This is a genomic window from Acidovorax sp. 62 (assembly GCF_002754495.1).
Classification (GTDB): Bacteria; Pseudomonadota; Gammaproteobacteria; order Burkholderiales; family Burkholderiaceae_C; genus Acidovorax.
The window spans coordinates 849,169-904,234 of the sequence record NZ_PEFJ01000001.1; the positions used below are offsets into that span (position 1 = coordinate 849,169).

Annotated in this window: 53 protein-coding genes (2 of these 53 running past the window's edge); 17 read left to right on the top strand and 36 right to left on the bottom strand. The window is 64.9% G+C overall.

Features of this window, described 5'->3' with window-relative positions:
* Positions 1-1,327, top strand: the 3' portion of a protein-coding gene (locus CLU86_RS03845; RefSeq protein WP_099740692.1) for a bifunctional diguanylate cyclase/phosphodiesterase. It extends 1,208 nt beyond the left edge of the window; 1,327 of the gene's 2,535 nt are visible here — the last part of the coding sequence; its start codon lies beyond the left edge, outside the window; it ends in the stop codon at positions 1,325-1,327.
* Between the two features lie 63 nt (positions 1,328-1,390).
* Positions 1,391-2,626 carry an FAD-dependent monooxygenase gene (locus CLU86_RS03850; RefSeq protein WP_099740693.1) on the top strand — a complete coding sequence of 412 codons (1,236 nt, stop codon included), beginning with the start codon at positions 1,391-1,393 and terminating at the stop codon, positions 2,624-2,626.
* A 76-nt stretch (positions 2,627-2,702) separates the two neighbouring features.
* Here the strand turns inward: CLU86_RS03850 and CLU86_RS03855 are convergent, their stop codons facing one another.
* Positions 2,703-3,962, bottom strand: coding sequence for an MFS transporter (locus CLU86_RS03855; RefSeq protein WP_099740694.1), 1,260 nt, complete (start codon positions 3,960-3,962; stop codon positions 2,703-2,705).
* 356 nt (positions 3,963-4,318) lie between these two features.
* On the opposite strand from CLU86_RS03855, the gene CLU86_RS03860 reads away from it, so the two are divergent.
* Complete coding sequence (locus tag CLU86_RS03860; protein ID WP_099740695.1) at positions 4,319-5,338, top strand: hypothetical protein; 1,020 nt, start codon at positions 4,319-4,321, stop codon at positions 5,336-5,338.
* A 193-nt stretch (positions 5,339-5,531) separates the two neighbouring features.
* Here the strand turns inward: CLU86_RS03860 and kynA are convergent, their stop codons facing one another.
* The 11 genes from kynA to CLU86_RS03915 form a co-directional block, all read right to left on the bottom strand.
* Complete coding sequence (gene kynA / locus CLU86_RS03865) at positions 5,532-6,419, bottom strand: tryptophan 2,3-dioxygenase (RefSeq protein ID WP_099740696.1); 888 nt, start codon at positions 6,417-6,419, stop codon at positions 5,532-5,534.
* 26 nt (positions 6,420-6,445) lie between these two features.
* Entirely contained in the window at positions 6,446-7,756 is a 1,311-nt protein-coding gene (kynU, locus tag CLU86_RS03870; RefSeq protein WP_099740697.1) for a kynureninase, read from the bottom strand.
* A 175-nt stretch (positions 7,757-7,931) separates the two neighbouring features.
* Positions 7,932-8,570: an arylformamidase gene (gene kynB / locus CLU86_RS03875; RefSeq protein WP_099740698.1), complete on the bottom strand. Its 639-nt coding sequence runs from the start codon at positions 8,568-8,570 to the stop codon at positions 7,932-7,934.
* 140 nt (positions 8,571-8,710) lie between these two features.
* Positions 8,711-10,132, bottom strand: coding sequence for an ATP-binding protein (locus tag CLU86_RS03880; protein WP_099740699.1), 1,422 nt, complete (start codon positions 10,130-10,132; stop codon positions 8,711-8,713).
* Positions 10,101-10,787, bottom strand: a complete 687-nt coding sequence (locus CLU86_RS03885; protein ID WP_099740700.1) for a response regulator transcription factor — start codon at positions 10,785-10,787, stop codon at positions 10,101-10,103. Before CLU86_RS03885 ends, CLU86_RS03880 begins: the two co-directional genes overlap by 32 nt.
* Positions 10,765-11,319 carry a hypothetical protein gene (locus CLU86_RS03890; RefSeq protein ID WP_099740701.1) on the bottom strand — a complete coding sequence of 185 codons (555 nt, stop codon included), beginning with the start codon at positions 11,317-11,319 and terminating at the stop codon, positions 10,765-10,767. Before CLU86_RS03890 ends, CLU86_RS03885 begins: the two co-directional genes overlap by 23 nt.
* Before the next feature lies 1 nt (position 11,320).
* Complete coding sequence (locus CLU86_RS03895; protein WP_158236302.1) at positions 11,321-12,151, bottom strand: MipA/OmpV family protein; 831 nt, start codon at positions 12,149-12,151, stop codon at positions 11,321-11,323.
* 138 nt (positions 12,152-12,289) lie between these two features.
* Positions 12,290-12,748 (bottom strand): chromate resistance protein ChrB domain-containing protein, encoded by a 459-nt coding sequence (locus CLU86_RS03900; protein WP_099740703.1) that lies wholly within the window; start codon positions 12,746-12,748, stop codon positions 12,290-12,292.
* On the bottom strand, positions 12,745-13,665 hold the full coding sequence (locus CLU86_RS03905) for a Fe-Mn family superoxide dismutase (RefSeq protein ID WP_099740704.1): 921 nt from the start codon (positions 13,663-13,665) through the stop codon (positions 12,745-12,747). Before CLU86_RS03905 ends, CLU86_RS03900 begins: the two co-directional genes overlap by 4 nt.
* Positions 13,666-13,688: 23 nt before the next feature.
* Entirely contained in the window at positions 13,689-14,891 is a 1,203-nt protein-coding gene (locus CLU86_RS03910; RefSeq protein WP_099743257.1) for a chromate transporter, read from the bottom strand.
* Positions 14,892-14,915: 24 nt separating this feature from the next.
* Positions 14,916-15,878 (bottom strand): chromate resistance protein ChrB domain-containing protein, encoded by a 963-nt coding sequence (locus tag CLU86_RS03915; protein WP_099740705.1) that lies wholly within the window; start codon positions 15,876-15,878, stop codon positions 14,916-14,918.
* Between the two features lie 173 nt (positions 15,879-16,051).
* On the opposite strand from CLU86_RS03915, the gene CLU86_RS03920 reads away from it, so the two are divergent.
* Genes CLU86_RS03920 through CLU86_RS03930 form a run of 3 tightly spaced genes read left to right on the top strand, consistent with a single transcriptional unit; the run spans position 16,052 to position 18,557 of the window.
* Positions 16,052-16,390, top strand: a complete 339-nt coding sequence (locus CLU86_RS03920) for a FeoA family protein (RefSeq protein ID WP_099740706.1) — start codon at positions 16,052-16,054, stop codon at positions 16,388-16,390.
* Positions 16,387-18,324 (top strand): ferrous iron transporter B, encoded by a 1,938-nt coding sequence (locus CLU86_RS03925; protein ID WP_369803804.1) that lies wholly within the window; start codon positions 16,387-16,389, stop codon positions 18,322-18,324. The genes CLU86_RS03920 and CLU86_RS03925 overlap by 4 nt, the downstream gene beginning before the upstream one ends.
* Entirely contained in the window at positions 18,324-18,557 is a 234-nt protein-coding gene (locus CLU86_RS03930; RefSeq protein ID WP_099740707.1) for a hypothetical protein, read from the top strand. Before CLU86_RS03925 ends, CLU86_RS03930 begins: the two co-directional genes overlap by 1 nt.
* Positions 18,558-18,653: 96 nt before the next feature.
* Here the strand turns inward: CLU86_RS03930 and CLU86_RS03935 are convergent, their stop codons facing one another.
* From CLU86_RS03935 to CLU86_RS03945, 3 genes are read right to left on the bottom strand one after another with little or no spacing between them, the layout of a single operon-like run.
* Positions 18,654-19,331, bottom strand: coding sequence for a hypothetical protein (locus CLU86_RS03935; protein WP_099740708.1), 678 nt, complete (start codon positions 19,329-19,331; stop codon positions 18,654-18,656).
* Between the two features lie 12 nt (positions 19,332-19,343).
* Complete coding sequence (argF, locus tag CLU86_RS03940) at positions 19,344-20,264, bottom strand: ornithine carbamoyltransferase (protein WP_099740709.1); 921 nt, start codon at positions 20,262-20,264, stop codon at positions 19,344-19,346.
* 38 nt (positions 20,265-20,302) lie between these two features.
* A complete protein-coding gene (locus tag CLU86_RS03945) occupies positions 20,303-21,499 on the bottom strand; it encodes an aspartate aminotransferase family protein (RefSeq protein ID WP_099740710.1) in 1,197 nt (398 codons plus the stop codon).
* 261 nt (positions 21,500-21,760) lie between these two features.
* Between CLU86_RS03945 and CLU86_RS03950 the strand changes: the two genes are divergently transcribed.
* On the top strand, positions 21,761-22,084 hold the full coding sequence (locus CLU86_RS03950) for a DUF3579 domain-containing protein (RefSeq protein WP_099654944.1): 324 nt from the start codon (positions 21,761-21,763) through the stop codon (positions 22,082-22,084).
* Between the two features lie 269 nt (positions 22,085-22,353).
* Here the strand turns inward: CLU86_RS03950 and rpsT are convergent, their stop codons facing one another.
* A complete protein-coding gene (gene rpsT / locus CLU86_RS03955; RefSeq protein WP_044398144.1) occupies positions 22,354-22,653 on the bottom strand; it encodes a 30S ribosomal protein S20 in 300 nt (99 codons plus the stop codon).
* A gap of 246 nt (positions 22,654-22,899) precedes the next feature.
* Between rpsT and murJ the strand changes: the two genes are divergently transcribed.
* Positions 22,900-24,465 carry a murein biosynthesis integral membrane protein MurJ gene (gene murJ / locus CLU86_RS03960; protein WP_099654945.1) on the top strand — a complete coding sequence of 522 codons (1,566 nt, stop codon included), beginning with the start codon at positions 22,900-22,902 and terminating at the stop codon, positions 24,463-24,465.
* Between the two features lie 111 nt (positions 24,466-24,576).
* Entirely contained in the window at positions 24,577-25,428 is an 852-nt protein-coding gene (locus tag CLU86_RS03965) for a SirB1 family protein (protein WP_099654946.1), read from the top strand.
* A 37-nt stretch (positions 25,429-25,465) separates the two neighbouring features.
* Here the strand turns inward: CLU86_RS03965 and CLU86_RS03970 are convergent, their stop codons facing one another.
* Together CLU86_RS03970 and CLU86_RS03975 are read right to left on the bottom strand one after the other, a co-directional pair.
* The gene (locus CLU86_RS03970; protein ID WP_099740711.1) at positions 25,466-26,338 is read right to left on the bottom strand and encodes a plasmid replication/partition related protein; all 873 of its coding nucleotides are present in this window, start codon (positions 26,336-26,338) and stop codon (positions 25,466-25,468) included.
* A gap of 78 nt (positions 26,339-26,416) precedes the next feature.
* Positions 26,417-27,496, bottom strand: a complete 1,080-nt coding sequence (locus tag CLU86_RS03975) for a transporter (protein ID WP_233194775.1) — start codon at positions 27,494-27,496, stop codon at positions 26,417-26,419.
* Positions 27,497-27,653: 157 nt separating this feature from the next.
* Here CLU86_RS03975 and ppk2 point away from each other — a divergent pair, with 157 nt between their 5' ends.
* A complete protein-coding gene (ppk2, locus tag CLU86_RS03980; protein ID WP_099743260.1) occupies positions 27,654-28,568 on the top strand; it encodes a polyphosphate kinase 2 in 915 nt (304 codons plus the stop codon).
* A 135-nt stretch (positions 28,569-28,703) separates the two neighbouring features.
* On the opposite strand, the gene CLU86_RS03985 is transcribed toward ppk2, so the two are convergent.
* From CLU86_RS03985 to CLU86_RS03995, 3 genes are read right to left on the bottom strand one after another with little or no spacing between them, the layout of a single operon-like run.
* Positions 28,704-29,699, bottom strand: a complete 996-nt coding sequence (locus tag CLU86_RS03985) for a GlxA family transcriptional regulator (RefSeq protein WP_099740712.1) — start codon at positions 29,697-29,699, stop codon at positions 28,704-28,706.
* A gap of 58 nt (positions 29,700-29,757) precedes the next feature.
* Positions 29,758-30,369: a DJ-1/PfpI family protein gene (locus tag CLU86_RS03990; RefSeq protein WP_099740713.1), complete on the bottom strand. Its 612-nt coding sequence runs from the start codon at positions 30,367-30,369 to the stop codon at positions 29,758-29,760.
* The gene (locus CLU86_RS03995; protein WP_099740714.1) at positions 30,366-30,950 is read right to left on the bottom strand and encodes a cysteine hydrolase family protein; all 585 of its coding nucleotides are present in this window, start codon (positions 30,948-30,950) and stop codon (positions 30,366-30,368) included. The genes CLU86_RS03990 and CLU86_RS03995 overlap by 4 nt, the downstream gene beginning before the upstream one ends.
* A 283-nt stretch (positions 30,951-31,233) precedes the next feature.
* Here CLU86_RS03995 and CLU86_RS04000 point away from each other — a divergent pair, with 283 nt between their 5' ends.
* Positions 31,234-32,334, top strand: coding sequence for a PHB depolymerase family esterase (locus tag CLU86_RS04000; protein WP_099740715.1), 1,101 nt, complete (start codon positions 31,234-31,236; stop codon positions 32,332-32,334).
* A 94-nt stretch (positions 32,335-32,428) separates the two neighbouring features.
* Here CLU86_RS04000 and CLU86_RS04005 read toward each other — a convergent pair whose 3' ends face one another.
* Together CLU86_RS04005 and purM are read right to left on the bottom strand one after the other, a co-directional pair.
* A complete protein-coding gene (locus CLU86_RS04005; protein ID WP_099654951.1) occupies positions 32,429-33,547 on the bottom strand; it encodes an AI-2E family transporter in 1,119 nt (372 codons plus the stop codon).
* 14 nt (positions 33,548-33,561) lie between these two features.
* Entirely contained in the window at positions 33,562-34,614 is a 1,053-nt protein-coding gene (gene purM / locus CLU86_RS04010; protein ID WP_099654952.1) for a phosphoribosylformylglycinamidine cyclo-ligase, read from the bottom strand.
* Between the two features lie 184 nt (positions 34,615-34,798).
* On the opposite strand from purM, the gene hda reads away from it, so the two are divergent.
* The 4 genes from hda (at position 34,799) to folK (ending at position 38,496) form a co-directional block, all read left to right on the top strand.
* On the top strand, positions 34,799-35,497 hold the full coding sequence (gene hda, locus CLU86_RS04015; protein WP_099740716.1) for a DnaA regulatory inactivator Hda: 699 nt from the start codon (positions 34,799-34,801) through the stop codon (positions 35,495-35,497).
* Between the two features lie 147 nt (positions 35,498-35,644).
* A complete protein-coding gene (locus CLU86_RS04020) occupies positions 35,645-36,367 on the top strand; it encodes an HAD family hydrolase (protein WP_369803805.1) in 723 nt (240 codons plus the stop codon).
* A gap of 42 nt (positions 36,368-36,409) precedes the next feature.
* Positions 36,410-37,993 carry a polynucleotide adenylyltransferase PcnB gene (gene pcnB, locus CLU86_RS04025; protein ID WP_099740718.1) on the top strand — a complete coding sequence of 528 codons (1,584 nt, stop codon included), beginning with the start codon at positions 36,410-36,412 and terminating at the stop codon, positions 37,991-37,993.
* Positions 37,990-38,496, top strand: a complete 507-nt coding sequence (gene folK / locus CLU86_RS04030; protein ID WP_099740719.1) for a 2-amino-4-hydroxy-6-hydroxymethyldihydropteridine diphosphokinase — start codon at positions 37,990-37,992, stop codon at positions 38,494-38,496. Before pcnB ends, folK begins: the two co-directional genes overlap by 4 nt.
* 42 nt (positions 38,497-38,538) lie before the next feature.
* Here the strand turns inward: folK and CLU86_RS04035 are convergent, their stop codons facing one another.
* Complete coding sequence (locus tag CLU86_RS04035; protein ID WP_099740720.1) at positions 38,539-39,516, bottom strand: tripartite tricarboxylate transporter substrate binding protein; 978 nt, start codon at positions 39,514-39,516, stop codon at positions 38,539-38,541.
* 107 nt (positions 39,517-39,623) lie between these two features.
* Positions 39,624-40,694, bottom strand: a complete 1,071-nt coding sequence (locus CLU86_RS04040) for a CDP-6-deoxy-delta-3,4-glucoseen reductase (RefSeq protein ID WP_099740721.1) — start codon at positions 40,692-40,694, stop codon at positions 39,624-39,626.
* Positions 40,695-40,892: 198 nt separating this feature from the next.
* Here CLU86_RS04040 and CLU86_RS04045 point away from each other — a divergent pair, with 198 nt between their 5' ends.
* Entirely contained in the window at positions 40,893-41,855 is a 963-nt protein-coding gene (locus CLU86_RS04045; protein ID WP_099740722.1) for an SDR family oxidoreductase, read from the top strand.
* 36 nt (positions 41,856-41,891) lie between these two features.
* Here CLU86_RS04045 and CLU86_RS04050 read toward each other — a convergent pair whose 3' ends face one another.
* From CLU86_RS04050 to CLU86_RS04100, 11 genes are all read right to left on the bottom strand, one after another.
* Positions 41,892-42,617: a DUF4124 domain-containing protein gene (locus tag CLU86_RS04050; protein ID WP_099740723.1), complete on the bottom strand. Its 726-nt coding sequence runs from the start codon at positions 42,615-42,617 to the stop codon at positions 41,892-41,894.
* A gap of 36 nt (positions 42,618-42,653) precedes the next feature.
* Entirely contained in the window at positions 42,654-43,175 is a 522-nt protein-coding gene (locus CLU86_RS22535; protein WP_143225919.1) for a hypothetical protein, read from the bottom strand.
* Between the two features lie 448 nt (positions 43,176-43,623).
* A complete protein-coding gene (locus tag CLU86_RS04060) occupies positions 43,624-44,583 on the bottom strand; it encodes a chemotaxis protein (protein WP_099654962.1) in 960 nt (319 codons plus the stop codon).
* 315 nt (positions 44,584-44,898) lie between these two features.
* Positions 44,899-45,762, bottom strand: coding sequence for a fumarylacetoacetate hydrolase family protein (locus CLU86_RS04065; protein WP_099740725.1), 864 nt, complete (start codon positions 45,760-45,762; stop codon positions 44,899-44,901).
* A gap of 29 nt (positions 45,763-45,791) precedes the next feature.
* Entirely contained in the window at positions 45,792-46,550 is a 759-nt protein-coding gene (locus CLU86_RS04070; protein WP_099740726.1) for an SDR family oxidoreductase, read from the bottom strand.
* 29 nt (positions 46,551-46,579) lie between these two features.
* Positions 46,580-48,004, bottom strand: a complete 1,425-nt coding sequence (locus tag CLU86_RS04075) for an FAD-binding oxidoreductase (protein ID WP_099740727.1) — start codon at positions 48,002-48,004, stop codon at positions 46,580-46,582.
* Between the two features lie 57 nt (positions 48,005-48,061).
* On the bottom strand, positions 48,062-49,342 hold the full coding sequence (locus tag CLU86_RS04080) for a TRAP transporter large permease subunit (RefSeq protein WP_099654966.1): 1,281 nt from the start codon (positions 49,340-49,342) through the stop codon (positions 48,062-48,064).
* A 20-nt stretch (positions 49,343-49,362) separates the two neighbouring features.
* Complete coding sequence (locus tag CLU86_RS04085) at positions 49,363-49,923, bottom strand: TRAP transporter small permease (RefSeq protein WP_099740728.1); 561 nt, start codon at positions 49,921-49,923, stop codon at positions 49,363-49,365.
* A gap of 60 nt (positions 49,924-49,983) precedes the next feature.
* Complete coding sequence (locus CLU86_RS04090) at positions 49,984-51,231, bottom strand: fumarylacetoacetate hydrolase family protein (RefSeq protein WP_158236303.1); 1,248 nt, start codon at positions 51,229-51,231, stop codon at positions 49,984-49,986.
* Positions 51,232-51,311: 80 nt separating this feature from the next.
* Positions 51,312-53,093 carry an IlvD/Edd family dehydratase gene (locus CLU86_RS04095; protein ID WP_099740729.1) on the bottom strand — a complete coding sequence of 594 codons (1,782 nt, stop codon included), beginning with the start codon at positions 53,091-53,093 and terminating at the stop codon, positions 51,312-51,314.
* 110 nt (positions 53,094-53,203) lie between these two features.
* The gene (locus CLU86_RS04100; RefSeq protein ID WP_099740730.1) at positions 53,204-54,226 is read right to left on the bottom strand and encodes a TRAP transporter substrate-binding protein; all 1,023 of its coding nucleotides are present in this window, start codon (positions 54,224-54,226) and stop codon (positions 53,204-53,206) included.
* 152 nt (positions 54,227-54,378) lie between these two features.
* Between CLU86_RS04100 and CLU86_RS04105 the strand changes: the two genes are divergently transcribed.
* On the top strand, positions 54,379-55,066 hold the 5' portion of the coding sequence (locus CLU86_RS04105) for a LysR family transcriptional regulator (protein ID WP_099654970.1). It continues 281 nt past the right edge of the window; the window shows 688 of its 969 coding nt (coding positions 1-688); the start codon lies at positions 54,379-54,381; its stop codon lies off the right edge, out of view.

The following is a 55,066-nucleotide window of genomic DNA, read 5'->3' on the forward strand; positions in this document are numbered from 1 at the left end:
GCGCCTGGCGTTTTACGACGCCCTGACCGGCCTGCCCAACCGCAGGCTGCTGGTAGACCGGATGCAGCGTGCGCTCAAGACCGTGGCGCGGCGGCCTGTGCACGGCGCCTTGCTGTTCATTGACTTGGACAACTTCAAGGACCTGAACGACACCCAGGGCCATGACCAGGGCGACGAGCTGCTGGTGCAGGTGGCGCAGCGCCTGCAAGGCTGCGTGCGCGCCACCGACACCGTGGCGCGTTTTGGGGGCGACGAGTTTGTGGTGCTGGTGGAAGATTTGAGCACGGAGGCCGCTCAGGCCAGTGCCGAAGCGGCCTTGGTGGCCAGCTACATCATCACCACGCTGGGCAAGCCCTACTCCATGGGGCCTTTGGGCGACACAAGCTACCACAGCACGCCCAGCATTGGCATTGCGCTGTTTGGCCCGCACCAGCCCTGCTCGGTGGACGAGTTGCTCAAACATGCCGACCTGGCCATGTACCAGGCCAAGGCCGCTGGCCGCAACACCCAGCGTTTTTTCGACCCCGAGATGCAGGCCGCCGCCCGCGCCCGCTCAGCGCTGGAGGCCGATCTGCGCCGGGGCCTGCAGCAGCAGGAGATGCGGCTGTACTTTCAGCCGGTGGTGGACTGCAGCGGCCAACTGCAGGGGGCCGAGGCCCTGGTGCGCTGGTACCACCCACAGCGCGGTGTGGTGGCCCCGGCCGAGTTCATCGGCATGGCAGAGCAGACCGGGCTGATCCTGCCGCTGGGCCAGTGGGTGCTGGAGGCGGCCTGCCAGCAACTGGTGGCCTGGTCGCGCACACGGCTCACGCGGGCGCTGTTCCTGTCGGTCAACGTGAGCGTGCGGCAGTTTCGGCAGGCCGATTTTGTGGAGCAACTGCTGCAGGTGCTGCAGCAGACCGGCGCGAACCCCGAGCGCTTGAAGCTGGAGCTGACCGAGAGCCTGCTGCTGGCCGATGTGGAGGACGTGATCGCCCGCATGCAGCAGCTGCGCGAGCGGGGCGTGGGCTTCTCGCTAGACGACTTTGGCACGGGCTACTCGTCGCTGAGCTACCTCAAGCGCCTGCCGCTGGACCAGCTCAAGATCGACCAGGGCTTTGTGCGCGACGTGCTCACCGACCCCAACGACGCGGCCATCGTGCGCACGATCTTGGCGCTGGCCAACAGCCTGGATTTGGGCGTGGTGGCCGAAGGGGTGGAGACGCAGGGCCAGCTTGAATTCCTCAAACAGCACGGCTGCCCGGCGTTTCAAGGCTATCTGTTTGGCCGCCCCATGCCTGTGGCGGTGTTGGAGGCCGCGCTCGTGCCCGCGGGCGTCGAAGCGTAAAACTTGATCTGGGGCAGGGCTTCCGTAGGCCCCAGGCACCCCCGCAGGCCCGACAATGCGCGGATGAAAAAGCAGGTATTGATTGCCGGAGGCGGCATTGGCGGCATGGCTGCGGCGCTGGCCGCGTCGCGCGCAGGGTGGGACGTGCGCATGTACGAGCGCGTGGCGGCGTTCTCAGAGGTGGGCGCAGGCGTGCAACTGGGGCCCAACGTGGTGCGCTGCCTGCAGGCCTGGGGCCTGCAAAAGGCCTTGCAGCAAGTCGCGGCCTTCCCCGACAAACTGCAGGTGCGCAGCGCCCTCAGCGGGCAAGAGCTGGGCACGCTGGCGCTGGGCCGCACGGCGGTGCAGCGCTACGGAGCAGCCTACGCCACCATCCACCGCGCCGACCTGCATGCCCTGCTGCACGAGGGCGTGCAGCGCTACACCGATGCGCAACTGCACCAGGGCCTGGCCATCGAATCCTTTGTGGACGCCAGCACCACCGCCCAAAGCGTGCCAGGGGCCGAGACCGTGGTGACGGTGCGCACCAGCCAGGGCAAAGAGATCGAGGGTGACGCCCTCATTGGCGCCGACGGCCTGTGGAGCCGCACCCGCACCCAGCTGCTGGGCTACCAAAGCCCCCGGGTGACGGGGCACCTGGCCTACCGCGCCCTGGTGCCGCAAAGCGCGCTGCCACCCTCGTTGCGCACGCGCCAGGTCACCGCCTGGCTGGGCCCGCGCCTGCACATGGTGCAGTACCCCGTGCGCCGGGGCGAGCTGCAAAACCTGGTGGTCATCGTGCAAGGCCCCGCACCCGCCAACCTGGAAACCTGGGACCACGACGCCAACGCCCGCGACCTGGAAGATGCCCTGCACGGCACCAGCACCGCACTGCAGCACGCCGTGCACAGCGTAGAGGCCGCAGGCAGCGGCTGGCGCCTGTGGCCCCTGTGCGACCGGCCCCCTGTGCGCAACCCCGACGAGATGGCCCAGGGCCTGGTGGCACTGCTGGGCGACGCCGCCCACCCCATGCGCCCCTACTTGGCGCAGGGTGCAGGCATGGCGATTGAAGACGCCGCCCAGCTCGAGAGCGCCTTGTCCATGCACGACCTGGACGTGCCGCTGCGCCTGCGCCGCTACGCCGTCAACCGCTGGCAGCGCAACGCACGGGTGCAAGCCCGCTCCACGCGCAACGGGCGCATCTTTCACGCCACCGGCCTGGTGCGCTGGGGGCGCGACTGGTCGCTCAAACTGCTGGGCGAACGGGTGCTGGATGTGCCCTGGCTGTACCGGGGCGATGTGGGTGATGCCAGTCGTTGACAGCTTTTTGCTATTAAATATGTAGCTTCTAGCGCTTAATCAATAAGCGCTAGAGCCTATTTTTGAATGAATTTTTTCAAGCTCCGGGCGGGCGAGGCAACCCGCGAAAAGCCGCCGCCCCCACGGCCAGCATGCCCGCAATGGTGAACATCACCACCCCATAGGGGTCGGCCCCCTGGGCTTTGGCGGCCGAGGCGGCTGCGCCTGTGGCCCACTGCATCAGTGCCACCCCAAAAAATAACGCCATGGTGAAGACCGACATGGCGCGCCCTGTCATGGCCGCCGGGTAGGCCGACCGCACATCGGCGTACTGCAGCACCATGTAGCCCGACAGCAGCCCCACCGCAATCGGCCCGGCCACATCCAGCCACGCCAGCGGCCACCCGCCCATGGCGGCAAACAGCGCGGCCATCAGCACGGTGTAGCCCGTCAGCCAGCGCCTGCGGGCGCCGGGGCCCGGGTCCAGCCGACCAAAAAAGGCCGGGCTGAACAGCGACACCAACGACATCACCGTGGCCACATGGCCGCTGGCCACCAGGCTGAAGCCGTGCCGCTCGATCAGCAACGGCCCCAGCCACAGCCCGCGCAGCGACAGCATGGCCGCATAGGTCATCAGCGCCAGCAGCAAAATGCCCGCCGTGTGCGGCAGCAGAAAGAGTGCGCCAAAGCCGCGCACCGCCTGCAGCACCGATTCGCGCGGCAAGCTGTGTTGCGCCTGCGTTGCGGGCTCGCGCACCTTCCAGTAAATCAACCCCCAGGCCAGTGCCGCCAGCGCGGCAAGCACCCCAAACCCCATGCGCCAAGACGATTGCTGCACCAGCCACGCCAACGGTGTGCCGGTGAACAGCATGCCCAGCCCGCCCACCCCCATGGCCACGCCAGATACGGCTGCAAACTGCGACGGTGCAAAGTAGCGGGCGATGAACACCGTGCACACCAAAAACGCGGGTGCGCAGCCCACCCCGATCAACACCTGCCCCAGCAGCACCGCCCCATAGCTGGGGGCCAGTGCCGACAGCGCCGCGCCCGCAATCGCCAGCGGAAACGCCACCAGCAGCGTGCGCCGCACGCCGTACAGGTCAATGCCAATGCCCATGAAAAGCTGCATGGCCCCAAACGCAAAGGCAAACGCGCCGGCAAACACGCCCAGGGCCTGGGCCGACAGCGCAAACTCGGCCTGCAAGCCCGTGGCCATGATGGCGGTGATGGTGCGAAACGCCTGGCTCAGCGCAAAACCGCTCACCAGTGCCAGCAACATGGCCCAGGCCTGCCGGGGCTGCAGCGCCAAAGGACGGGTGAAGGGCGGCGCGCTGGGTGGGTTGGGTGGAGTAGCCATGGCAACAAGCGTAACGCTTGGTGTGGCCGGCACCTGTCTCTCGGGTGCCGCCGCGATGGCTTTGAACAGGTTCTTAGCGCCAGCGGGCCAGGCGTGCGGCAACCGCCCGCAGCCTTGCATCGCCCACTCTGCGCCTATTTGCGGTCCTTGGGGGCGCCACCCACGCCGCGCTGCGTGCACCAAAAAGCGTTGGAGCGGCATTTTTCCGCACCGATAATCGCCCCCGGGTTTGCGCGGTCAACGGGCAGCCCCGGCGCCCGTTAGAGGGAGGCGCCCTGGAGCTGTTTGCTTTGGCTCCCCATCCTCACAAAATCAATATCGCTGCCGCGATGATTCCAACACCTCAGGAGGTTTTCATGTTGCTTCGCAACCCCTTGTACGGCTTTTGGGCCGCTTTATTGTTGTTCTTTGGGTTGCTGGCCCCAGCGGCTGCCCAGCGCGGGGGCGACAGTGGCGCCTATCAGGTGCTGAGTGCCCGCTACGGCACGGCCGAGCGCAACGTGGACGTGACCGAGCGGCTGCGGCAACTGGCTGGGATGGACCAGCCCATTCGCGTCCACAACGACACGTTTGGTACCGACCCTGACCGGGGCCGCGTCAAGGTGCTGCGCATTTACGCCCGTGGCCCCAACGGCGCCACCCGCACCTTTGAATACCGCGAAGACAGCATTGTGGACGGCACCCAGTTCACGGGCTGGACGGGCGGCAACTGGGGCCAGGGCGGGCACAACGGCGGCTGGCATGGCAACCAGGGTGGTGGCCAGGGCAACGATGGCCGCGATGACGGCGAGTTCCGCATCCTGCAGGCTCTGTATGGCACCTCGGAGCACCACGTGGACGTGACCCGCCGCCTGCGCGACCTGGCACGCGACGACCGCGCCATTGCGCTGACCAACGACACCTTTGGCGTAGACCCCCACCGGGGCCGCAGCAAGACCCTGCGCATTTATGTGCGCACCCGTGGTGGCCAAGAGCGCATGTTCGAATACCCCGAAGGCAGCACCATCGATGGCGCCCGCTTCACGGGCTGGGGCGGTGGCAACTGGGGCAATGAAGGCTGGAACGGCGGCTGGCAGGGCGGTGGCAACCAGGGCGGATACCAAGGTGGCAACCAAGGCGGATATGGCAACAACCAGCCGCGCAACCAACTGGTCATCCTCAATGCCGTGTATGGCGCTGGCGGCCAGATGGTGAACCTGACCGAGCGCCTGCGCTCCATGGCCCAGGGCGACCGCCTGAGCACCCGTGTCGGCAACGAACTGGCGGGCTATGACCCGGCCCCCAATGTGCCCAAGGTGCTGTGGGTGACCTACACCATGGGCGGCCGCGAGCAGCGCGTGAGCGTGCGCGAGGGCGAGTACCTGAGCCTGCCCTGACAGGCCCGCCCCTGCGGGAGGGTATGACCGCAGGGGCATTGCGATGCTATGAAAAAAAGAGCTGCCAGCGCTTGATTTACAAGCGCTGGCAGCTCTTTTGGCTTGAAACGGTATCTGTCTCGGATGGCTCTCACTCCCTCTGCCCTTGCGGGAGAGGGCTGGGGAGAGAGAGCAAATCCTGAGGGTCTGCTGCCTACAGGTTGGTGCGCAGGTGCCAGATCTCAGGGAACAGCACCACGTCCAGCATCTTGCGCAGGTAGCTCACCCCGCCCGTGCCGCCGGTGCCGCGCTTGAAGCCGATCACCCGCTCCACCGTCGTCACATGGCGAAAGCGCCACAGGCGAAAGGCATCTTCCAGATCGGTCAGTTCCTCGCCCAACTGGTACAGGTCCCAGTGCTGCTCGGGGTTGCGGTACACGGTCAGCCAGGCTTGCTCCACCGCATCGCTTTCGGCGTAGGGCTGTGTCCAGTCGCGTTCGGTGTGGCTGGTGGGCACGGCAATGCCACGCCGCGCCATCAACCGCAGGGCCTCGTCGTACAGCGAGGGCGCTTCGTAGGCGGCCTGCACCTGGGCCAGAAGGTCAGCGCGGTGCTCGTGGGGCTTGAGCATGGCGCGGTTCTTGTTGCCCATCGAAAATTCAATGCTGCGGTACTGGTAGCTCTGGAATCCGCTGGACTGGCCCAGGTACGGGCGCATGGCGCTGTACTCGGGCGGCGTCATCGTGGCCAGCACGTCCCACGCGTGCACCAGCTGCTCCATGATTTTGCTCACACGCGCCAGCATCTTGAAGGCGGGCGGCAGCTCGTCGCGGGCAATGTGGCCGATGGCCGCACGCAGCTCGTGCAGCATGAGCTTCATCCACAGCTCGCTGGTCTGGTGCTGCACGATGAACAGCATCTCGTCGTGCGCGGGCGACAGCGGCTTTTGCGCGGTGAGGATCGCGTCCAGCTGCAGGTAGTCGCCATAGCTCATGCTTTGGCTGAAGTCGAGCTGGGCGCGCTCTTCGTGCACGATGGATTCGGGCAGGGCAGCGCTCGGTGCTTCGCTGGCGGGTGCAGGGGTTTGAGAGAAAGGGCACATGGTGTGGTCTCCTGGTTCGCGCTGGCTCAGGTCACCGCGTGGGTCTGGTTGAACTCGGGCTTTTGCCACTCGCCGCTTTCCAGCGTCAGGCGCAGGTGCTCCACCGCGTTCCATACGTCTTCAAAGCCGATGTACAGCGGCGTCAAACCAAAGCGCAGGATGTCTTTGTGCGGGCCTTTACCGCCGTCGCCTTTGCGGAAGTCGCCAATCACGCCACGCGCAATCAGCGCCTGCACGATGGCGTAGGCACCGCTGCCCTGGCCGTTCACGCCTGCGCCTTCGTCACGCGTCAGGCACACCTGCGAGCCGCGCTGGGCATGTTCGCGTGGGGTGGCCAAGCCCAGGCCGTGGCCTGCACAGCGCTCTTCCACCAACTGGATGAACAAATCGGTGAGCGCCAGCGACTTGGTGCGCAGCGCGGCCATGCCGCCCAGGCTTTGCGCAGCGGTGAACACATCCAGCCCGCACTGTAGGGCCGACAGGCTGATCATGGGCTGCGTGCCGCACAGGTAGCGGGTGATGCCGGGGGCGGGCTGGTAGTCGGGCGTGAACTGGAAGGGCGATGCATGGCCCCACCAGCCCGACAAGGGTTGCCAGAACCGGTTGGCATGGCGCGGGTGCACCCACACAAAGGCGGGCGCGCCAGGGCCACCGTTCAAATATTTGTAGCCACAGCCAATCGAAAAATCAGCGCCCGCACCGTTCAAGTCCACCGGCACGGCGCCCGCGCTGTGCGCCAGATCCCACACGCACAAGATGCCCTGGGCGTGCGCGGCGGCAGTGATGGCGGCCATGTTGTGCATGGCGCCGGTGCGGTAGTTCACGTGCGTCAGCATCAGCACGGCCACGTCGGCGGTGAGCGAGGCGGTAATCTCTTCAGGCTCCACCAGCACCAGCTCCAGCCCGCGCTCCTTGCACAGGCCTTCGGCAATGTAGAGGTCGGTGGGGAAGTTGCTGCGCTCGCTCACGATGCGCTTGCGCGCAGGGCTGTCTTCGCGGGCAATGTTCAGCGCTGCGCTCAGCACCTTGAACAGGTTGATCGAGGTGCTGTCGGTGCACACCACTTCATCCTGGCCTGCGCCAATCAGCGGGGCCAGTTGGTTGCCCAGGCGCTGGGGCAGGTCAAACCAGCTGGCGGTGTTCCAGGATTTGATCAGGTCGGTGCCCCATTCGCGCTGCACCACATCGGCAATGCGGGCGGGCGCGGCCTTGGGCAGCACGCCCAGCGAATTGCCGTCCAGGTAGATCACGCCCGGGGGCAGGGCAAAGTGGTCGCGCAAAGAGCGCAGGGGGTCTTGGGCGTCGCGGGTGCGGCAGTCTTGCAGGGTGAGGGTCATGGTCTTTAACTCGGGTTTTGCTTCTTTTTCGATAGCTGCTTGCGCTTGATTGATGAGCGCTAGAGGCCAAAATCGTTTGAAATCTCTATAGGGTGAAAGGCGATGCCTTCCCATACAGCGCGTGGCCTAGGCCAGGGGGCGTCCCCTGGAGGGATGACGCGACGCGGCAGGGGGGTCATGGCAATGACCGAAGCACAGCCCGCACGGGCGAGGCATCGGCGGTGGTCAGCTTCAATGGCAGGGCAATCAGCTCGTAGTCACCCTCGGGCACGTCGTCCAGCACCAGGTTCTCCAGCACGCGCAGGCCGCGTCGGCGGATGACCTGGTGGCTGTCGAGCGTCTTGCTGTCGGCGGTGTCGATGCTGGCGGTGTCGATGCCCACCAACTGCACACCCAGGTCGGCCAGCCGCTCGATGGTGGCGGGCGCATAGGCGGTTAGCTGGCCGTCCCACTGCGCAGGGGCTTGGGCGTAGGTGCGCACCAGCACGCGGGCGGGCAGCGTGGGGAGGGCAGGGTTGATGGCGTGGGCAATGTGCTGCCACTCAATCAGCGGACCGCAACCCATGGCATGGATCACACGGCACGGGCCCAGAAACGCATCCAGCGCCACGGCCCCGATGCTGGCGCCGCCTTCGTCGTAGTGCAGCGGCGCATCGGCATGCGCGCCCACATGGGGCGACAGTGTGATGGCGCTGACATTGACCGGGCAGCCCGGGCCCATGGTGGCGCACCACTGCTGGCTGTAAGGCGTATCGCCCGGAAACACCGGGCTGCCTGTGTGAACGGGGGGGGAAATGTCCCAAAGCTTTTGCATGGGACGTGACGGTAATGGCCTGGATTTTTTGTGGTGTCGGTTATTTCCAACAACCCCTGATTTTTGGCGCAGGGATTGCCCGTCTCGGTTGACCGGGGGCGGTGGGCGTGGTTACCCATGGCCCTGCTGCACGAGGCAAATCAAGCTTCGTTGCGGATTTCCTGGGGCGGGTCACTGGGCTGGAATTGAACGTGCACCTCCAGGCCCGGCTGGGAGGGGCGCGCCATGATCTGCCACTGGTGGGCACGGGCTATTTCCTGGCAGATGGACAGGCCCAGGCCCGCGCCTTCGTCGCGCCGCGTGGGGCCACGCCAAAAGCGCTCAAACAGTTTGCCCAAGTCTGCGGGGGCCACCCCTGGGCCTTGGTCTGTGACGCGAAAGCCCGCCGGGTCCGCCAGTACCGTGACGGTGCCCCCCGGTGGGCTGTGCTGGATGGCGTTTTCGAGCAGGTTCTTGAGCAAGGTGAACAGTGCTCCGCGGTCTGCCTGCCAGCACAGTGGGGCTTGGTGCCCTTGCGTGCCGGTGTTCGCGCTGTGGGTGATGTGCACCCCACTGCGTTCGGCAACGCGGGCCATGTAGTCGCAGACCTCGGCGAGGGCGGCTTGGGCTGACACCTCTTCCATGCGGTAGTTGCGGGGCTCACTGGCCTCGGCCAGCAGCAGCAGTTGCTGCACCTGGCGGGCCATCCGGTCCACGTCCTGAAGCAAGAAGGGGTTGCGCTGGGTGGGGGGCACCATTTCGATTTGCGCGCGGATGAGGGCCAGTGGGGTCTTCAGTTCATGGGCCGCATTGGCCAGGAATTCCTGCTGCGTGCGAAAGCCCGCTTGCAATCGGTCCAGTGCGCGGTTGAAGGCTTCGACCAGTGGTGTCAACTCGTCAGGCAGGTCGCGTGCTTGCAGGCGTGCGTCGAGTGTTTGAGGGGAGATGTTCTGGGCTTCGATGGACGCAGCGCGCAGCGGGTGCAGCATGCGTTGCAGCGTCAGGTGCGTGGCGATCAGAAAGACCGCCAGGAAGGTCAGGCAGGTGGCCAGAATGCCCTGCTGCAATGCCGGGGTGCCAAACGAGTGGCGCATTTTGAGAACCAATCGGTCGCTGGCGGCAAACTGGACATACCAGGTGGCGCCGCGATGTTCGATGGGTGTGGTGGCCGCATGCATTGGCACGCCCTCCCGCTGCAACTCAAACCGTTTGAGCTGCGGGTCAAACGCAGTGCCTGCCGGTGCCAGGGCCGTGGCTTCTTCGCCGGTGGGCGAGAAGACCACCTGGCCATCGGCGGTGGTGATGCGAACGAACACATCCTCTTTGAAGCTGGTGAATAGCCACTTGTCGATTTTTTCCTCATCGAACCCCATGGGCGTGCCGTCGGCGGCAAACTGAGTCCGTTTGGCCAGGCCTTGTGCAAAGTGCTCCGCGCCATATTGCAGCATGTAGCGGTTAAAGGGCTCTGCCAGGAAAAAGACCATCAACCCGACCAGCAGGGCGCTGGTCAGCATGCCAATGCTGTAGACCGCCAGCAGGCGGGTGCGCAGGCTACGAGGCCACTGAAGCTTCACGCAGGGCATAGCCTTGGGTGCGGAGGTTGACGATCTGCATGCACGAGCCCGCTGTGGCCAGTTTGCGGCGCAGCCTGTGCAGCGCCACGTCCAGCGCGTTGGGCGTGACGGCCTCTGTCAGGCCCCAAGCTGCTGTCTCCAGAGTGGACCGTTTGACGGTTTGCCCCGCTTTGCGGGCCAGGCACAGCATGATTTGCAGCTCGGTGGCGGGCAGAGGCACGGCGGTGCCTGCGCAAACCATGTGGCCGTGTTCTGGGCTGATCTGGACATCACCGTGGGCAGGCGCAAACTCTTGCACCTGGGCTGGGCGCCGCAGCAGTGCACGCACCCGGGCCACCAGCTCTTCCATTGGAAAGGGCTTGGTGAGGTAGTCGTCTGCGCCCGAGTCCAGGCCTTCGATGCGGTCATGCAGCGCATCGCGGGCTGTCAGCATCAAACAGGGCGTGGGGCGACCGGCCGCGCGCAGGCGCTTGACCAGGTGCAGGCCATCGCCGTCTGGCAAGCCTCTGTCGATGACCACCACGCCGTAGGTAATGTCTCGCAAAGCCAGCCAGGCTGGCTCCATGGCATGAAATACGTCGGTTTCAATGCCCGCATTGCCCAAGGCTTGGCGTACCAAATCGGCCAGCCTGCTGTGGTCTTCAATGAGTGCAATGCGGTTCATGGGGCCAATGTGCAAGCGTGTGCTGGGGACGCTCGGTCAGCGCCAGCAGGTGGTCTTTCATCTGGGCAATGCGTTGGGGGTTGGCGTGGCGCTGCAGGGCCTGCTGCATCCACAGGGTTTGTGCCGCCGCTCTGCAATGGAGCGAAAGCAGCGCATCGCAAGCATCATAGGCGCAGGCCTCGCCGATGAAATCGGCCCAGATGGCCTGGTAGCGCCCATGTGCCATCAATGCTGCGGCCGTAAGCTGCCCCCTCGGTCGGTGCAGTGCTTTGTCGCAAAGGCAGCGCAGGTAGGCCCTCAGGTGCCGAGCGGCGCCCGGTGGCTCGGTGTCCAGCGCCACCACCATGGCTTGGCGAAAGGCCAGCACGGTGCGCTCGAAGAGCGCGTCCAGCCGCGCACGGTGATGGGCCTGGGGGCTGTGCAGCCGCCTTGCTATGCCCGGATGGCTTTGCAGGGCATGCGCATGCACCCTTTGGAGAGCCTGGGGCGCGGGCGCTTCCAGCGTGCACACAAACGGGCCCAGGTGCCGCATCTCAGAAACGGTACAGGTAGCCGATGGTGGCCCGCGACAGGCTTGATCGGCCCACGATGGGACTGCGTTTGATTTCGTCAGGCAACTGGGTGCTGCTGATGTCCAGGAAGATGGTTTGCTTGGGCTGGATAGGGTAGTCCAGCCGCAAACCCAGTTCCAGCGCCGTGGCGGCCTTGCCGGTGTATTGGGGGCGGTTGGGCTGGGCTTCGCTCGCCTTCACGCCAAAGTAGTAGTCCACGTATTTTTTGTCGAGCCACTGGGCTTGCACCCGTGGGGTGATGCCCAGTGGGCCAACGCTGAAGCGCCGGTCCAGTTGCAGCATCGCCTTTTGCCCCTTGCTGTGGCCCGATGCGTCTGCGGTCCATTCTGCGGTGGCGCGCACGAAGGGGTGCATCCAGGTGGCTGTGCCCCCGGCCCAGAAACCGCCCTTGCGCTCGTCCATGCCCGCCAGGATGCGCGCATCGTCCGCCTTGTAGCCGATGCCCTCGTATTTGAGGCGGCCAGTCAGTGCAATGGAACTGCTGGCGCCCACGGGCCATTGGCCCAGCTTGAGATCGGCACCGGTGCCCGCCACGCGCAGCCAGGTGTTTTCGTAGTGCAGCAAAGGCAGCGCCCGCGTTTTGTTGTCGTCACCCAGGTAGGGGCTTTGAAACACCCCGACGCCAATGCCCAGACCCCATTGCGGCGCCGTTGATGTGGATTGCGTGGACGGTGCGACTTCGGATTGCGCAGCGGCATTGCCCGAAAGCGCAAGAGCGGCGAGGGCCGCCATGGCGAGATGGGAGCGCGCGGCGGCAGGGGATGTGGATGCGAGGGACTGGGGTTTGTGCACGGAGGGCGTCCTGGTTACGAAAGCATCCATCGTCCGCTGCCTGGACTTACTGGCGACTTACCGTGTGGCCCCTCCTTGGCGGCTGGCTTGGCGGCAGAGTTTGGCCCTCTCTGCCGTGTCAGGGCGGGCCGCAGCGGGTCATGTCGCCATGCTTGGTGACCAGTGGTGGGTCTCGGCCTGGCACGACTGGCACCACGCATACAGCGCGTCGTACATCACCATGCCGTGCCCCAGCATTTCGTGGTCATCGCGGAAGGTCTGGGACAGACCGAGCGACAGCGCGTACAGGCCCGCAGACGGTGGCGCCAAGTCCAGTCGGGAGGTGTCCGCACCCCGCACGATCACGGCCAGTTGCTGCAGTGCGGGCTCGGTGAGGCCGTATTTTTTGAGAAAGGCGTCGAAGCTGCAAAGCTCACCGTCGTGGGTCATTTCCACGCCGGGCACGTCGTAGGGGATCGCACCTGTGTCTTGGGCCACCCGAAGCACGGAGGCCGCAGGCACGTAGAGAAACTCAGGTGCCTTGTCGATGAACCGGGCAATCAGCCAGGGGCAGGCGATGCGGTCGATTTTCGGGCGTTCGCGGGTGACCCATTTCATTTGATGCCCCCTTGAGTTTCCAGAGGCAGGCCCGCGGCTTGCCAGGCCTCGATGCCACCCACGAGGTAGCGTGCATCCAGGCCGCGTGCACGCAAAGTAAGGACCGTTGAGCGCCCGATGTCCTTGCCGCGTAGGCAGTACAGCAGAACCGGCTTCGATGCATCGAGTTCCTGGCTCCACTCATGCACGCGCGACGGGTCGCGCCACGATGCCCCGGCAATGACCTGCGGGCTTTGCAGATAGTCCTCTTGGCGCCTCACGTCGAGCTTGCCTGGCACACCATCCAATGCACCGCCCGTGTCGATGCCAAACGCCAACGCATCCGCCTCGACAGCAGCGCCGTAGCGCTGGTACACCTTGTTCCACTGGATGTTGGCCATGAACGCATCCACATAGGCGCCCGCTTTGGCGCCAAAGTCCAGGTGGTAGGCGTGCTCGTACATATCCAGTGCCAGTACCGGAGTGGCGCCCGCCAGAAGGTGCGTGTGGTCTGCTGCCCAGTGGTTGATGAGGCGGCTTTCGCGGGAAGACCAGGACAGCAAGGCCCATCCCGATCCACCGCCCATGGCCTTGGCCAGCCCCGTGAACTGGCTGCGCCACGCGTCCACGGAGCCAAAGTCACGCGTGAGCGCGATGGAGAGGCCGCAAGATGGCAGCACACCATTGCCCCCCAGGTTGTCGAAGTACAGCTCGTGCAGGAACGCCGAGTTGGCCGCGATCAATTCCTCGCGCTTGAGGCCGTTGACGGTGAAGGCGGCAGCCGTGCTCCAGTCCAGCACTGCGAGTTCGCTGCGGATGGCGTTCAGGCGCTTGACGGCGCCAGCGTAGTTGTTCTCGTAGTGGCTGGTGATCAGTCGATTCGACAGCCCGGTGAGTTGGTCGGGGTCCAGTGTGAGTGGACGAGTGTTGTAGTTCACGGGGCGCTCCTTCTGGGGCAGGGTCAGACTCGGGAAATCAGTGGGTAGACGATCAGGCCCACCAGCGCGGCGGCCAGCACCACGACAGGCTCGGGCAGCTTCTTGAACCGCCACAGCACCGCCGTGGTGGCAAGAAACAGCGCAGCGGTGGGCAGGTCCACGATGGACCGCTGGCCCAGTACCACCACCGCCCCCGCAATAGCACCCACGGCAGCGGCAGTCACGCCATCCACAAACGCCACCACACCAGGGTGTTTGCCATGTTTTTTGAAGTACGGCGCCGGGATCACCGTGAGCAGATAACAGGGCAGAAAAGTCGCCGCTGCCGCGACGACGGCGCCCCCAAAGCCGCTGGTCAAAAAGCCGATGAACCCCGTGGTGATGACGACCGGGCCTGGGGTGATCATGGCCACGGCCACGGCGTCCACGAACTGGCGATCGGTCAGCCATGCGTACTCTTTGACCACCCCGCCGTAGAGGAACGGCACGATGGCCAAACCGCTGCCAAAGACGAATGCCCCCGCGTAGGTGAAGTACGCGGCAATCTGCCCGAGCTTTTGCCAGTCGAGGTGGTCCAGGCTGAGTGCCCCGGCCATGGGGGCTGCCCATGCCATGCTGTGCAGCCGCCCGCCAGCTCGCTTCAATGGGCCGCGCACGGCCCACACCAACAACCCCGCGCCGAGAAAGACCCAGATCACTTCGGACTGGGTGGCAATGGTCACGCCCGCGCTGACCAGGTAGATGGCCCCGAGCAGCCTGTCCTTGCCCACGCTCTTGGTCGTGAGCTTGTAGGCACTCAAGGCAATGATGCCGATGACGGAGGCGCCCACGCCATAGAAGACTGCCTGCATCCAGGAGATGCCGCCGTAGGCTTTGTAGGCAGCCCCCAGTGCCACCACCATCGCAAAAGACGGCAGCACAAACGCCACGCCGACCAGCGTGGCGCCCCACAGGCGGAAATGCACGTAGCCGAGGTAGATGGCCAACTGCGCAGCCAAGGGGCCGGGCATGAGCTGGGCCAGGGCCATGCCCTCCTTGTAGTCGGCATCCGAAATCCAGCCGCGTTGCTCCACCAGATCGCGGTACATGTAGCCGACCAGTGCCACGGGGCCACCAAAGCCCAGCGTGCCCAGGCGCAGCATGTACAGCACCAGTTGCCACAGCGTGTAGACAGGAGCACTTGCAGTGCAGGCATCCGGCGCTGCCGTTACCTTGAGATCGTTCATGTTCATTCCTGAGGTGGTGAGGTGCTACGGTTTGCGGTGGGTAGAGAAATGCGCATGGAGCGAGTCCAGCACCCCGCCCACATCGGCCAACAGGGCGTCGTCGTCCGGCCAGCGCTTGCGTGCACCGGCCAGCACGGCTTCGAAGCCACCCGCTTCGGGCGTGGTCGCGCCCCCCACGTCCAGGGCATGCACCATGGCCCCCAGGCGCTGCAGGCCGCGATCACCGTCCAGGCCAAAGCTCGCCAGCAGTACCTCAAACGTCACCCGCTCACCCACATGCGAAAACGTGGCGCCGTCGAAGTCAAAGCCCAGTGCATCCGCAGGGCAGTCTGTGATGGCGTTCAGCCACACAAAGCGCGCGCTGGGGTCGATGAAGCGCTGAATGAGCCAGGCGCTGGCCACGCGATCGACCCAGAGATGGCGGCGCGTCGCCCAGAGCCGCCCTTGGTATTGCATGCGGTCACGCCGTGCAATACGGCCCGCTGTGGCCTGAGGTTCGCCGGGTGACTGCAAGGCCGCCACGGCGTTGGTGAAGTCGCGCCACTGGGCTTCGGCCCGGATGGAGGCTTCGCCCGGAAAGAAGTCGATCTTGCGGATCGTCTCGTAGGTGCGCGCATGCCGGCGCTGCAAGCGCTGAAGCTCGGCACCCACCAGCGTGGGCAAAAGCTGGCGGGCTTGCGCCAACTCGTCCAGCCAGGGGGTGTAGTCGGGCGTCCGATCAAACAACGTTTGGTAGGCGGCTTGCTCGGCCATGTGGGTTGCGTGCACCTGCAGCAGCCAGGCCTGTCCCCCTTCTTGCAAAGCCTCGTCGGCCAGCGGTTGAAGCTGTGCAGCTTGCTCTGCCTGTGCGGGCAGCAAGTAGGCGCCGTCGCGCAATGCGGCGCAGCCCAGTGCCTTGACGGCACGCCAAATCCGCATGCGCACCGTAGCGCTTGCCGAGGGGAGGCTGACGACCAAGGCCAACCATGAGTGAGAAGGGCGATTCATGGCGCAAGCTTAGGTTTATGTCACAAGCCTTGCAATGAAGTAGTGATATCTACATTTTTGATGGACTTGTCCGGGTGCTCAGGCCAGCGAGGCCGCTCTGATTTGAATCAAGTGCCAGCGGAACTCATTTTGTAAAATGAGAACCAAACTCATTTGCGCAAAGATTGACCCCCATGAAAACAATGCACGAGGGTGCCGCCGCCGCCCTGCACCCCAGCACGCAGGCCACCACACCGACGGCGGCCTCGGCGTTCCCCTCTGCTGCTTTGGGCCTGGACGGGCTCAAAGTCCGCACCCCTGCGTTGGTGACCGGGCTGGTGCCTGCGCGCGATGGGCGTGAGCACAGCACCTTGCTGCGCTTGTTGGAGATCGGCTTTGTGCCCGGTGAGGCCGTGCAAGTGCTTGCCCGGGGGGCGTGGGGGGGCAATCCCCTTGCCGTGCGGGTGGGGCAGGCCACGTTTGCCCTGCGCCAGCAAGAGGCGGCCATGGTGCAAGTGCAGGTGTTGGCATGAGCGCGGCGGTGAACATGGGCGCAGGCGCAGCCACCCCGGCTGGTGAGTTGATGCGCGTGGCCCTGCTGGGCAACCCCAATTGCGGCAAGACGGCGCTGTTCAACCTGCTGACCGGTGCCCGCCAGAAGGTGGCCAACTACGCGGGGGTGACGGTGGAGCGCAAAGAGGGCGTGCTGCACACGACCAGCGGCCGCAAGGTGCGGGTGCTGGACTTGCCCGGCGCCTACAGCCTGCACGCGCACAGCCTGGACGAGGCCATCACCCGTGACATCGTGCGGGGCCGCCGCCCGGGCGAGGCCTTGCCCGACCTGCTGGTGTGCGTGACGGACGCCACCCACCTGCGGCTGAACCTGCGCCTGGTGCTGGAGGCGCGGGCCCTGGGCCTGCCCATGGTGCTGGTGCTGAACATGAGCGACATGGCCGAGCGCCAGGGTATTCAGATCGACCGCGAGGTGCTGTCGCGCGAGCTGGGCATGCCGGTGCTGGCCACTGTGGGCGTGCGCGGCGATGGCGCCAGCGAGCTGCTGGGCTGGCTCGATTCGCCCGCTGCACAGGCGCTGAAGGCGCCGCTGGTGCCCGCCCAGGAGGCGGTGGCGCTGGATGCTTCTGCGCTGGATGCGCAGACCCAGGTCATCCGCACCCACCAGCAGGTGCACCGGCTGATGGAGCTGGCGGTGCGCGCTCCGGCCACCAGCCTGCGGGCCGATGACCGCATTGATGCCGTGGTGCTGCATCCCGTGTGGGGCATGCTGCTGCTGTTGACCACGCTGTTCCTGATGTTCCAGGCCGTGTTCACCTGGGCCACGGTGCCTACCGATTGGATCAAGGCGGGGGTCGAGTGGACTTCGGGTCTCATCCAGGAGCACATGGCCGATGGGCCGCTGCGCAGCCTGCTGGTAGACGGCGTGGTGGCCGGGGCCGGGGGCGTGCTGGTGTTCTTGCCGCAAATCCTGACGCTGTTCCTGTTCATCCTGGCGCTCGAAGACTCGGGCTACCTGCCGCGTGCCGCCTTCTTGCTGGACCGTGTGATGGGCACCGTGGGGCTGTCGGGCCGTTCGTTCATCCCGCTGTTGTCGAGCTTTGCCTGCGCTGTGCCGGGCGTGATGGCCACGCGCTCCATCACCCACTGGCGCGATCGGCTGGTCACCATCATGATCGCGCCGCTCATGACCTGCTCGGCCCGGTTGCCGGTGTATGCATTGCTGATCGGCGCCTTCATCCCTGAGCGCACGGTGGCTGGCCTGTTCAACCTGCAGGGCGTGGTGTTGTTTGCGCTCTACGTGGGCGGTATCGCCAGCGCGATGGCGGTGGCCGGTGTGGCCAAGTTGGCACGTTCTGACCAGCGGCCCCCTCAGCTGCTGATGGAGCTGCCCGCCTACCGCTGGCCCAGCGTGCGCAGCCTGCTGCATGGGTTGTACGAGCGGGCGATGATTTTCATCAAGCGCGTGGGCGGCATCATCTTGGCCGTCACCGTATTGCTGTGGTTCCTGTCCACCTACCCTGCGCCACCCGAAGGCGCTACCGAAGCGGCCATCACCTACAGCTTTGCAGGCCAGCTGGGGCGCTTGCTGGAGGTGCTGGTGGCTCCCATCGGTTTCAACTGGCAGATCGCCATCGCCCTGGTGCCCGGCATGGCCGCACGCGAGGTGGCAGTGGGTGCGTTGGGCACGGTGTATGCGTTGTCGGTTACCGGTGAAGAGGTGGCCAGCCAACTGGGCCCACTGATCGCGCAGAGCTGGTCTTTGGCTACGGCGCTGTCGTTGCTGGTGTGGTTTGTGTTTGCGCCGCAGTGCATCTCCACCATCGCCGCAGTGCGGCGCGAGACCAACAGCTGGCGCTACCCGCTGCTGATGGTGGTGTACCTCTTCAGCTTGGCCTATGCGGCCAGTTTTGTAACCTACCGAATCGCTTTGGCCCTGGGAGGTGGCGCGTGATGTGGCAACAATGGATCACCGGCTTGATCGTGGTGCTGGCCGCCGCCTACATGGTGTGGCGCTGGCTGCCCGCTGGGCTGCGCAAAAAGCTGGGCCGGGTGCACCCGGCCATGGCGCAAAGCGCTGGGTGTGGCAGTGGCGGCGGAGGTGGCTGCAGCAGTTGCGGGGGATGTTCGTCGTCTGCGGCACCCAGTGTGACGGTGCACCCTGCCGAGGGCCGCGAGCGGTTTTGACGGGCGCTGTGCATGGGGCGCAGCCATCTGCAGCCCTTGTGGCGGCGGTTTGGAGTCCGCGTTAAAGCGTGGCCTTTCCCAGCGTCAGCGTTGCAGCTACGCGTAAATTTGCCCTGCTTGCAACGCATCCAAAGCATTGCGCATGTTGGCGCGTGCCTGTGCCTCGTAGCGGTAGAAAAACCACTCGTTGTGGTAGATGCGCGGCCGGTCCAGAAAGCCCTGTAGCACCGCACTGCGTCCGGCCACGTAGCGTGGCCAGCGCACAAAGAAATATTCCTTGCGCACGTTGCGCTCAAACTGGCGGTACACCGCATCGCTTTGGCCCAGCACGGCCAGGTCAATGTCCACCACCCAAGTGGCGTCGCCCTGCAGCACGCCCGGGTTGTGGCATGTGGCCATGATGTGTTCGTGCACGGTGCGCACCAGGCTGGTTTGCAAGAGCTGGTCGCTGAGGAAGCGTGAGGCCCACTGTGCGCTGCGTGCCTCGTTGTGTGCGCTCCAGGGCCAATACACCGCGTCGTGAAACCACAGGGCCAGCGCCACGGCGTGGGGCTGCTCTAGCGCGCCGGGCAGTTCGTTTTGCACCGTCTGCCAGTGGTCCAGGCAGGCCTGCAGGTGCGATGCGTTGTGGTACGCCCGGGGCCAGCGCTGCCAGCTGTGCAGCAGGTGCTGGCCTTCTTTCATCCACGTATTGGCAGGGCAGCCCAGAGCAGTGCCCAGGGCCTCCCATTGCGCCAGCAGCGCGTCGGTGTCAGCAGTGCTGCGGTGGAACATCCCGCTTTGGCGTTACGCCATACGGCCGAGCAAAAGGTACTCCATGAGTGCTTTTTGCACGTGCATCCGGTTTTCTGCCTCATCCCACACCACCGATTGCGGGCCGTCGATCACATCGGCTTCCACTTCTTCGCCCCGGTGCGCGGGCAGGCAGTGCATGAAGAGGGCGTCGGGCTGGGCGGCGGCCATCATTTCGGCGTCCACGCACCAGTCGGCAAAGGCCTTTTTGCGGGCCTCGTTTTCAGCCTCGTAGCCCATGCTGGTCCACACATCGGTAGTGACCAGGTCAGCGCCCTTGCAGGCTTCGAGTGGGTTGCTATAGAAATGATAGCTGCTAGCGCTTACTCCTTGAGCGCCAGAGGCCAATTTTTCGTCAATCTCGTAGCCGCGAGGGGTGCTCACGTTGACCTTGAAGCCCAGCAGCGCAGCGGCCTGCAGCCAAGTGTTGGCCATGTTGTTGCCGTCGCCCACCCAGGCCACCGTCTTGCCCGCGATGGAGCCACGGTGTTCGATGTACGTGAAGATGTCGGCCAGGATCTGGCAGGGGTGGTATTCGTTGGTCAGCCCATTGATGACCGGCACGCGCGAGTGCGCGGCAAAGCGCTCCAGCTTGGTCTGCTCGTAGGTGCGGATCATCACCAGATCGGTCATGCGGCTGATGACCTTGGCGCTGTCTTCAATCGGCTCGGCGCGGCCCAGTTGGCTGTCGCCGGTGGTCAGGTGCACCACGCTGCCGCCCAGCTGGTACATGCCCGCCTCAAAGCTCACGCGGGTGCGGGTGCTGGCCTTTTCAAAAATCATGGCCAGCGTGCGGTCAACCAGCGGGTGGTGCTTCTCGTACGACTTGAACTTTTTCTTGATGATCGCCGCGCGCTCGAACAGGTAAGCGTATTCGTCAGCGGTGAGGTCGGTGAACTGCAGATAGTGTTTCATGGGCAAAAAAGGGCACGCCGTGGCGTGCCCTGCAAGGTTTATTCGGCCAGGATGGCTTTGACCAGAGGGGTGAGCTTGGCTACGATTTCGTCGGCCTCGGCCACGGTGAGGATCAGCGAGGGCACCAGGCGGATGACGCTGTCGGCCGTCACGCTGATCAGCAGGCCCGCTTCGGCTGCGCGGCCGGTGAGGGCGCCGCAGGGCTTGTTCAGCTCAATGCCCAGCATCAGGCCCTGGCCGCGGATTTCCTTCACGCCGCTCAGGCTGCCCAGTTCGCGCTCCAGCGCTGCCTTCAGGTGGGCACCCACGGTCGCTGCGTTTTGCAGCAGGCCGTCTTCTTCCATGATGCGGATGGTTTCGTTGCCCGCACGCATGGCCAGCTGGTTGCCGCCAAAGGTGGTGCCATGGTTGCCGGGCTGCAGCACGTTGGCGGCCTTGGGGCCCGCCACCACGGCGCCAATCGGCACGCCCGAGCCCAGGCCCTTGGCCAGGGGCATCACGTCAGGCACGATGCCCGCCCACTGGTGGGCAAACCACTTGCCGGTGCGGCCCATGCCGCACTGCACTTCGTCAATCATCATGAGCCAGCCGCGCTCGTCGCACAGGGCGCGCAGCTGCTGCAGGTATTCCACGCGGGTGGGGTTCACGCCGCCTTCGCCCTGAATGGTTTCAAAGAACACCGCGACCACATTGGGGTTGCCTTCGGTGGCCTTCTTGATGGCTTCGATGTCGTTGAGCGGTACGCGCACAAAACCTTCGACCAGCGGGCCAAAGCCGCTGTAGATCTTGGGGTTGCCCGTGGCCGACATAGTGGCGATCGAGCGGCCATGGAAGGCCTTTTCGTAGACCACGATCTCGGGCTTGGCAATGCCCTTGTCCACGCCGTACTTGCGCGCGATCTTGATGGCGGCCTCGTTGGCCTCCAGGCCCGAATTGCAGAAGAACACGTTGGTCATGCCCGAGCGCTCCACCAGCTTGGCTGCCAGCGCCTCTTGCAGGGGCGAGTGGTAGTAGTTGGAGGTGTGGATGAGCTTGGTGATCTGGTCTTGCAGCGCAGGCACCAGCTTGGGGTGGTTGTGGCCCAGCGTGTTCACGGCAATGCCGCCCAGCGCGTCCAGGTACTCCTTGCCGTTCACGTCCCAGACTCGGCTGCCCTGACCGCGAGCCAGCGCAATCGGTACGCGGCCATAGGTGTTCATTACGTGGGGCGAGGCTGCCTCAATGAAAGCGGTCATGCAGAGATCTCCAGACGGTGCAAAAAAGGGTTGGGCTTGTGGCCAGCGATAGGTCGGTAAGAGACCAGATACAGGGTCTTCAACCCGAAAAACGAAGCACGATTCTAGGGGGAGAGCCATGGCTGGCTGTTGACAATTGCGCATCACTGCAATGCGTTACCCGACGACCCACTGGGAATACCGGGTTAGCTCTTATATAAGAGTTAGAATGCGGGGCCGTAGCAACACTGCGGTGAGCTGCCACTTACCCAAGCGACCCCGATGGTTTCCCCCTCCACAAAAGAAGTCTTCATCCAGGGCATTACCCATGACGGGAAAACCTTCAGGCCCAGCGACTGGGCCGAGCGGTTGGCTGGCGTCATGAGCCAGTTTCGTCCCGGAGGCTCGCGGCCGGGCAGCCACCTGAGCTATTCGCCCTGGTGCATCCCGACCACGCTCAACGGCGTCAAGTGCGTGGTGGTGCACCGCGACCTGCGCGACCATGAGCCCATGGCCTGGGACTTTGTGCTCAACTTTGCCAGGGACAACAACCTGCAGGTGGCTGAAGCGTGCTTGCTTCCCGATGCCCCCACCCCGAAGGCCTGACAGGCCTTTTTTTACGCCCCCGTTTTCTTGCGCCTTGGCTTGAATTGCTTTGCCCGTTGCTTGGGTGTGGCGGGTTTGCGCCCAGGCGTGGTCACGCTGCGCAAGCCGGGCGCTGTGAGGCCGTGTGCTTGCGGCGTGGCGCTGGCTAGGTGTGCATTCAATTACAGGCACAAAAAAACCGCCCGAAGGCGGTTTTGATGTTTGCTGACAGCGCACCCGTTACAAACGGCGGGCAGCGGAGGCTACCCGTGCTGTTTGCCTGAAGTGGGTCAGGCGGCCAGTGCCAGGGCTTTCACCTTGGCTGCCAGGCGGCTCTTATCGCGAGCTGCCTTGTTCTTGTGGAAGATGCCCTTGTCGGCAACGGTATCGACCACGCTTTGTGCCTTGGCGAAAGCTTCAGCAGCCTTCACCTTGTCGCCAGCCAGAACAGCCTTTTCGACGTTTTTGACAGCGGTGCGGTATTTGGAACGCAGCGATGTGTTGGCTGCGTTGATCTTGACGTCCTGACGGACGCGCTTGCGGCCCGACGCCAGGCGTGGGTTCTTTTTCTTTGGTTTAGCGGATGCCATGATTTAAGTTCCTTGAGTCTGAGGATGATGCCAGCAAAGCCGATGATTATAGCCCACCCGAGCCACAGTGGGCCAGCCCAGGTTGCGCCGCTTGGCTGTAGGGGTGGCAAAGACCCAGCCTTGGGCTTTCACCATTGCCTCATCCGGTGGGGCGCCAGATAAGCGTTGGCCTGGTGGACGTAAGCGAGCGCAACAAGGGCGCCAGCCGCGTGGCCAGGGCTGCGCGCAGCGAATACACTCCCGGCGGTGTCACTGTTCAAAGCCGCCTCCACCGTATCCCTGCTGACCCTGGCCTCCCGCGTGACGGGCCTGGCGCGCGACCTGCTCATGGCGTCCCTGTTTGGCGCCAGCGCCCTCACGGACGCCTTCAACGTCGCCTTCCGCATTCCCAACCTGTTTCGCCGCTTGTTTGCCGAGGGCGCGTTTGCGCAGGCCTTTGTGCCCGTGCTGGCCACCACCAAGGCCAAAGAGGGCGAAGAAGCTACCCGCCGGCTGATGGCTGCCGTGGCCACCGTGCTGGCCTGGGTGCTGCTGCTGACCTGTGTGGTGGGTGTGCTGGGCGCGCCCGTGCTGGTGTGGGCGCTGGCCAGTGGTATGCGCCAAAGCCCTGAGGCCTTTGATGCCGCCGTGTTGATGACGCGCTGGATGTTCCCCTACATCGGCTTCATGTCCATGGTGGCGCTGGCTGCCGGTATCCTCAACACCTGGAAGCACTTTGCGGTGCCCGCCGCTTCGCCGGTGCTGCTCAACGTCTGCATGATTGCCGCCGCCTGGTTGGGGGCGCCGCAGTTGGAGGCGCGTGGCATTGAACCCATCTTTGCCATGGCCGGTGGGGTGATGCTGGGTGGCATTCTGCAACTGGGGGTGCAGATCCCGGTGCTGCTGCGCATGGGGCTCATGCCGCGCATTGGCGTGACGTGGGGCGCCATTCGGGCGGCCTGGGCCGAGCCGGGCGTGCGTCGCGTGCTGGCGCTGATGGCGCCCATCTTGCTGGGCGTGGGCGTGGCGCAGGTGTCATTGATGATCAACACCCAGATCGCCTCGTACCTGACTCCGGGCAGCGTCACCTGGCTGTTTTATGCCGACCGGTTGATGGAGTTCCCGACGGCGCTGCTGGGTGTGGCGCTGGGGGTGGTGCTGACACCGCAGCTCACGGCGGCCAAAGCGGCAGGCGATGCTGCCAAATACTCGGCCATGATGGACTGGGGGCTGCGCATTGTGGTGCTGCTGGCTGTGCCCTGCGCGGTGGCGTTGCTCACATTCTCCAAGCCACTGGTGGCCACCTTGTTCCATTACGGCAAGTTGGCCGATGGCGATGTGGGGCAGATTGCCGTGGCACTGGCGGGGTATGGCGCGGGCCTGCTGGGGCTGGTGGCCATCAAGGTGCTGGCGCCGGGCTACTACGCCAGCCAGGATGTGCGCACGCCGGTCAAGATCGCCATCGCGGTGCTGGTCATTACCCAAATTCTGAACGCCGTGCTGGTGCCGCTCATCGACCATGCCGGGCTGGCTCTGTCGATTGGCCTGGGCGCCTTGGTCAACGCCTTGTGGCTGTTGATCGGCTTGATCCGCAAGGGCAGCTACCAGCCGCAACCGGGCTGGGCGCGCTTTGCCTTGCAGGTGGTGGCCGCCAGCGCCTTGCTGGCCATTTTGCTGGCCTGGGGCTCGCACTATTTCGACTGGGTGGCCTTGCGTGCCCACAGTGCCCAGCGGGTGCTGTTGCTGGCGGGATTAATGGCGGCCGCGGCGGCTTTGTACTTTGGCGCGCTGTGGGCTGCAGGCCTCAAGCTGCGGCAAATGCTGCGGCGCTGATGGCCCCTGGCCGGTGGGGCTGCGAGGGCCAGGCCAGGACCGCCGAAATGCCGGGTGAATCCATGGGTTTTGCGCCTTGACGCTGCGGCCCGCTCGTTCTCAAAATCTGCCATGTCCCTGAGCTACACCGTCCCCTCGTCATTGGAATATTTCGCGTGCCTGGTGCAAAGCGATGAGCACTTCCCCCTGCTCGAAGCGGCCGCCAGCATTGCCCAGGATGAATACCCCGAGCTGGACGTGCAGCAACTGCTGGGCGATGTGGACCAGATGCAGGCCCGCATTGGCAGGCGCCTGGCGGTCGATGCACCCGCGCTGCAGCGGCTGCACATGCTCAACCAGTTCTTTTTTTCGGACCTGGGCTTTGCGGGCAACGTCAACAACTACTACGACCCCGAAAACAGCTACCTGAATGCGGTGCTGCGCACGCGTCGGGGCATTCCGATCAGCCTGGCGGTGCTGTGGATGGAGCTGGCACAAGGGTTGGGACTGCATGTGCGCGGGGTGGGGTTTCCGGGGCACTTCATGGTGAAGGTGCTGCTGCCCAAGGGGCAGGTGGTGATGGACCCCACCAACGGCCAATCGCTCAGCCGCGAAGACCTGTCAGAGCGGCTGGAGCCCTACAAGCGCCAAAGTGGGCTGGTGGACGACTACGACGTGCCGCTGGGCCTGTATTTGCAGGCCGCCACACCGCGCGACATCATTGCCCGCATGCTGCGCAACTTGAAGGAAGTGCACCGCGCCCAGCAAGACTGGCAGCGCCTGACGGCAGTGCTGGACCGCTTGATCGTGCTGTCCCCCCAGACCTGGGGTGAGCGGCGCGACCGGGGCCTGGCCCACGCCGAGCTGGGCCACGCCAAAGAAGCCGTGGTGGACCTGGAGGCCTACCTGGCCCACGCTGAAGACGGGCTGGATGTGGACATGGTGGCAGACCGGCTCAGCGCGCTGCGGCGCTCGCTGAGCTAAGCCCTCTGACCCCGGCGTCAAAAAACCGGGTGCTGCCTTAAAACGGTTGCCCGTCGCCCCCTGTGGATGGCGCATCAGACCCACGCAGTTGGGCCAGTTGCTGGCGCAGTGCTTCGTTCTCTGCGGTCAGCTCGGCCACGCGGGCGCGCAGGGTTTGCAGTTCATCTGCGGCGGGGGCATCACTGGGGGCTGCCGCCTCATCGGCGGCCTTTACAGGCGTCTCTTCGCGGGTCTTGCGCTTGGCTTCGCGCACGCGCTTGGCGGCTTGCTTCAGTTCGTCCTTGCCTGCCACGGCGGCTGCCACTTGTTCTTCGGCGGGCAGCGTGGCCACAGCGGCAGCGGCATTGAGCGAGATGGTGCCGGACTTGACGGCGGCCACCAGCTCGGGCGCTGCCTGCTTCTGGATTTTCTCGATCATCACCACCTGGCTGCTGCTCAGGCGTGCAGCGCGGGCAATGGCTTCGCGGCTGCTCAGGTCTTCGGCAGGGGCTACGCTGGTGGTGGCCACATCGGTAGACGGATCCGCCTCGGCTTGGGTTTCTTCAGCCGGGGCGCTGGCCACAAAGGTGGCCGCAGCGCGCGCACGGCGGTCGGCCACGATTTCGCGCTTGCGCAGTGCCAGCACACCGCGCTGAAAGTCCGACACGCTGCGGCGGCCCAGGTGCTGGTCAATCATCCACAGGTGCACGTCTTCCATCGACTGGAAGTGGGTGTTTTGCACCGTCTGAAAAGGCAGGCCGTGCTTTTGGCAAATGCCGTAGCGGTTGTGTCCGTCCACCAGCACATCGCCCCACAGCACCAGGGCGTCCCGGCAGCCCTCGGCCAAGATGCTGCGCTCCAGCGCATCGTGCTCGTCAGGGGTCAGGGGGTCGATATAGGCTTTGAGTTCTTCGTTGACAACGATGTTCATGGTGTGCGGGCGCGGGGCCGGGTCTACAGGGCAGGGGCGGCATTGTAGTTGCACGCTGCTGCCGTGCTTGGCAGCGCTTCAGTTGTCCCGCGTGCCCCTGAGTGCCAGCCAGCCTGCCACGGCGGTAAAGACCACCAGAATGCACACGATCACCCAAAAACCGTGCTCGCTGCCCGCCAGGGGAATGCCCCCCACGTTCATGCCCAGCAGCCCGGTGAGGATGTTGATGGGCAGCGCCAGCACCGTGACCACCGTCAGCACAAACAGGCTGCGGCTGTTGGCCTCTTGCACGCTGGCGGCCAGCTCTTCCTGCAGCAGCTTGATGCGCTCTTGCAGCCCCTGCATGTCGCGCAGCACCACCGAGAACTCTTCGGTCGAATCGCGCAGTTCCTGCACATCTTCAGCCCCCATCCAGTGCGGCGGATGGGCCAGCAGACGGAACAGGGCGGCGGGCTCGGGCGCCAGCAGGCGCTGCAGCCGCACCAGCAGCCTGCGCAGCACGCCCAGGCGGGCGCGTTTGTGGTTGAGCCGGCCTGCCAGCAACTCGTCCTCAATGCCGTCGATGCGCTGCGTCACGCCGCGTACGATGTCCACCAGCCCGGCCGCCTGGGTGCGCATCAGCTGCTCCAGCAGCGCCACGCTCGAGCGCGGGGTGTGTCCCTGGCGCACCGCCGTGCGCAGAGCATCCACCGATCGCAGCGGGTGCGCCCGCGCGGTGATGACCAGGTGGGGCAGCACGCAGATCCACAGCGTGGCAATGTCGGACGGCTCGAACGCGAAGTCAAAGTGCGCATCGTTGAGCACGCCCATCAAGGCGTCGTCATCGCGCTCGATGCGGGTGGAGTAGGAGCCGTCTTTGAGGGCTTCAAAAAAAGCGTCAGGCAGGTCGGCGTGCCGCTGCATCCAACGCACCGCTTGTGCGTGGGCCAGGTTGAAATGCAGCCACACAAAGGCGGCAGGCTGGGCGGGGGCGTGCGGCGCCGCGGTGTCTGGTGCTGCGCCTTGCAGTCGATGGGCGTCCAGCCACTGCACGGCCTCGGTGCTGTCCAGGGGGCGGGCGTGGTGGCCGCCGTCTTGCATCAGATAGCCACAGATCAGGCCTGCGGTATCGCCTCCGTAGCCGCCATGGGGTGCCGTGCTGGCAAGGGGTGCAGTCATGAAGAGGGGAGGGCGAAAACGAAGAGCGGAGGTGCTGATGCCAGCGTGCAATGTTGCGGCGGTTGTGTGACTTTTTCATGACTTTTCCGTGGCTGTCATCACTTTGTCACTAGGGCTGGGCAGCATCGGCGCCATCTTTTTTGCACTTCTGACCACCATGCTCCAGAACGCCCCGTTCGACGCCCAGGACCTGATGCAGCGCATCGCCAACGATCTGATCGACAGCTACGACGAAGAGTTGGAGCTGGAGATTGAGGACCGCAACGTGGACGAAGAGGGCGACCTGGTTGCCACCGACAAGCTGGAGCGCCAGCGTTACTTCAAAGAGCTGTTTCGCCTGCAGGGTGAGCTAGTCAAACTGCAAGACTGGGTGCAGCACAGCCGCCAGAAGGTGGTGATCTTGTTTGAAGGCCGCGACGCGGCGGGCAAAGGCGGCGTCATCAAGCGCATCACCCAGCGGCTGAACCCGCGCGTCGCCCGCGTTGCCGCACTGCCTGCGCCCAACGACCGTGAGCGCACGCAGTGGTACTTTCAGCGCTATGTGGCGCACCTGCCTGCGGCCGGTGAGATGGTGTTGTTCGACCGCAGCTGGTACAACCGCGCGGGCGTTGAGCGGGTGATGGGCTTTTGCTCTGACGACGAGTACGAAGAGTTTTTCCGCACCGTGCCTGACTTCGAAAGAATGCTCGTGCGCTCGGGCATCACGCTGGTCAAATACTGGTTCTCCATCACCGATGAGGAGCAGCACCTGCGCTTTCTGGGGCGCATCCATGACCCGCTCAAGCAGTGGAAGCTCAGCCCCATGGACCTGGAAAGCCGTGTGCGCTGGGAGGCCTACACCAAGGCCAAAGAAACGATGCTGGAGCGCACCCACATCCCCGAAGCGCCCTGGTGGGTGGTGCAGGCGGTAGACAAGAAAAAGGCCCGCCTCAACTGCATTGCCCACCTGCTGGGCCAGTTGCCATACCAGGAGGTGCCCCACGCCCCCGTGGTGCTGCCAGACCGGGTGCGCAACCCCGAATACCTGCGCCAGCCGGTGCCTGCCTCGATGTACGTGCCAGAGATGTACTGACGAGAGGGTGTGGGCGAAGGTGTGAGCCAGTCTGTAGGGTGGTTTTGCTCCTGTTTTGGTAGCTGCTAGCGCTTATTTATCGAGCGCTAGGGGCTGAAATGGCACCGATCCCACCTGGCTGGGCAAAGGTTCGCATCAGTGCCCGTGCACACTGCCGCCGGACTGCGATGGCGTGCCGCTGCGGCCAAACTGGTGCCAGGCCCGCCGCAATTGCGTGTCTGAGCTGAACCCTGCCAACTCTGCGGCCTGGGTGACGTTGCGACCCGACTGCAGGGCTGCTTCGGCGGTGGCCAGGCGGATGCGGCGCAGGTACTGCAGCGGCGCAATGCCCGCATGCTCTAGAAACAACCGGGTCAGGTGCCTGGGCGAGGTGTGGGCCACCTCGGCCATGGCGGGCACATTCCACGGCGACTGGGGCTGCTGGCCGATGGCGTCCTGCACGCGGTGCAGGGCGGGGTGCAAGTGGTTGCGGTGGTGCAGAAAGGGCGAGAACTCAGGGTCGTTGGGCCCACGGCGCAGGGCCACCACCATGGCCTGTGCCACCTGAGCGGCCAGCGCGGGGCTGCAGGTTTCGCTGATGCGGTGCAGCAGCAGGTCGACGCCTGTGGTCACCCCGGCGCTGCTGTGCACCGGGCCATCGGCCACAAACACGCGGTTGGCGGCCACGTCGCAGCGCGGGTCCACTTGCGCTAGCTCGCCCAGGTGCAGGTGGTGTGTGGTGGCACGGCGGCCGCTGAGCAAGCCCGCGTGCGCCGCCAGCACGGCACCAGCGCACACGGTCACTAGCTCCAGCTGCCCCGCCGCCAGCCGCAGGCCGCGCAGCCAGTGCAGCAAGGCGCGTGCCTCTGGGTTGTCCACGTCAATGCGCTGCCCCGCCAAGCCCACCAGCACCACCCAGGCGGGTTGCGCCAGGGTGGCGGGTAGCGGCGCCAAGCCGGTCAGCATGGCCCCCACCGAGGTCACAGACTGCGGCGTGGGGCTGACGAAGTGCTGCACAAACCGCGCAGGCTGCCCTTGTGCCACCAGCGCCTGGTTGGCAATGCGCAGTGCCTCGGCAGGGCCCGCCCAGTCGAGCACCAGGCTGCCTGGCAACAGGGCAAAGTAGACGTGGATGGGGTGTGTTTCTGGCATCGCTTATTTTGGCCCACCCGCCATGAAGCTGGCGCCGCCTGGCGGTGGGCGGCATGGTTTAAGGCGTAGGGTTCCAGGGCGTGTCCATTTGGCGGGCTGTGCGCTCGGCCAGGGCGGGGCTCAGCAAGCGGCTGACCAGGTGCAGGCTCATGTCGATGCCTGCGCTGATGCCCGCCGACGTGACCAGCCGCCCCTGATCGACCCAGCGCACCTGCTCTTGAACGGCGAGTTGTGGAAACTGCGCGCGCAGATCGCCAATGTCTTCCCAGTGGGTGGTGACGGGCCCCTCACGCAGCACACCGGCTGCCGCCAGAATGAACGCCCCGGTGCACACCGACGCGGTGATGCTGGCGCTCTGGGCGGCCTGTGCCACCCACTGGCGCGTGGCGGGGCATGCGGCGGCGGTGTCGACCACGCCGCCGGGCACGACCAGCACATCGGGCGCTACCGCGCTGACAAAGTCGGCATCTGGCAACACCCGCAGCCCGGCGCGGGCGCGTACGGCATCCAGGGTGCGGGCCACGCATTGCACGCTGAAGGCCGGGGCTGCACCGGGCTGCGCGCGTTGGTGCATGCGGGTGGCAGTGGTGAAGACTTCATACGGGCCGCCCAGGTCCAGGGCTTCCACATCGTCAAACACCAAGATGGAGATGTTCAGGGGGCGGCTCATGCGTGCACCCCGGTCAAGGCGGCAGACTGGGCCCGTGCAAGTGCTTCATCCACCGTGCACAGCGTGGCAAAGCGGCCTTGCAGCACGGTCGCGGTGCGGGTTTTGATGTCGGCGGCCGCCAGCGTCTGGCCGTCGGGCTGCACCATGTCCCAGGTGTGGGTGGCGTCCAGCACATAGTCCACGTTCCAGCCCAGGTCAGAGGCGTGGCGGGTGGTGGTTTCGCAGCATTGCTCGGTGCGGATGCCGCTGATGATGAGGTTCTGAACCCCATGGCGTGTCAGCCATACATCCAGGCCCGTACCCACCAGCGCGCTGTGGCGCGATTTGGTGAAGGTGGCTGCAGCATCAAAGTCCGCAAGGCCCTTCAGGGGGCTCACGTGGCCGGAAGTCTGCGAGAAGGGATTGGCGGCCGTCTCTGGCCCTTCGGAGTGAAACACCCGCACCACGGGAATGCCCTGGGCGATGCAGCCCTCGATCAAGGCATTTTGTGCAGCCAGGTAGGCGGGCAGGCCTGTTTCTGTGAAAAACGGGCGGTGCCGAAACGATTCCTGGACATCAATCACTATCAGACAAGTTTTCATGAAGCAGCCTTTTGCAAGTGGGTGGATATGCGCTTATTTTGAAAGCGCTACAGCCTGCCGTCAGTTCAGGGTTGGACGAGTTTCGATCAAATCAGGACATAGATGGAAAAATCTGTGCGCAGTCTTTTTTGGGCTTTTGTGGGACATGAGCGGGCTATGTAGGGGCCGCGCACCGGGCACGTGCCTTGCTGGCGTGGTTTGCAACCTGCCGTAAATCAAGGCTTGGGCCAATACCTGCTATGGTGGTCAGGGTTTTCCCTTATTTTCTGGAGCCATTGCCCCCATGCCTCACAAAAGCAGTCTGTTTTCGTTGGCGGCGCTCACCCGCGCTTACCGACGCAACCTGGCGGCGTTGGTGCGCGTGGCCAAGCCTGTGAAGGGCAAGAAACGCGCGCCTGTGCAGGGTGGCGCTGTGGCCCGCAAAGCGGCGCGGGCGGCGCCCAGGCGCACCACCCCACTGGCAGGTGCGTCTTCCGAGTGGTTGGCGGGGATTGCCCCCGGCCCGGCAGGGGCGCGGCGCTTCCATCTTTTTGTGCCTGCGGGGTTGGCACCAGCCCCGGGGGAGTCGTTTCCGTTGCTGGTCATGTTGCATGGCTGCGGGCAAACGGGGCGCGACCTGGCTGCCAGCTCGCGCATGAACCGCCTGGCGGCGCGCAAGCGTTTTTTGGTGCTGTACCCCGAGCAAGAGCGTGTGGCCAATGCCCATGGTTGCTGGAACTGGTACGACCGCCGCAGTGGCAAGGCCGATGCCGAGGCCGCCACCTTGCTGGCCGCTGTGGACCAGGTTGCGCGTCGCCATCCGGTCGATCTGGGGCGTGTAGCTGTGGCGGGCTTGTCTGCTGGCGGCAGCATGGCTGCGCTGCTGGCGGCGCGCTACCCATCGCGCTTTTGCGCGGTGGTCATGCACTCCGGGGTGGCCCCGGGCACGGCTGAATCCGCAGCTACCGCCGTGGCCGCCATGCGTGGCAGCCGCGATGCGCATTTGCCGATCGCACAGGCTCCGCTGCCTGCGGGCGGCTTGGGGGGCGTTGGCGATGGGGTTGCGGCAGATCGCCAGTCCCTGCCGCCGCTGCTCATCCTGCATGGCGATGCCGATGGCGTTGTCTCGGTGCGCAATGCCGCCGCCACGGCGGTGCTGTGGGCCAGTGCGGCGGGCGCACGGGCGACGGCATCGCGCACCCTGCGCCGGGGCCAGCGCTACCCCATGCAGGCCATGGAGTTCAAGGCCCGTGGCCAGGTGGTGGTGTCGGTGCGGGAGATCACGGGGCTGGGCCACGCCTGGAGCGGCGGGGCACCAGGATTGCCCCACAGCGACCCGGCGGGGCCTGATGCTTCGGCACTGGCCTGGGCTTTTGTCGCAAGGCAGTTTGGCCGCCTGGCTTAGCGCAGATTCTTGGGGGTTTAGGGCTAAATATGCCTCTAGCGCCCGTTGGATAAGCGCAAGGTGCTATCAATTTTGAATAGAGTGGGCGGGCGAATCAAACCAGCCGTGCAGCGACCAGCTCTTTCTTGAGGTAGGCGTAAAACAAGGGCGCCGCCACCAGCCCGGCCGGGCCAAAAATGGCCTCGGCCACAAACATCACACTCAGCAACTCCCACACGCCCATCTGGGTGCGCTGGCCCACCACCTTGGCGTTGATGACGTATTCGGCCTTGTGGATCAGGATCAGAAAGCCCAGGCAGGCGGCGGCGGCCATGGGCGATACCGACAGGCCTACGATGGTCATCACCACGTTGCACAGCAAATTGCCCACGATGGGCACCAGCCCCGCGATAAACGTGAGGGTTATGAGCACCGGGGTGTAGGGCAGGGCCATGCCCCAGAACGGCAGCACAAACAGCAGGAAGAGCGCGGTCAGCAGCGTGTTGAACGCCGCAATCCAGAACTGGGCGGCCACGATTTGCCGGAATGCCTCGCCAAACAGCGTGATGCGCTGGGCTAGCTGCTGGGCGAGGGGCCCCAGGGAGGCTTTGGAGGTGCGCACCGCCGCAAGGGAGCCGATGAGCAGGCCCACATAGGCAAACAGCACGCTGCCCAGCCACGCGCGCCCGGCCATGGCCAGTGCGCCCGCCTTGGCGCCCAGGTAGCTGGCGATGATGCGCTGGATTTCTGCCGCGCCTTCGGGCAGGTGGGCGGCCATGTCGGCCGGCAGCTTCAGGCGCAGTTCCAGCACCGTGCGGGCCATGTAGGTGAGCAGCTCTCGATATTGCTGCGGTGCATCGACCAGGTACCCGCGCGAGTGGGTGAGCCCGGCCGCCAGCAATGCCAGGGGCATGAGCATGACCACGGCGGCGGCCACCACCTGGGCGGCGCGGGGCGTGCCGCGCTGCGCCGCATTGGCGCCTTGCAGGCGGTGCAACCCGGCCGTGAGCCAGCCCGTGAGGGCGCGGGTGAGCAAGAAGCCCAGGCACACGCACAGCAGCCCGGGCAGCAGCCCGCGCCACATCACCAGCAGCAAGGCAGAGGCCATCAGCAGGTAGCTGGCCAACACAATGCCCGAGCGCGCAGCCCACAGGGGCTGCGACGGTGCGGTGTAGCTGGTGAGCGCTGCCGAGGGCGACTCAGGCGGGAGGGCTGGGGGCTGGTGCTGCGCCATGCGCGTGCTGCAGATCAGCCAACGACCACGGCGGCACCTTCGCCGCGCGGCGCAATGGCGCCGATGGTGTAGACCTGCTCGCCTGCAGCGCGCAGCGTGGCGGCTGTGGCCTCAGCGTTGGCGGCATCAACCACCACCACCATGCCAATGCCGTTGTTGAAGGTGCGGTTCATCTCGATGTCATCGATGCCTGCCGTCTTTTGCAGCCAGGCAAACAGCTCGGTCTGGGGCCAGCTGCCCTTGGTCAGGTGGGCTGCAGTGCCTTCGGGCAGCACGCGGGGAATGTTCTCCAGCAGGCCGCCGCCGGTGATGTGGGCCAGGGCCTTGATGGGGTGCTGGGCCAGCGCGGCCAGCACGTTCTTCACGTACAGGCGGGTGGGCTCCATGATGGCTTGCTTGAAGGGCTTGCCGTCCAGCGTGGCGGGCACGGTGCCAGCGGCTTCGGCTCGGTCAATGCACTTGCGCACCAGGCTGAAGCCGTTGGAATGCACGCCGTGGCTGGCCAGCCCCAGCACCACGTCGCCGGGCTGCACGGTTTGGCCGGTCAGGATTTTGGATTTTTCGACCGCGCCCACGGCAAAACCGGCCAGGTCGTATTCGCCAGCGGGGTACATGCCGGGCATTTCGGCGGTTTCGCCGCCAATCAGTGCGCAGCCAGACAGCTCGCAGCCCTTGGCAATGCCGCCCACCACGGCAGCGGCCGTGTCCACATCGAGCTTGCCGCAGGCAAAGTAGTCGAGGAAGAACAGGGGCTCGGCGCCTTGCACCAGCACGTCGTTCACGCTCATGGCCACCAGGTCGATGCCCACGGTGTCGTGCATGTTCCATTCAAACGCCAGCTTGAGCTTGGTGCCCACGCCGTCGGTGCCGCTGACCAGCACGGGTTCCTTGTAGCGCTTGGGCACTTCAAACAGGGCGCCAAAGCCGCCAATGCCTGCCAGCACGCCTTCGCGCATGGTTTTTTTGGCCAGGGGCTTGATGCGCTCGACAAGGGCGTCACCAGCGTCGATGTCAACGCCAGCGTCTTTGTAGGACAGGGGGGTAGGGGTAGCGGCAGAGTTGCTCATGGCAGGGTAAGCACGGACCAGCGTGCGCAGCAGACTAAAATTTGCCCAGATTTTACGGGCTGCGCGCTGACCACCCCGCCGCAACCCTTCCATACTGTCCTGTTTTCTCTCTGTTCTCTCTGGAGCCCATGCAGTTCTACGCTTTTTCTTCTCGCTCCAGCATGTCGCCCAGCAGGCTGCTGCCATGAAGCAGCTGGCGCTGGATATCGGCCTGGTCACCGGGCCGACGCTGTCGAGCTTCTATGCAGGCCCCAATGATGCTGCTTTGCAACACCTGCGCCTGTGGGCGGGTGAGGGCAGCAGCCAGAGCACGCGCTCACCGGTGCCCACCTATTTGTGGGGCGAGGCGGGTAGCGGCAAAACCCATTTGCTCAAGGCCGTGTGCGAAGCCTTGCACGAGCAGGGCGCCAGCGTGGGCTGGATGGACGCCACCGTGGCCAACCCGCCAGACTTTGACGAGCGCTGGGCGGCCGTGGTGATGGACGAAGTGCATCTTTACAACACTGCGCAGCAGGCCAGTGCCTTCAACTGGTTTGTGAATGCCATCAACCCGGCCACGGGCGGCCAGCGCTGGGTGCTTGCGGCTGGCGATTTGCCCCCGGCCGACCTGCCGCTGCGCGACGATCTGCGCAGCCGCATGGGCTGGGGCCATGTGTTTCAGCTGCAGTTGCTCGATGAAACCGCCCGCCGCGCGGTGCTGCGCCAGGAGGCCGACGCCCGGGGCGTGTTCCTGGGTGACGAGGTCATGGACTTCATGCTCAAGCGTTTCTCGCGGGATCTGGGCAGCCTGATGCAATTGCTGGACCAACTGGACGCCTTTGCGCTGCGCACCCAGCGCGCCATCACCATTCCGCTGCTCAAGGCCATGCTCGAATCGGAATGAACAATGAGGGACAACCCCCTGAGCGGCCAGCGCACGCCAGCAAAGCGCCGCCTCTGCGGCGGGGCGGCCCTTGCGCGGCGACCGCTGGGTTTGGGCAGCGACAGTTTTTGCAATCGCTCACGCAGCGCAACTTATTGAATGATTGAAATGCAAAGAAGCCGCCTTCGCTTGGCACTTTTCGACCTGGACCACACGCTGCTGCCGCTCGACTCGGACTACGAGTGGGGCGAGTTCACCATCCGCATCGGCTGGAACGACCCGGTGGAGTTTGCGCGTCGCAACGATGAGTTTTACGCCCACTACCAGGCTGGAACGCTCAACGTGCACGACTACGTGCGCTTTGCCACCGAAGCCGTGCGCCTTCGCGGTGCCGATGCGGCGGCCACGGCGCACCAGCAATTCATGCGCGAGGTGATTGGCCCGGCCATTCACCCCCAGGCGCTCGATTTGATCCGCCAGCACGAGGCCGCAGGCGACCAAGTGGTCATCGTCACGGCCACCAACGAGTTCGTGACCCGCCCCATCGCCCAGGCGCTGGGCGTGCAGGAGTTGCTGGCCGTGCAACTGGCCCGCGACGCCAACGGCTGGTACACGGGCGAAATTGACGGCATACCGACCATGCGCGAGGGCAAGGTGCTGCGCATGGAACAATGGTTGGCTGCGCGCCAGCTCACTTGGGCCGATGTGGACAGCACCTTCTACAGCGATTCGATGAACGACGTGCCGCTGCTGGAAAAAGTCAACCACCCCGTGGCCACCAACCCCGACCCGCGCCTGCGCGCCCTGGCGCAAGAGCGCGGCTGGCGCATACTGGACCTGTTTTCGGCAGACGCATCCGCTGCCGCTACAGGCGCCCCTGCTGCTGCCTGAAGGCTGCCCCACAGCGCCCATTCACCTGTTTACTGCATACCCATGATCAAGAAGTTCATCGACAAACTGCTGGGCAAATCGACGCCCGGCACCTCTGGCGGCAAGCCCCATTTTGGCAAGCGCGAAGAGGTGCCCGCGTCCGTGCACGGCATCAACCCCGAGCTGGTGGACCGGCGGGCGGCCGATGTGGTGCACACCCTCAAGGACGCGGGCTTTGAGGCCTACATCGTGGGCGGCGCGGTGCGGGACTTGCTGCTGGGCCTGCGCCCCAAGGACTTTGACGTGGCCACCAATGCCACGCCTGAGCAGGTCAAGGCGCTGTTTCGCCGCGCCTTCATCATTGGCAAGCGCTTTCGCATCGTGCACGTGGTGCATGGCCGGGGGCGCGAGCATGAGGTGATCGAGGTCTCTACCTTCCGCGCCTACCTTGATAACTCGGCTGCTGGCCAGGTCAGCGGCAACGAAAAGACCAGCAAGGCCCAACTGTCGGGCATGCAGCATGCGGTGGACGCCAGCGGCCGTGTGCTGCGCGACAACGTGTGGGGCCCGCAAGACGAAGACGCCACCCGCCGCGACTTCACCGTCAACGCCATGTACTACGACCCGGAAACCCAGGTGGTGGTGGACTACCACAAGGGCATTCAGGACGCCAAGAAGAAGACCCTGCGCATGATTGGCGACCCCGCCACGCGCTACCGCGAAGACCCGGTGCGCATCATCCGCGCGGTGCGCTTTGCCGCCAAGCTCAGCCAGTTGGGCTTCTCTATCGAAGCCAAGACTGCCGCGCCCCTGGTGCAGTCGCAAACCTTGCTGGCCGATGTGCCCCAAAGCCGCATGTTTGACGAAATGCTCAAGCTGCTGCAAACCGGCCACGCCATTGCCACCATCGAGCAGCTGCGCAAGCTGGGCATGGCCAAGGGCATCTACCCGCTGCTGGACGTGGCCGTGGAGCGTGCCGACAGCCCGTTTGTCAAAGCCGCGCTGGTGGACACCGACCGCCGCGTGAACGAAGGCAAGCCCGTGGCCCCCAGCTTTTTGCTGGCCTGTGTGCTGTGGGAAGACGTGCGCAAGGGCTGGGAAGACCGCATGGGGCGGCGTGAACATGCTTTGCCTGCGCTGCAAGACTCCATTGACGAGGTGTTTGAGCGGCGCATTGGCGACGTGTCTGGCCGTGGCAAGCTGGCCGCCGACATGCGCGAAATCTGGGTCATGCAACCTCGCTTTGAAAAGCGCGTGGGTAACACGCCGTTTGGCATGGTGATGCAGCCCCGCTTCCGCGCAGGCTTTGACTTCATGCGTTTGCGCGCCGACATTGGCGAGGTGGAAGAGGCACTGGCCGAGTGGTGGCAAGACTTCCAGACGGCAGACGATGAGCGCCGTGAAGACCTGCTGGACCAGGCCCGCGAAGAGCAAAAGGCCCGCCTCAAAGCCCAGCAGCAAGCACAACAGCCCGTGGTGCGCCGCGTGCCCAAAAAGCCCGCTGCTGGAGCCGCCGCCACGGCCGATGCCGCAGCAGCCGATCTGCCGGAGCCTGCTGAAGACGGGTCAGCCCCCAAAAAACGCCGCCGCCGTCGCCGCAAGCCGGGCGGCGCTGGCGGGGATGCTGCCCCAGCCACCAGCGAATGAGCGCGGCGGTGCCTGTGGATGTCTGGGTGGGCCTGGGCGCCAACCTGGGCGAGCGCGAGCAGGCGCTGCACGAGGCCTTGCAGGCCATGGCCCGTTGGCCAGACACGCGGCTGGTCAATGTTTCGGCCTTGTACGCCAGTGCACCGGTCGATGCGGGCGGCCCAGACTACTTGAACGCTGTGGCCTTGCTGCGCACCATGCTGCCTGCGCTGGAGGTGCTGCAGCGCCTGCAATCGATAGAGCAGGGCGCTGGCCGCGAGCGGCCCTACCGCAACGCTCCGCGCACGCTGGACTTGGACATCCTGCGCTATGGCAACGCCGAGCTGGACACCCCCACCCTCACCGTGCCGCACCCCCGCATGGCCGAGCGCGCCTTCGTGCTGCGGCCGCTGGCCGAAGTGTCGCCCACGCTGGTGAGCGAGGCTGCCTTGCAGGCCGTGGCAGACCAGCGCATTGAGCGACTGCCAAAAGCCTGGGCGGCTGAATTGCTATCAAAAAAGTAGCTTCTAGCGCTTAATGGGAAAGCGCTACAGCCTATTTTCATCTTAATCGACCTTGGCGCCCGAGAGCTTGACCACTTCCTGGTACCTGGCGCGCTCGCTGGCCATGAAGCTCTCAAACTGTTGCGGTGTGGTGGCCACAGGCTCGGCCAGCAGGGCGCCAAAACGGGTTTTGGTCTCAGGGGCCTGCAGCGCGGCCACGAAGGCCTTGTTGAGCTTGTCGATCACGGGCTTGGGTGTGCCCTTGGGGGCCACCAGGCCCCACCAGGTGTCGATGGAGAACCCCTTGAAGGTGTTGGCCATGGGGGGCACGCCGGGCAGTGCCGAAGAGGCCTCCAGGGACGTTACAGCCAGCGCCTTGAGCTTGCCTGAGCGGATGTTGGGTGCCGCGGCAGCCAGGTTGTCGATGTTGAAGTCCACCTCGCCTGCCAAAAGCGCCAGCTGTGCGGGGTTGGCCCCGCGATAGGGAATGTGCAGCGCAAAGATGTTGGCGCGCTGCTTGAACATTTCTCCGGCCAGATGGCCCGCGCTGCCGTTGCCGCCGCTGCCGTAGTTGAGCTTGGCGGGATTGGCCTTGGCGTAGGCGATGAGGTCTGCCAGGGTGTGGATCTTGAGTTGTTCCGCTTTGGCGGCGTTCATCACCAGCACATTGGGCACGCGCACCATCTGCGTGATGGCCGTGAAGTCTTTGCCCGCGTCAAAGGGCATGCGGGTGTAGAGCCAGGGGTTGACGGCGTGGGTGGCCGTGGCGGCAATGCCGATGGTCAGCCCGTCGGGTGCCGCTTTGGCAATGGCGTCTGCGCCGATGTTGCCGCCCGCACCCCCCTTGTTATCAATGATCACGGTGCCCAGCGAGTCGCGCACACGCTCTGCCAGTGCCCGTGCGGTCACGTCGATCGGGCCACCCGGTGCATAAGGCACGATCAGCCGAATGGGCTGCCCGGCGTCTTGCGACAAGGCCAGCGGGGTGGAAAAGGCGGCGGTGACTGCCGCACTGGCAATGAGGAGGTTTCTGCGGTTCATGGCGTGATTGTTGCAAAAAAGAAAACTGCCTGGGTGTCGAGAACCTTTTCATCGAGGGCCAAAGGCAGCCCTCCAGGCTGCGTGGAGCTGCCAGCGCAGTGCCGTCGTCACGCAGAAGGGCCGTGCTTGTCCGCTTCGGAGGTGAAAGAGTCTGCGTAAAACTCGTCAGCAGGCAGCCCCCGCTGGGCGCTGTACGCTGTGCGCGCCGATTCGACCACGATGGGCGCGCCGCAGGCGTACACCTGGTGGCCAGAGAGGTCGGCAAAATCATCCAGCACGGCCTGGTGCACAAAGCCTGTGCGGCCAGTCCACCCATCTTGCGGCTGGGCGTCAGACACCACGGGCACATAGCGCAGGTGCGGCATGTGCGCGGCTTGTTCCAACACCCACTGGTGCATGTACAGGTCTTCGGGGCGGCGGCCACCCCAGTACAGCGTGGTGGGGCGGGTGATGGCCTTGGCTTGCATGTGCTCGATCAACGCCTTGATGGGGGCAAAGCCTGTTCCCGAAGCCAGCAGCACGATGAGTTTGTCAGAGTCTTCGCGCAGGAAGAAACTGCCAAAGGGGCCCTCGATTCGCAGGATTTCCTTCTCTTTCATCGCGCCGAACACATGGTCGGTGAACTTGCCGCCCGGCAGGTGGCGGATGTGCAGCTCAATGCCTGCGGCAGCCTCTTGCGTGTGCGGTGCATTGGCCATGGAATAGGCCCTGCGGGCCCCGTCGCGCAGGATGAACTCCACGTATTGCCCTGCGTGGTAGCGGAAGGTGTCTGCCGCAGGCAGTTGCAAGCGAATCCGCATCACATCGTGGGACTGTTTCTCCAGCGAGGAGACACGCACCGGCATTTTCTTGATGGGGTAGGCGCTTTCATCGGTCACCTGGCGCGACTCCAGCACCACATCGGACAGCGGCCGTGCACAGCAGGTCAGCACAAACCCGGCAGCCTCTTCTTCCGCACTCAGTGCCTTGGCCTGGTGATCGGTGTGGGTGACGGAGCCGCTGGTCTTTTTGCACTTGCAGGAGCCACAGGCGCCGTCTTTGCAGCCGTAGGGCAGGCCTACGCCGCTGCGGATGGCTGCGGCCAGGATGGTTTCATCGCCTTGGCTTTGGAAGGTGCGCCCGCTGGGCGTTACAGAGATCTGGAATGCGGCGCCAGCAGCGTCGTCGGGTCGCGTCATGTTGTGGGTATCCTCGGGGGCTTATGCGAATGGCGCCAATTTTGCCCGCAGAAACTGAAGGTGTGCTGAGCCGCACGGCTTTGCATTGCGTTTGCTCAGTGCGCCGCAAGGGTTTGGCCTTGGCGCTGTGGGCTTCAGAGCCTGTGGGTTGCCTGTTTGACCATTGAACTTTTTCTGCTTGTTCACCCGAAAGAAATCATGAGTACCGTGGCTTTGTCCAGTGCCCTGGGCGCCTTGCCTGCCCGTTTTCGCCGTGAGCGATTGTTGATCGTGGGCTGTGGCGATGTTGGCAGCCGTGTGGCCCGCAACCTAGCACAGGGGGCAGGGGCCGGGCGCATGCGGGTTATGGCCCTGACCTCCAGCCCAGACCGCCGCGCCGCACTGCGCCAGTTGGGGGCAACCCCGGTGCTGGGCAATCTGGACGACGCAGCGAGCTTGCGGCGCTTGGCGGGCGTTGCCACGCGGGTGTTGCATCTGGCACCACCGCCTACAGAAGGCGGAGGGCGCGATGCCTGGTGGCGCGACCCCCGCACCCAGGCCCTGGGCCGCGTGCTGCGAATGCGCCGCTTGCCCGTATCGCTGGTGTACGCATCGACCAGCGGCGTGTACGGCGACTGCACCGGAGCGCTAGTGCGCGAGGAGCGTTTGCTGGCGCCCGCCACACCCCGTGCCCAGCGGCGGGTGGATGCCGAGGCGGCTGTGCGCCACCTGGGGCGTGCGGGCGTGCGTGCCAGCATTTTGCGCATTCCCGGCATTTATGCGCCAGACCGTGAGGGGGGCACGCCCCGGGCCCGGTTGCTCAAAGGCACACCCGTGCTGGAGGCTGCTGATGATGTCTTCACCAACCACATCCATGCCGATGACTTGGCCCGGGCCTGCATGGCGGCGCTGTGGCGAGGGCGCGCCCAGCGGGTGTACAACGTGAGCGACGGGCACCACCTGCGAATGGGTGACTATTTTGATTTGGCTGCGGACTTGTACGGGCTACCCCGCCCACCCCGCATTGCGCGCAGCGCGGCCAAAGAGCAATTGCCGCTGGTGCTGCTGAGCTTTATGAGTGAATCGCGCCGCCTGGACAACCGGCGCATGGTGCAGGAGCTGGGCTTGCGGCTGCAGTTTCCGGACGTTGCAACGGGGTTGTCAGCACGCCCTGCTGCTTGAGGTCACATCTTGGGGGGCTTGGACTGTGTGGGGCTGTCAGCAGGGGGCCTGCCCGCCTTTGGATTTGCACACGCCACCGTTGCCGGGGAACTGGCCAGGGCCTGACCGTGGGTAGCGCGCCCCGGTGTTGTCGATGCAGTAGAAGTTGCTGCAGGTCGTCAGGTAAGGCTGCTGGGGTGCCGGAGCCGGCGTGGGGTAGGCCGGGCGTCGCTGCGGAGTGACCATGACGCGGGGCTGAGCGGCCCGGGCGCGCTCCAGCTCCGCATAGCCTTGCGGCCCCAGGCAGTCCAGGTCCATTTGCCGTTGTGCCGCTTCAATGCGCATCTCCTGGTCGTAGTTGGAGCGAGACAGGCCGGTCGACACCAGCTCCAGATTCCTGCGCGATTTGGCGCATTCGGGTGAGCTGGCGTAGTCTTTGGGCAGGGGGGCTGCTGCGGCGGCCCGTGCGGCGCGCAGGCGCTCTTGTTCCACCTCGCGCTGGCTTTGCGCACTGGCTGCTGCGCTTTCGGCTTGCTGCCGCTGTTGTTTGAGTTCCAACGCCCGCTCGGCAGAGCGTCGCTCCTGCTCAATTTCCTCTGCTGTGCGTTTGGCTTCCACCTCGTGGGCAGCGGCACCCGTTGCGCACTTGCCGTCGGTGTAGGTGACTTGTCCGGTCTTGGCGTCGGTGCAGCGAATGACTTGGCTGAACGCAGGCAGGGCACTGCAGGCACAAAGTACCGCTGCGGCGGGCCATTTCCACAGGGGCTTCAGGCGGTAAGGCATGGCATTGTTCCGGGTTGGAGTGGGCGGCGCAGGCGGTCAGCGGTTTGCCGGGTCTGAAGGCCTGGAGCCTCGGCCGCGATTGTCCTCGGCAGACTGGCCTTGGCTTGGTGGCCGGGCATCGCGCCAGACCCTGTCCGGGCTTTGCGCGGGCGGTGGAGGTGGCGGCTGAACGCGTTCAGGAGGGCGTCCCCGCTGGGCTTCCCGGTCGTGGCGCTCTCTGTCTTCCCGATCCCTGCGGTCGCGATCGGCTCGGTCTCTGTCGCGGGCGTTGTCTCGATCACGGCCATTGTCTCTGTCGCGCCAACGGTCATTGGCCGCAGGCGGGTGGTTCCAGCCCCGGCGGTCATCGTCGTAGGGGCGTCCATAGTAAACAGGAGGGGGTGGTGCCACCGGGTAGGGGCGAATCAGTGGGGGCTGGTTGTAGATGTACACCGGTTGGGGTTGGTACACCGGGTAGTAGGGGGCCTCGTAATAGGGGTCTCCCGGCACGGTGGTGCAGGCGGCCAGCCCTGCGCACAGCGCAAAAGCACCTGCGAATCGGCTGATGGATGGTTTCATGGGTGGATCCCTTTGGGGCAGGCTGCGTGCCCCGTGTGCCTGAGTCTAGGCCGCGACTGGTGCGATGGCTTGCAGTGGCGGTGTATCACACCATGACGCCTGGGGCCCCGTTTTGGTTGACGGGGCTGCGGTTTTGAGCGCACTGAGCCTTCCGGCTGTGCGGTAGAGACAGTCAGCGCCATGCCGTAGGGGCGCTGTCGTGAGCGACGGCCTTGTCCGTGTCAGGGGGTGAAAGCACGCGCCCAAGCGGGTTGAATGCAGCTCACCAAACTCCCCTGGCGTTGTTGTCCCGTCTTGTCGTACTGCTTGTGCTGCCCTCGACGTGGCGCCCGGCCAGGGCCGCTTCGTTTTGCCAGCCAATCTTCACCCGGGTCCACAAGCTGCGAATGCTCGTGGTTGGGCGGCAGTGTCGATCCATCCCCGGCATTGCCGGGGATGGGAAACGTCATCAGCGGGGGAGAACGCGCCGAATGGTTTCGGCCAAGTCTTCGGCCACAAACTTGGCGACGTAGCCGTCCGCACCCACGCTGCGGACGTGGTCTTCGTTGGCCGAGCCAGACAGCGAGGAGTGAATCACCACGGGCAGGCCGCTGAAGCGAGCGTCTTGCTTGATGTTGCGGGTGAGGGTGAACCCGTCCATCTCGGGCATTTCCAGGTCGGTCAGCACCATGGCCACACGGTCTGTAACAGACTTGCCCTCGGCTTCTGCGGCCTTGGCGATGGCATTGAGCCGGTCCCAGGCTTCTTTGCCGGACTTGACCATCTCGTACGGTGCTTGGAGGACCTTCAGTTCCTGCTCGATGAGTGAGCGGGCCACGAAGGAGTCATCCGCTGCGAGGATGATGGTGCCAGGCTTGAGCTTGAGCTTGGCGCCCACTTTCTCTTCCGTGACTTCGTGGCCGTCGGAGGGCGAGACCATTTGCAAAATGGCTTCTACGTCCAGCACCTGGGCCAGGCGGGACTCATCGGTGTTGCCATCCAGGCGTGCAATGCTGGTGACCAGCTTGCCTGCGGCGCCGCTGGTTTCGGCCGACAGCACTTGCTTCCAGTCGAGGCGAACGATGTCCTCCACCGATTCGACCGCAAAGGCTTGCGTGGTGCGCGCGTATTCAGTCACCAACATGATGTTGAGCCCCGTTTGGGGCTTGCAGCCCACGATGGAGGGCAAGTCCAGCACCGGGATCACCTGGCCGCGCAGGTTGACCACTCCCAACGAATGGGCGGTGGTTCCGGCGATGGGCGTGATGCTGGGCATGGCCACGATCTCGCGGATCTTGAACACATTGATCCCGAACAGCTCTGATTTGCCCAGCGCACTGTCAATACCCAGTCGGAACAACAGCAGCTCGAACTTGTTCGTGCTGGTGAGGTTGGTCCGTTCGTCGATTTCTTGCTGAACTGCTTTCATGGTCGGTGTCCTTCGCGCTGATACGCACGTTTACAAATTCTAGAAGCAGTTCGGGGTGCGTTGGGGGGGAAATTTTCAGGCTTAACCCCAATAACCTGCGTTTGGCTGGTGCCGCCCCTCTATCTCGGGGGCTGCAAGGCCGTGGCAGCGCTCCTGAAAATGCTCGTCAATGCGTAAGGGCGTAGCGTTTACGCATCATTTTGCGCAGTTTCCGCTCTCGACCCCCTGCGCGTCAGGGGCAAAAGCCCGTGCGCGCAGACTGGTTCGATGCGCCCAACGCCGGTATCAGCGCTGGGCTATCACGCGGCGGGGGGCTCAGCCATCAATGAGCTGAGGGTCCCAGGCGAAAACCGTCTGGCGTTGGTCGCCCAGCTTTTCGATGCCGAGGGTGATGACATCGCCAGGTTTCAAAAACTGGGGTGCGGGTTTTTTGCCCATGCCCACACCCGGCGGGGTGCCTGTGGTGATGAGGTCTCCGGGCTCCAGGGTCATGAAGCGGCTGAGGTAGCTGACGAGCTGAGCCACCGTAAAAATCATGGTACGGGTGCTGCCCGTTTGCTGGCGCTCGCCATTCACGTCCAGCCACATCGCCAGGTTTTGCGGATCGCCAACTTCCTCTGCGCTGACCAACCAAGGGCCAATGGGGCCAAAGGTGTCGCAGCCCTTGCCCTTGTCCCAGGTGCCGCCGCGTTCGAGCTGGTACTCGCGCTCGGAAATATCGTTGATGGTGCAGTAGCCCACCACATGCTTCAACGCATCGGCTTCGCTCACATAGCGCGCACGGGTGCCGATGACGACGCCCAGCTCCACTTCCCAGTCGGTCTTGACGGAGCCCTGCGGCAGCACCACGGGGTGGTTGCAGCCCACGGCGCAATTCACGGTTTTGGTGAAAACGATGGGTTCTTGCGGGATGGGCATGTTGGCTTCCGCCGCGTGGTCTGCATAGTTCAGGCCAATGGCAATGAATTTGCGCATGCCTGTCCAGGGCACGGCCAGGCGACCAGGCTCCACCACCGGCAGGGTGGATGCGTCCAGACTGGCCAGCGCGGCCATGCCGGTAGGTGACAAGGTGCTGGGGCCGATGTCGGGCAGGACGGCGCTAAGGTCGCGTACCGTGCCGTCGGTGTGCAGCAGGGCGGGCTTCTCTTGCCCCTTGGGGCCGTGGCGCAGTAGTTTCATTCCATGTCTCCTTGTTAATTCAATTTCATTTAATTGGACCAACCGCCGTCGATGATCTGGGTGGTGCCTGTGGTGAAGGACGATTCGTCGCTGGCGAGGTACACGGCCAGCGCGGCAATTTCTTCGGCGCGCCCCAGGCGGCCCATGGGCTGGCGTTCGACAAATCCGGACTCTACCTGCGCCAAGCTTTGGCCTGTGGCGAGTGCCTGGGCATTGATGCGCTCTTGCAGCGAGGGTGACAGCACGGTGCCTGGGCAAATGGCGTTGCAGCGAATGCCTTTGGCCACAAAGTCGGCGGCCACGGACTTGGTCAGGCCGACGATGGCCGCCTTGGTGGTGCCGTAGACAAACCGGTTGGGTGCCCCTTTGATGCTGCCTGCGACCGACGCCACGTTGATGATGGAGCCGCCACCTTGGGCCAGCATGCCGGGCAGGAAGGCCTTGATGGTGCGAAATTGCGAGCGCACGTTCAGCTCGAACGCAAAAGCCCATTCGTCTTCGGTGCAGTCCAGCACGCTGCCTGCGTGCACAAACCCAGCACCGTTGAACAGCACCTGTATGGGGCCCGCAGACTGCGCCACCGCTGCGATGGCCAGTGGGTCGGTGACATCCAAGGTGTGCACTGTGCAGCCAATGTCGTCCTGGAGCGTGGCGAGCGCCTGGGCATTGATATCGGTGGCGATCACGCGTGCGCCCTGGGCTGCAAAAGCGACGGCGGTGGCGCGGCCTATGCCTTGGCCTGCAGCGGTGACAAAAGCGGTTTTGTTGGCAAGTCGAAGTGTGGTCATGGCGTGGTGGTGCGAGCGGTGGATAAGAGTCAAAGAACCTTGCCGGGGTTGAGCAGCGCCTTGGGGTCGATGGCGTTCTTGATGAGCCGCATCAGCGCGATCTCTTCGGGGGCGCGTGCGTGCCCCAGCCACTCGCGTTTGAGGGTGCCGATGCCATGCTCTGCAGAGACCGTGCCGCCGTACTCTCGCACCAGGCCATACACCAGGGCATTGACCTGGTCCTTGGGCTGTGGGTCGGCTGCGGGCTGGTACACGATGATGTGCAGGTTGCCGTCACCAATGTGGCCATAGAACAGCGATTGCACCCCCGGGAACTGCGCTTGCAGGGCTTGTCTGCAGCGGCTGGCGTATTCGTCCATGCGCGCCACGGGCAATCCCACATCAAAGGCCAGGTGGTGAGGCCACACAGGGTTCAGTTCGCCACTGGCGTCGCGGATGCGCCAGAACGCCTTGCCATCGGCCAGCGACTGTGCCAACGCAGCATTGGGCACCGCGCCTGTCTCCATCAGTCCCTCCAGCCAGCGCTCAAAGCGTGGCGCATCCTGAACCGGGTCGGTGCCCAGTGCTTCCACCAGCACATAGGCCCCGTAGTTGGTCTCGTCTCCTGGGAACGGGTTGCGCACCCCAGGCGCGTGGCGCATGGCAAATTGCCAGTAGTCAGGCCACATGACCTCAAAGGCCGATAGCAGTGGCCCCAGGTTCTGGCGGGCGGAGTTCAGCAGCGCCAGCACATCGGCATAGCTGCGCAGCGCGCAGACGGCCACCATGGTCGAGGCAGGCTGTGGAAACAGCTTGAGCACCACGCGGGTAATGATGCCCAGCGTGCCCTCGCTGCCGATGAACAAGTGTTTGAGGTCAAACCCCGCATTGTTCTTGATCATCTTGTTGAGGCTGGTCACTACGGTGCCGTCGGGCAGCACCACTTCAATACCCAGCACCATCTCGCGGGCCATGCCGTAGCGGATCACGCGGTTGCCACCGGCATTGGTGGCCAGGTTGCCGCCAATGGCACACGAGCCGCGTGCCCCCAGGTCCAGCGGGCAGAAAAATCCGGCAGCAGTGGCGGCCTGCTGAATGGCTTCCAGCGGCGTCCCTGCCAGCACCGTCATGGTGGCTGCAGCGGCATCCAGCTCCTCTATGCCGACGAGGCGCTCCAAGGACAAAGCCACCTGGCCAGGCGCTGCCCGGGCACCACCGCACAGCCCGGTCATTCCGCCCTGGGGCACCACAGGCATGCCGTGGGCGTGGCAGATGCGCAAAGCGGTTGCCACGCCCGCCGTGTCGGCAGGGCGCACCACCGCCAGCGGCGGGCTGGGCTGCAGGCCGCTGTAATCGTTGTGGTTGCGCTCGGGGATGTCCGCCCCCCAGAGCACGGCCGATGGACCCAAGGCCGCCAGCAATGTCTCTAGCGGCAGACGGGTCTCGGTCGCGTGGTGCAAGGTGTTCGATTCCATGAGGGGCTCCGAAGAGAGGCCGTGTGAGGTAGACGGTGGGTCGTGGCGTGCAAACGCCTAGCCGGTGAACCAGCGCATAGGCACCAGCACGATGGCGGGGAACAGCACCATCAGGAACATCACTGCGAACTGGGCTGCCATGAAGGGGATGACGCCCCGGGTGACTTCGTCCATCCGCATCTTTCCGACCCCAGCCACCACGTTCAGCACCGTTCCCACGGGGGGCGTGATCAGCCCGATGGCGTTGTTCATGATGAACAGCACGCCGAAGTACACGGGGTCGATGCCTGCGGCCTTGACCACGGGCATCAGCACTGGCGTCATGATCAGGATCGTGGGAGTCATGTCCATGGCGGTGCCCACGGCCATCACCAGCAGCATGATGGCAATCATCAGCAGCATTGGTGAGTCGATCAGTGGCTTGAGGATGTCAATCAGTTGCCGGGGGATGTCGGCCACCGTGATGAGCCAGGCGCTCACCATGGCTGCCGCCACCAGGAACATGATCACCGCCGTAGTCTTGGCAGCGCTCACAAAAACGGCCGTGAGCTCGCGCCAGTGCAGCTCTCGGTAGACCAGGGTGGCCACCAGCAGGGCGTACACCGCCGCCACGGCCGCTGCCTCGGTGGGGGTGAAAACGCCCATCTTCAGGCCCACGATCACGATCACGGGCAGAAACAGCGCCCAGGTGGATTCCTTGAGCGCTTGGAGTTTCTCTGCGGTGGATGCTTTGGGCGGCGGCGTAATGTTCTCGCGCTGCGATACCCAATACCAGGCCACGGCAATGGCCAGCCCCATCATCAAGCCGGGCACGATGCCCGCCAGAAACAGCTTGCTGATCGACACGTTGGCGGCCACGCCAAACACCACGAACCCGATGGACGGTGGAATGACGGGCGCAATGATGCCCGCTGAGGCAATCAGCCCCCCGGCGCGTGCCTTGTCGTGTCCGGCTTTTACCATCATGGGCAGCAGCAGGGCTGCCAGCGCCGCCGTGTCGGCCACGGCGGAGCCCGACAGTGCGGCCAGCATGCAGGCCGCCAAAATGGCCACAAACCCCAGCCCGCCGCGCTTGTGCCCCACCAGCGTCAGCGCTAGCTTGACAATGCGCTGGGACAAGCCGCCCACGTTCATGATCTCGCCCGCCAGCATGAAAAACGGCACCGCCAGCAGCGGAAACGAGTCTGCGCCGTTGATGACGTTCTGCGCCAGGATCTGCGCGTCAAACAGGTCCAGGTGCCACATCAGTGCCGCACCAGACACCAGCAGAGCGTAGGCGATGGGCACGCCAATGGCCATGGCCGCCAGCAGGGAGCCAAGGAAGATGAAAACAGTCATGGGTAGGTCTCCTGGGCGGATTACTTGTGGGGTGCGCCGGTGCGATCGAGGTGCAGGTCCTCGACCGAGGCCAGGTCTTCCGATTCGGTGACTTGCACCAGCTCGTCGTCTCCGATCTGGCCCGACAGAAGGCGCCAGAGGTCCATCAGCAGCAAGAGGCCGGACGCCACGGCAAACACCACGCCCGATGCATAGAAGATGGCCATGGAGGCACCCGTCACCGGCGCTTCCACATCCAGGTTGATGCGCGCCTGGGCCAGGGCCCCACTGAACAGCAGCCAGGTGCAAAACAGCATCAGCCCGTAGCTGGCCACCAGGCAGATGCGCTGGCCAATGGGCGGTAGCTTGGTGAGCAGCATGTCGGTGCCCAGGTGGCCATGCTCGCGCACCGCCACGATGGCCCCGAGGAACGTGATCCAAACAAACAGCCAGCGCGACAGCTCTTCGCTGACCGAAATGCCGGAGTTGAAGGCGTAACGCAGCACCACGTTGCCAAACACCAGCAGCACCATCACCGCAAGGGCCAGGGCGATCAGCAGGTTGATGCAGCGGCAGCACCGGTCAATGAAAGAGGTCAGCATGGGGATGTCTCCGTGATGGCGGGGCCATTCATTTTTGGGAAGGCGGCACGTTGGGCCGAGTCACAAACCGGCGTTGCGCAACAGGCCGCGCTGTGCCAGGTTGTTGATGAAGGCGCGCAGACCAAACTGCCAGGGCGCAGCCGTCTCGCTGTGCGTCACGCGGTTGTGCAGGCCGCCCAGCCATGCACTCTGGATGGTGACCACATCGCCCAGCTTGTGCGTGAAGCCGCTGCCGGGTAGGTCGCGGTCTTCAATGGGTGCAAACAGCGTGCCGAGGAACAGCATGAAACCGTCGGGGTACTGGTGTGCCGCCAGCGTCTGCGCCACCAGGTCGGCCGGGTCGCGGCTGATGCTGGCCATGGTGTTGATGCCACGCAGCTCAAAGCCGTCCACCCCGGCCACGCGCAAGTGCACGGTTTCATTGCGCACCTGGTCCAGGCCAAAGCCCGCATCGAATAAGCGGATGAATGGCCCCAATGCGCACGATGCGTTGTTGTCCTTGGCCTTGCCCAGCAGCAGTGCACTGCGGCCTTCAATGTCGCGCAGGTTCACATCGTTGCCCAGCGTGGCGCCCACGATGTCGCCGCGCCCATTCACCGCCAGCACCACCTCGGGCTCGGGGTTGTTCCAGGCCGAATCGGCGCGGATGCCGATGTCCTGGCCGCAGCCCACCGAGGCCAGCACGGGCGCCTTGGTGAACACCTCGGCGTCGGGGCCAATGCCCACCTCCAGGTACTGTGACCACAGGCCTTTTTCCTGCAGCAGTGCTTTCAGCGCCATGGCTTGGGGTGAGCCGGGGCGGATGTCGGCCAGGCTCTCTCCAATGAGCCCGATCACCTGGCTTCTGAGCCCCTGTGCGCGGCTGGCGTCGCCCCGGGCCTGTTCCTCAATCACCCGCTCAATCAGGCTCGCGGCAAAGGTGACGCCAGCGGCTTTGACCACCTGCAGGTCGCAGGGGGCCAGCAGCCAGGGCGCGCCAGCGTTGCGCTGGCCAGGCAGGCTGTTCTGAATGAGGTCCTCCACGCTACACAGCCACTGGCCCGGCGTGCCTTGCACCGCCTGTGCAGGCTGGGCTTGGTCCAGCAGGGTGCTCATGGTGGGGAAGTGTTCGGTCAGGTCGAACACACCTTCGGGCCGCAGGGCGACCACGGCGGGCCCGGGGATGGCTCCGGGGGCCCACACACGGCCCACCAAGGTGCCTTGCAGGCCGTCGGTGGGCAGCACTTGCGCAATGGAGGGACTCGGGTGGGCTGGTGTAGGGGCGTGTTTGTCCGCACCGGCCATGGTGGCCGCTGTTGTGGAGGTCATGGAATGTCCTTTACGGTGTCAAGTTGCAGCTTGCGCAGTGCGCGCCTTGGTTGGCGCGGCTGCGCTGTGCAGTGCCGGGCTCAGTGGTTGTGGCGTGGGGTGTTTTCAGAGATGCGCTGGAACTGCAGCGCGAAGTCCAGCGTCGCGCCATCCACCAGTTGGCCCGTCTTTTCTCGGTAGAGCGCTTCCCACGGAGACTGGCTTTTGGGGATGGGAGGCGCGGGCAGCTCGCGGCGGCGGCGTGCGACCTCTTCGGGCGCCACCAGCGCATCGCAGCGGCCCGTGTTCAGGTCGATGCGGATGGTGTCGCCGCTTTGCAGCCAGCTCAGGCCTCCGCCCACAGCACTCTCTGGCGACACGTTCAGGATGGACGGGCTGTCTGCCGTGCCCGATTGCCTACCATCGCCCAGGGTGGGCAGGGTGTTGATGCCGCGCTGGATCAGTGCATCGGGCGGTTGCATGTTGACCACCTCGGCCGATCCTGGCCAGCCAATGGGCCCCGCGCCGCGCATCACCAGGATGCAGCCTTCGTCGATGTTCAGTGTCGGGTCGTTGATGCGGGCGTGGTAGTCGTCTGCGCCTTCAAACACCACGGCGCGGGCTTCAAAAGTGCCCTCCTGCCCTGGGCGGCTCAGGTAGCGGGCGCGGAAGGCCTCGGAGATCACCGAGGTCTTCAAAATACCAAAGTCAAACAGGTTGCCGCTGAGCACCAGGAAGCCGGCCTTTTGCAGCAACGGCCGATCAAATGGGCGAATCACCTCGCGGTCGCGGGTTTCGCGGCCTTGCAGGTTGTTGCCCACCGTGCGGCCCGTCACGCTGGCGCAGTCGTTGTGCAGGCGCCCGGCTTGCTGCAGCTCCCACATCAATGCAGGCACCCCACCGGCGCGGAAAAAGCGCTCGCCCAGGAACTGGCCTGCGGGCTGCATGTTCAGCAGCAGGGGCAGGTCATAGGCGTGCTCGGTCCAGTCCTTGGCCTCCAGCACTACGCCTGCGTGGCGCGCCATGGCCATGATGTGCACCTGCGCGTTGCTCGAACCCCCGGCCACGCTCACCACCGACAGTGCATTGAGAAAGCTCTCGCGCGTCAGGATGCGCGAAGGGCGCAGGTCCTCATAGGCCATCTCAACGATGCGGCGCCCGGTCTCATAGGCCATCTGGCCCCGCTCTCGGTAAGGCGCCGGAATGGCCGCGCAGCCGGGCAGCGACAGGCCCAGGGCTTCGGCCACGGCGTTCATGGTCGATGCCGTGCCCATGGTGTTGCAGTGCCCGGCAGAGGGGGCGCTGCTGCAGGCGCGCTGCAAAAATTCCTCTTCGTCAATCTCCCCTGCGGCCAGCTGACGGCGGCTGCGCCAGATGACGGTGCCTGAGCCCACCAACTCGCCGTTGTGCCAGCCGTCCAGCATGGGGCCGCCGGAGAGCACGATGGCCGGAATGTCCACCGTGCTGGCCGCCATCACGCCCGCAGGGGTGGTCTTGTCGCAGCCTGTGGTCAGTACCACGGCATCAATGGGGTAGCCGTACAGCGTCTCCACCAGGCCCAGGTAGGCCAGGTTGCGGTCCAGCGCCGCCGTGGGACGACGGCAGTTCTCAAAGATGGGATGCACGGGGAATTCCATGGGAATGCCCCCTGCGTCGCGGATGCCCTCGCGCACGCGGCGCGCCAGATCGACGTGGATGCGGTTGCAGGGCGACAGGTCGCTGCCCGTTTGTGCAATGCCAATGATGGGCCGGCCTGAGCGCAGTTCTTCAGGCGTGAGCCCGTAGTTCATGAACCGCTCCAGGTACAGCGCGGTCATGTCCGAGCGCTCAGGGTCGGCAAACCAGTCGCGGGAGCGAAAGGGGCGGCGGGGTGTCTTTGGCATGTCGGTCCCTGTGGCGAAAACGGGTGCGGATGAACGAAAGCGATGGATGGCACCAGACGGGCGCACGGTGCACGGGCACGCACTTGGCGTGCCCCTGGCGCGCCTGCGGCTTACTTGGCGGCAGTGGCTGCAGTGCCGCGCACCTTGGCCAGTTCGCTCATCAGCTCGTTGGTGGTCTCTTCGCCAAACTCCCGGCCGTACTTGGCCAGCACCGGTTGCAGCTTGGCGCGCAGCTTGGCCTGTTCGGCCGCTGGCAGCTCGGTGATTTGCATGCCCACCTTCTTGAGGTCGCCCAGGGCGGTTTCACTCAAGGCGCGGATGGACTTGCGCTCAAACAACGTGGCTTCGCGGGCCGCTTCCTGCACGATTTTTTGCTCTTGGGCCGAGAGGCCGTCCCAGGTCTTCTTGGACATGAGCAGCACCCAGGCGCTGTACATGTGGCGCGAGAGCACCAGGTGCTTTTGCACTTCGTAGAACTTGCTGGTCAGGATGGTGGCGGGCGGGTTCTCTTGCCCGTCCACCGCAGCTTGTTCCATGGCGGTGTACAGCTCGGTGAAGGGCATGGGCGTGGCGTTGGTGCCCAGGGCGTTGAAGGTGTCCAGGAACAGGGGGCTTTGGATCACCCGCAGCTTCAGGCCCGCCAAGTCGTCCGCCTTGTTGACGGGGCGGCGCGAGTTGGTCACATGGCGAAAGCCGTTTTCCCAGTAGCCCAGGCCGACCAGGCCCTTTTCGGGCAGCTTGGCCAGCAGCTTCTGGCCAAAGGGGCCGTCCAGCACGGCGTCGGCTTCTTGCTCGTTGTTGAAGGTCAGGGGCAGGTTCAGCACGCCAAAGGGTTTGATCAGCGACATCAGCGTGGAGGAGTCCGGCACCGTCATCTCCAGCGTGCCGCCGCGCAAGGCCGATGTCATGCTCACGTCGTTGCCCAGCGAGCCGCTGGCAAACAGCTTGGCGTTCATCTTGCCGCCGCTCTTGGCGGCCAGTTTTTCGGCAAAGTGCTTGACGGCCAGTGCCTGGGGGTGGTCTTCGCTCAGGCCGATGCCTACCTTGAACACATGCTCTTTGATTTGCGCGGACACCGGGGCGGCCAAAGCGGCCAGCACGGTGGCGGCCAGGGCGAGGGATTTGAACTTCATGTTTGTCTCCGTTGGTATGGCTGTGTCGCGGCAGGTGTGCCGCCCACGCCCTGCGGTTCCTTTGTAGGCCCGTCAGTGACGCAGGCCGAAGGGTAGGTCTGGCCCCCGCATGGGTCTACTGAATTTTTTGCTACGATCCATTCCAAATGGTTATGGGTACAGACGTTTTTCCGGGTAAACCCTTGTCTTTGGCGCAGGCCTGTGCGCGGCTGCGGTTTCGGCATTTGCAGTTTCTGGACATCCTCGGGCGCACCCGCAATCTGCGTTTGACGGCCGAGCAGATGCACGTTACCCAGCCTGCGGCCACCAAGATCCTGATGGACATCGAGGAGATCCTGGAGGCGCGTTTGTTTGACCGCTTGTCGCGCGGCATGCGGCCCAACGAGCTGGGGCTTTTTACCCTGCGTTATGCCAGCGCTGTGCTCGACGGTCAGCGCCAGTTTGTGGACGAATTCAATGCCCTCAAGCAAGGCGGGCATGGCCACTTGTCGATTGGCGCCATCACCGGCTCTGCGGCCCATTTGCTGGTGGCGTCGGTGGCTGAAATCCAGCGCCTGCGGCCTTTGCTGGTGCTCAAAATTCTGGAGCAGAGCAGCGATCAGCTGGTGGTGTGGCTGGCCGAGCGAAAGATCGACCTGATGATCGGCCGCTTCACGGACGAGGCGCAGCGCAGCCAGTTCCATTACGAGCGCCTGTCTGCCGAGCCACTGCAGGTGGTGGCCGGGCTGCACCACCCTTTGCGCGGCACGGTGGACCTGGCCTTGACCGAGCTGGCCCACTGGCCCTGGATTCTGTACCCCGCCTCTACCGCTGTGCGCAAGGTGTCGGACGATATCTTTG

Bases quoted from the DNA above. Each gene is read 5' to 3' on its own strand.
- CLU86_RS03850 (WP_099740693.1), top strand. From the start codon at position 1,391: ATGAAAAAGCAGGTATTGATTGCCGGAGGCGGCATTGGCGGCATGGCT.
- CLU86_RS03855 (WP_099740694.1), bottom strand. From the start codon at position 3,962: ATGGCTACTCCACCCAACCCACCCAGCGCGCCGCCCTTCACCCGTCCT.
- CLU86_RS03860 (WP_099740695.1), top strand. From the start codon at position 4,319: ATGTTGCTTCGCAACCCCTTGTACGGCTTTTGGGCCGCTTTATTGTTG.
- kynA (WP_099740696.1), bottom strand. From the start codon at position 6,419: ATGTGCCCTTTCTCTCAAACCCCTGCACCCGCCAGCGAAGCACCGAGC.
- kynU (WP_099740697.1), bottom strand. From the start codon at position 7,756: ATGACCCTCACCCTGCAAGACTGCCGCACCCGCGACGCCCAAGACCCC.
- kynB (WP_099740698.1), bottom strand. From the start codon at position 8,570: ATGCAAAAGCTTTGGGACATTTCCCCCCCCGTTCACACAGGCAGCCCG.
- CLU86_RS03880 (WP_099740699.1), bottom strand. From the start codon at position 10,132: ATGCCCTGCGTGAAGCTTCAGTGGCCTCGTAGCCTGCGCACCCGCCTG.
- CLU86_RS03885 (WP_099740700.1), bottom strand. From the start codon at position 10,787: ATGAACCGCATTGCACTCATTGAAGACCACAGCAGGCTGGCCGATTTG.
- CLU86_RS03890 (WP_099740701.1), bottom strand. From the start codon at position 11,319: ATGCGGCACCTGGGCCCGTTTGTGTGCACGCTGGAAGCGCCCGCGCCC.
- CLU86_RS03900 (WP_099740703.1), bottom strand. From the start codon at position 12,748: ATGAAATGGGTCACCCGCGAACGCCCGAAAATCGACCGCATCGCCTGC.
- CLU86_RS03910 (WP_099743257.1), bottom strand. From the start codon at position 14,891: ATGAACGATCTCAAGGTAACGGCAGCGCCGGATGCCTGCACTGCAAGT.
- CLU86_RS03915 (WP_099740705.1), bottom strand. From the start codon at position 15,878: ATGAATCGCCCTTCTCACTCATGGTTGGCCTTGGTCGTCAGCCTCCCC.
- CLU86_RS03920 (WP_099740706.1), top strand. From the start codon at position 16,052: ATGAAAACAATGCACGAGGGTGCCGCCGCCGCCCTGCACCCCAGCACG.
- CLU86_RS03925 (WP_369803804.1), top strand. From the start codon at position 16,387: ATGAGCGCGGCGGTGAACATGGGCGCAGGCGCAGCCACCCCGGCTGGT.
- CLU86_RS03930 (WP_099740707.1), top strand. From the start codon at position 18,324: ATGTGGCAACAATGGATCACCGGCTTGATCGTGGTGCTGGCCGCCGCC.
- CLU86_RS03935 (WP_099740708.1), bottom strand. From the start codon at position 19,331: ATGTTCCACCGCAGCACTGCTGACACCGACGCGCTGCTGGCGCAATGG.
- argF (WP_099740709.1), bottom strand. From the start codon at position 20,264: ATGAAACACTATCTGCAGTTCACCGACCTCACCGCTGACGAATACGCT.
- CLU86_RS03945 (WP_099740710.1), bottom strand. From the start codon at position 21,499: ATGACCGCTTTCATTGAGGCAGCCTCGCCCCACGTAATGAACACCTAT.
- CLU86_RS03950 (WP_099654944.1), top strand. From the start codon at position 21,761: ATGGTTTCCCCCTCCACAAAAGAAGTCTTCATCCAGGGCATTACCCAT.
- rpsT (WP_044398144.1), bottom strand. From the start codon at position 22,653: ATGGCATCCGCTAAACCAAAGAAAAAGAACCCACGCCTGGCGTCGGGC.
- CLU86_RS03965 (WP_099654946.1), top strand. From the start codon at position 24,577: ATGTCCCTGAGCTACACCGTCCCCTCGTCATTGGAATATTTCGCGTGC.
- CLU86_RS03970 (WP_099740711.1), bottom strand. From the start codon at position 26,338: ATGAACATCGTTGTCAACGAAGAACTCAAAGCCTATATCGACCCCCTG.
- CLU86_RS03975 (WP_233194775.1), bottom strand. From the start codon at position 27,496: ATGACTGCACCCCTTGCCAGCACGGCACCCCATGGCGGCTACGGAGGC.
- ppk2 (WP_099743260.1), top strand. From the start codon at position 27,654: ATGCTCCAGAACGCCCCGTTCGACGCCCAGGACCTGATGCAGCGCATC.
- CLU86_RS03985 (WP_099740712.1), bottom strand. From the start codon at position 29,699: ATGCCAGAAACACACCCCATCCACGTCTACTTTGCCCTGTTGCCAGGC.
- CLU86_RS03990 (WP_099740713.1), bottom strand. From the start codon at position 30,369: ATGAGCCGCCCCCTGAACATCTCCATCTTGGTGTTTGACGATGTGGAA.
- CLU86_RS03995 (WP_099740714.1), bottom strand. From the start codon at position 30,950: ATGAAAACTTGTCTGATAGTGATTGATGTCCAGGAATCGTTTCGGCAC.
- CLU86_RS04000 (WP_099740715.1), top strand. From the start codon at position 31,234: ATGCCTCACAAAAGCAGTCTGTTTTCGTTGGCGGCGCTCACCCGCGCT.
- CLU86_RS04005 (WP_099654951.1), bottom strand. From the start codon at position 33,547: ATGGCGCAGCACCAGCCCCCAGCCCTCCCGCCTGAGTCGCCCTCGGCA.
- purM (WP_099654952.1), bottom strand. From the start codon at position 34,614: ATGAGCAACTCTGCCGCTACCCCTACCCCCCTGTCCTACAAAGACGCT.
- hda (WP_099740716.1), top strand. From the start codon at position 34,799: ATGAAGCAGCTGGCGCTGGATATCGGCCTGGTCACCGGGCCGACGCTG.
- CLU86_RS04020 (WP_369803805.1), top strand. From the start codon at position 35,645: ATGCAAAGAAGCCGCCTTCGCTTGGCACTTTTCGACCTGGACCACACG.
- pcnB (WP_099740718.1), top strand. From the start codon at position 36,410: ATGATCAAGAAGTTCATCGACAAACTGCTGGGCAAATCGACGCCCGGC.
- folK (WP_099740719.1), top strand. From the start codon at position 37,990: ATGAGCGCGGCGGTGCCTGTGGATGTCTGGGTGGGCCTGGGCGCCAAC.
- CLU86_RS04035 (WP_099740720.1), bottom strand. From the start codon at position 39,516: ATGAACCGCAGAAACCTCCTCATTGCCAGTGCGGCAGTCACCGCCGCC.
- CLU86_RS04040 (WP_099740721.1), bottom strand. From the start codon at position 40,694: ATGACGCGACCCGACGACGCTGCTGGCGCCGCATTCCAGATCTCTGTA.
- CLU86_RS04045 (WP_099740722.1), top strand. From the start codon at position 40,893: ATGAGTACCGTGGCTTTGTCCAGTGCCCTGGGCGCCTTGCCTGCCCGT.
- CLU86_RS04050 (WP_099740723.1), bottom strand. From the start codon at position 42,617: ATGCCTTACCGCCTGAAGCCCCTGTGGAAATGGCCCGCCGCAGCGGTA.
- CLU86_RS22535 (WP_143225919.1), bottom strand. From the start codon at position 43,175: ATGAAACCATCCATCAGCCGATTCGCAGGTGCTTTTGCGCTGTGCGCA.
- CLU86_RS04060 (WP_099654962.1), bottom strand. From the start codon at position 44,583: ATGAAAGCAGTTCAGCAAGAAATCGACGAACGGACCAACCTCACCAGC.
- CLU86_RS04065 (WP_099740725.1), bottom strand. From the start codon at position 45,762: ATGAAACTACTGCGCCACGGCCCCAAGGGGCAAGAGAAGCCCGCCCTG.
- CLU86_RS04070 (WP_099740726.1), bottom strand. From the start codon at position 46,550: ATGACCACACTTCGACTTGCCAACAAAACCGCTTTTGTCACCGCTGCA.
- CLU86_RS04075 (WP_099740727.1), bottom strand. From the start codon at position 48,004: ATGGAATCGAACACCTTGCACCACGCGACCGAGACCCGTCTGCCGCTA.
- CLU86_RS04080 (WP_099654966.1), bottom strand. From the start codon at position 49,342: ATGACTGTTTTCATCTTCCTTGGCTCCCTGCTGGCGGCCATGGCCATT.
- CLU86_RS04085 (WP_099740728.1), bottom strand. From the start codon at position 49,923: ATGCTGACCTCTTTCATTGACCGGTGCTGCCGCTGCATCAACCTGCTG.
- CLU86_RS04090 (WP_158236303.1), bottom strand. From the start codon at position 51,231: ATGACCTCCACAACAGCGGCCACCATGGCCGGTGCGGACAAACACGCC.
- CLU86_RS04095 (WP_099740729.1), bottom strand. From the start codon at position 53,093: ATGCCAAAGACACCCCGCCGCCCCTTTCGCTCCCGCGACTGGTTTGCC.
- CLU86_RS04100 (WP_099740730.1), bottom strand. From the start codon at position 54,226: ATGAAGTTCAAATCCCTCGCCCTGGCCGCCACCGTGCTGGCCGCTTTG.